The organism is Actinomadura gamaensis (assembly GCF_042652125.1).
In the GTDB taxonomy this organism is placed as follows: domain Bacteria; phylum Actinomycetota; class Actinomycetes; order Streptosporangiales; family Streptosporangiaceae; genus Spirillospora; species Spirillospora gamaensis.
In genome coordinates this window covers 1-55,535 of sequence record NZ_JBHSIT010000015.1, presented here as the reverse complement: position 1 = coordinate 55,535, position 55,535 = coordinate 1, and the positions used below count along the sequence as shown (strand labels likewise).

At 72.7% G+C, this 55,535-nt stretch carries 55 protein-coding genes and 2 riboswitches (1 of these 57 running past the window's edge); of the genes, 34 read left to right on the top strand and 21 right to left on the bottom strand.

Translation table 11 applies throughout. The annotated features are described in order from the left end of the window. Positions 1-861, top strand: partial view of an MFS transporter gene (locus ACFPCY_RS37870; protein ID WP_378263723.1) — the 3' portion only. It extends 324 nt beyond the left edge of the window; 861 of the gene's 1,185 nt are visible here — the last part of the coding sequence; the start codon falls outside the window, past its left edge; it ends in the stop codon at positions 859-861. Here ACFPCY_RS37870 and ACFPCY_RS37865 read toward each other — a convergent pair. Then, complete coding sequence (locus ACFPCY_RS37865) at positions 789-1,805, bottom strand: LLM class flavin-dependent oxidoreductase (protein ID WP_378263721.1); 1,017 nt, start codon at positions 1,803-1,805, stop codon at positions 789-791. The two genes, ACFPCY_RS37870 and ACFPCY_RS37865, sit on opposite strands and share 73 nt — an antisense overlap. 75 nt (positions 1,806-1,880) lie before the next feature. Here ACFPCY_RS37865 and ACFPCY_RS37860 point away from each other — a divergent pair, with 75 nt between their 5' ends. Next, positions 1,881-2,453 carry a TetR/AcrR family transcriptional regulator gene (locus ACFPCY_RS37860; RefSeq protein ID WP_378263719.1) on the top strand — a complete coding sequence of 191 codons (573 nt, stop codon included), beginning with the start codon at positions 1,881-1,883 and terminating at the stop codon, positions 2,451-2,453. Between the two features lie 85 nt (positions 2,454-2,538). After that, positions 2,539-3,324, top strand: a complete 786-nt coding sequence (locus ACFPCY_RS37855; protein ID WP_378263717.1) for an oxidoreductase — start codon at positions 2,539-2,541, stop codon at positions 3,322-3,324. A gap of 82 nt (positions 3,325-3,406) precedes the next feature. Here the strand turns inward: ACFPCY_RS37855 and ACFPCY_RS37850 are convergent, their stop codons facing one another. Then, on the bottom strand, positions 3,407-3,727 hold the full coding sequence (locus ACFPCY_RS37850; protein WP_378263715.1) for a DMT family transporter: 321 nt from the start codon (positions 3,725-3,727) through the stop codon (positions 3,407-3,409). A gap of 1 nt (position 3,728) precedes the next feature. Continuing rightward, a complete protein-coding gene (locus ACFPCY_RS37845) occupies positions 3,729-4,376 on the bottom strand; it encodes an FMN-dependent NADH-azoreductase (protein WP_378263713.1) in 648 nt (215 codons plus the stop codon). 99 nt (positions 4,377-4,475) lie between these two features. On the opposite strand from ACFPCY_RS37845, the gene ACFPCY_RS37840 reads away from it, so the two are divergent. Then, positions 4,476-5,228, top strand: coding sequence for a TetR/AcrR family transcriptional regulator (locus ACFPCY_RS37840; RefSeq protein WP_378263711.1), 753 nt, complete (start codon positions 4,476-4,478; stop codon positions 5,226-5,228). Positions 5,229-5,261: 33 nt separating this feature from the next. Here the strand turns inward: ACFPCY_RS37840 and ACFPCY_RS37835 are convergent, their stop codons facing one another. Continuing rightward, entirely contained in the window at positions 5,262-5,729 is a 468-nt protein-coding gene (locus ACFPCY_RS37835; RefSeq protein WP_378263709.1) for an NUDIX hydrolase, read from the bottom strand. Positions 5,730-5,950: 221 nt separating this feature from the next. Here ACFPCY_RS37835 and ACFPCY_RS37830 point away from each other — a divergent pair, with 221 nt between their 5' ends. Genes ACFPCY_RS37830 through purU form a run of 4 tightly spaced genes read left to right on the top strand, consistent with a single transcriptional unit; the run spans position 5,951 to position 11,320 of the window. Then, positions 5,951-7,063 (top strand): pyridoxal-phosphate-dependent aminotransferase family protein, encoded by a 1,113-nt coding sequence (locus tag ACFPCY_RS37830; protein ID WP_378263707.1) that lies wholly within the window; start codon positions 5,951-5,953, stop codon positions 7,061-7,063. Positions 7,064-7,094: 31 nt separating this feature from the next. Beyond that, complete coding sequence (locus ACFPCY_RS37825; RefSeq protein ID WP_378263705.1) at positions 7,095-8,024, top strand: LysR substrate-binding domain-containing protein; 930 nt, start codon at positions 7,095-7,097, stop codon at positions 8,022-8,024. A 42-nt stretch (positions 8,025-8,066) separates the two neighbouring features. Then, positions 8,067-10,460 carry a GcvT family protein gene (locus ACFPCY_RS37820; protein WP_378263703.1) on the top strand — a complete coding sequence of 798 codons (2,394 nt, stop codon included), beginning with the start codon at positions 8,067-8,069 and terminating at the stop codon, positions 10,458-10,460. Continuing rightward, entirely contained in the window at positions 10,457-11,320 is an 864-nt protein-coding gene (gene purU, locus ACFPCY_RS37815) for a formyltetrahydrofolate deformylase (protein WP_378263701.1), read from the top strand. The genes ACFPCY_RS37820 and purU overlap by 4 nt, the downstream gene beginning before the upstream one ends. A 58-nt stretch (positions 11,321-11,378) precedes the next feature. Here the strand turns inward: purU and ACFPCY_RS37810 are convergent, their stop codons facing one another. After that, on the bottom strand, positions 11,379-12,770 hold the full coding sequence (locus ACFPCY_RS37810; protein ID WP_378263699.1) for a cation:dicarboxylate symporter family transporter: 1,392 nt from the start codon (positions 12,768-12,770) through the stop codon (positions 11,379-11,381). 206 nt (positions 12,771-12,976) lie between these two features. Here ACFPCY_RS37810 and ACFPCY_RS37805 point away from each other — a divergent pair, with 206 nt between their 5' ends. The 16 genes from ACFPCY_RS37805 (at position 12,977) to ACFPCY_RS37730 (ending at position 24,775) form a co-directional block, all read left to right on the top strand. Beyond that, positions 12,977-14,608: a sensor histidine kinase gene (locus ACFPCY_RS37805; RefSeq protein WP_378263697.1), complete on the top strand. Its 1,632-nt coding sequence runs from the start codon at positions 12,977-12,979 to the stop codon at positions 14,606-14,608. Beyond that, positions 14,605-15,282 carry a response regulator gene (locus ACFPCY_RS37800; RefSeq protein ID WP_378263695.1) on the top strand — a complete coding sequence of 226 codons (678 nt, stop codon included), beginning with the start codon at positions 14,605-14,607 and terminating at the stop codon, positions 15,280-15,282. Before ACFPCY_RS37805 ends, ACFPCY_RS37800 begins: the two co-directional genes overlap by 4 nt. 92 nt (positions 15,283-15,374) lie before the next feature. Continuing rightward, on the top strand, positions 15,375-15,989 hold the full coding sequence (locus ACFPCY_RS37795; protein ID WP_378263693.1) for a DUF6286 domain-containing protein: 615 nt from the start codon (positions 15,375-15,377) through the stop codon (positions 15,987-15,989). Positions 15,990-16,110: 121 nt separating this feature from the next. Continuing rightward, positions 16,111-16,791: a hypothetical protein gene (locus ACFPCY_RS37790; protein WP_378263691.1), complete on the top strand. Its 681-nt coding sequence runs from the start codon at positions 16,111-16,113 to the stop codon at positions 16,789-16,791. Between the two features lie 42 nt (positions 16,792-16,833). Continuing rightward, a complete protein-coding gene (locus tag ACFPCY_RS37785) occupies positions 16,834-17,031 on the top strand; it encodes a CsbD family protein (protein WP_378263689.1) in 198 nt (65 codons plus the stop codon). 154 nt (positions 17,032-17,185) lie between these two features. After that, positions 17,186-17,758, top strand: coding sequence for an Asp23/Gls24 family envelope stress response protein (locus ACFPCY_RS37780; RefSeq protein WP_378263687.1), 573 nt, complete (start codon positions 17,186-17,188; stop codon positions 17,756-17,758). Positions 17,759-17,766: 8 nt separating this feature from the next. Then, on the top strand, positions 17,767-18,288 hold the full coding sequence (locus ACFPCY_RS37775) for a hypothetical protein (RefSeq protein WP_378263686.1): 522 nt from the start codon (positions 17,767-17,769) through the stop codon (positions 18,286-18,288). After that, positions 18,285-18,551, top strand: coding sequence for a hypothetical protein (locus ACFPCY_RS37770; protein ID WP_378263684.1), 267 nt, complete (start codon positions 18,285-18,287; stop codon positions 18,549-18,551). The genes ACFPCY_RS37775 and ACFPCY_RS37770 overlap by 4 nt, the downstream gene beginning before the upstream one ends. 33 nt (positions 18,552-18,584) lie before the next feature. Continuing rightward, positions 18,585-18,776, top strand: coding sequence for a hypothetical protein (locus ACFPCY_RS37765; RefSeq protein WP_378263957.1), 192 nt, complete (start codon positions 18,585-18,587; stop codon positions 18,774-18,776). After that, positions 18,773-19,201, top strand: a complete 429-nt coding sequence (locus tag ACFPCY_RS37760) for an Asp23/Gls24 family envelope stress response protein (protein WP_378263682.1) — start codon at positions 18,773-18,775, stop codon at positions 19,199-19,201. The genes ACFPCY_RS37765 and ACFPCY_RS37760 overlap by 4 nt, the downstream gene beginning before the upstream one ends. Then, complete coding sequence (locus tag ACFPCY_RS37755) at positions 19,198-19,821, top strand: DUF6286 domain-containing protein (RefSeq protein WP_378263680.1); 624 nt, start codon at positions 19,198-19,200, stop codon at positions 19,819-19,821. Before ACFPCY_RS37760 ends, ACFPCY_RS37755 begins: the two co-directional genes overlap by 4 nt. 48 nt (positions 19,822-19,869) lie before the next feature. Then, on the top strand, positions 19,870-20,448 hold the full coding sequence (amaP, locus tag ACFPCY_RS37750) for an alkaline shock response membrane anchor protein AmaP (RefSeq protein ID WP_378263678.1): 579 nt from the start codon (positions 19,870-19,872) through the stop codon (positions 20,446-20,448). 73 nt (positions 20,449-20,521) lie between these two features. Continuing rightward, positions 20,522-21,370 carry a maleylpyruvate isomerase family mycothiol-dependent enzyme gene (locus ACFPCY_RS37745; RefSeq protein WP_378263677.1) on the top strand — a complete coding sequence of 283 codons (849 nt, stop codon included), beginning with the start codon at positions 20,522-20,524 and terminating at the stop codon, positions 21,368-21,370. Positions 21,371-21,760: 390 nt separating this feature from the next. Then, on the top strand, positions 21,761-22,921 hold the full coding sequence (locus ACFPCY_RS37740) for a thiolase family protein (RefSeq protein WP_378263675.1): 1,161 nt from the start codon (positions 21,761-21,763) through the stop codon (positions 22,919-22,921). A gap of 26 nt (positions 22,922-22,947) precedes the next feature. Further along, entirely contained in the window at positions 22,948-23,397 is a 450-nt protein-coding gene (locus ACFPCY_RS37735; protein ID WP_378263673.1) for a winged helix-turn-helix transcriptional regulator, read from the top strand. Between the two features lie 79 nt (positions 23,398-23,476). Continuing rightward, positions 23,477-24,775 (top strand): cytochrome P450, encoded by a 1,299-nt coding sequence (locus ACFPCY_RS37730; protein ID WP_378263671.1) that lies wholly within the window; start codon positions 23,477-23,479, stop codon positions 24,773-24,775. Here ACFPCY_RS37730 and ACFPCY_RS37725 read toward each other — a convergent pair. The 4 genes from ACFPCY_RS37725 to gcvT form a co-directional block, all read right to left on the bottom strand. Continuing rightward, positions 24,756-26,129 (bottom strand): L-serine ammonia-lyase, encoded by a 1,374-nt coding sequence (locus tag ACFPCY_RS37725; RefSeq protein WP_378263669.1) that lies wholly within the window; start codon positions 26,127-26,129, stop codon positions 24,756-24,758. The two genes, ACFPCY_RS37730 and ACFPCY_RS37725, sit on opposite strands and share 20 nt — an antisense overlap. A 73-nt stretch (positions 26,130-26,202) precedes the next feature. Continuing rightward, a complete protein-coding gene (locus ACFPCY_RS37720) occupies positions 26,203-27,471 on the bottom strand; it encodes a serine hydroxymethyltransferase (protein ID WP_378263667.1) in 1,269 nt (422 codons plus the stop codon). Between the two features lie 2 nt (positions 27,472-27,473). Then, on the bottom strand, positions 27,474-27,863 hold the full coding sequence (gene gcvH, locus ACFPCY_RS37715; protein ID WP_378263665.1) for a glycine cleavage system protein GcvH: 390 nt from the start codon (positions 27,861-27,863) through the stop codon (positions 27,474-27,476). 19 nt (positions 27,864-27,882) lie between these two features. Continuing rightward, on the bottom strand, positions 27,883-28,983 hold the full coding sequence (gcvT, locus tag ACFPCY_RS37710) for a glycine cleavage system aminomethyltransferase GcvT (protein ID WP_378263663.1): 1,101 nt from the start codon (positions 28,981-28,983) through the stop codon (positions 27,883-27,885). A gap of 74 nt (positions 28,984-29,057) precedes the next feature. Next, a riboswitch (glycine riboswitch) is annotated at positions 29,058-29,159 on the bottom strand. 1 nt (position 29,160) lies between these two features. Continuing rightward, positions 29,161-29,258: riboswitch (glycine riboswitch) on the bottom strand. A gap of 155 nt (positions 29,259-29,413) precedes the next feature. On the opposite strand from gcvT, the gene ACFPCY_RS37705 reads away from it, so the two are divergent. Beyond that, positions 29,414-30,658 carry an alginate lyase family protein gene (locus ACFPCY_RS37705; protein ID WP_378263661.1) on the top strand — a complete coding sequence of 415 codons (1,245 nt, stop codon included), beginning with the start codon at positions 29,414-29,416 and terminating at the stop codon, positions 30,656-30,658. A 54-nt stretch (positions 30,659-30,712) separates the two neighbouring features. Here ACFPCY_RS37705 and ACFPCY_RS37700 read toward each other — a convergent pair whose 3' ends face one another. The 4 genes from ACFPCY_RS37700 to ACFPCY_RS37685 are packed head-to-tail and all read right to left on the bottom strand — an operon-like array spanning position 30,713 to position 35,795. Continuing rightward, positions 30,713-31,477 (bottom strand): 3-oxoacyl-ACP reductase, encoded by a 765-nt coding sequence (locus ACFPCY_RS37700; RefSeq protein WP_378263659.1) that lies wholly within the window; start codon positions 31,475-31,477, stop codon positions 30,713-30,715. A 1-nt stretch (position 31,478) separates the two neighbouring features. After that, positions 31,479-32,837 (bottom strand): aldehyde dehydrogenase family protein, encoded by a 1,359-nt coding sequence (locus ACFPCY_RS37695; RefSeq protein ID WP_378263955.1) that lies wholly within the window; start codon positions 32,835-32,837, stop codon positions 31,479-31,481. A gap of 44 nt (positions 32,838-32,881) precedes the next feature. Next, on the bottom strand, positions 32,882-34,240 hold the full coding sequence (locus ACFPCY_RS37690) for a glutamine synthetase family protein (protein WP_378263657.1): 1,359 nt from the start codon (positions 34,238-34,240) through the stop codon (positions 32,882-32,884). 34 nt (positions 34,241-34,274) lie between these two features. Beyond that, positions 34,275-35,795: an amino acid permease gene (locus ACFPCY_RS37685; RefSeq protein ID WP_378263655.1), complete on the bottom strand. Its 1,521-nt coding sequence runs from the start codon at positions 35,793-35,795 to the stop codon at positions 34,275-34,277. Positions 35,796-35,919: 124 nt separating this feature from the next. On the opposite strand from ACFPCY_RS37685, the gene ACFPCY_RS37680 reads away from it, so the two are divergent. After that, positions 35,920-36,660 (top strand): FadR/GntR family transcriptional regulator, encoded by a 741-nt coding sequence (locus ACFPCY_RS37680; protein ID WP_378263653.1) that lies wholly within the window; start codon positions 35,920-35,922, stop codon positions 36,658-36,660. A 188-nt stretch (positions 36,661-36,848) separates the two neighbouring features. Then, positions 36,849-38,144, top strand: coding sequence for a M50 family metallopeptidase (locus tag ACFPCY_RS37675; RefSeq protein ID WP_378263651.1), 1,296 nt, complete (start codon positions 36,849-36,851; stop codon positions 38,142-38,144). A gap of 130 nt (positions 38,145-38,274) precedes the next feature. Here ACFPCY_RS37675 and cds1 read toward each other — a convergent pair whose 3' ends face one another. Next, positions 38,275-39,375 carry an L-cysteine desulfhydrase Cds1 gene (gene cds1 / locus ACFPCY_RS37670; RefSeq protein WP_378263649.1) on the bottom strand — a complete coding sequence of 367 codons (1,101 nt, stop codon included), beginning with the start codon at positions 39,373-39,375 and terminating at the stop codon, positions 38,275-38,277. 90 nt (positions 39,376-39,465) lie between these two features. On the opposite strand from cds1, the gene ACFPCY_RS37665 reads away from it, so the two are divergent. Continuing rightward, positions 39,466-40,323 (top strand): hypothetical protein, encoded by an 858-nt coding sequence (locus ACFPCY_RS37665; protein WP_378263648.1) that lies wholly within the window; start codon positions 39,466-39,468, stop codon positions 40,321-40,323. Positions 40,324-40,365: 42 nt separating this feature from the next. Here the strand turns inward: ACFPCY_RS37665 and ACFPCY_RS37660 are convergent, their stop codons facing one another. Beyond that, a complete protein-coding gene (locus tag ACFPCY_RS37660) occupies positions 40,366-41,910 on the bottom strand; it encodes an ATP-dependent DNA ligase (protein ID WP_378263646.1) in 1,545 nt (514 codons plus the stop codon). A gap of 115 nt (positions 41,911-42,025) precedes the next feature. Here ACFPCY_RS37660 and ACFPCY_RS37655 point away from each other — a divergent pair, with 115 nt between their 5' ends. The 3 genes from ACFPCY_RS37655 to ACFPCY_RS37645 all read left to right on the top strand — a co-directional run bounded on the left by ACFPCY_RS37655 (position 42,026) and on the right by ACFPCY_RS37645 (position 44,654). Then, complete coding sequence (locus ACFPCY_RS37655; protein WP_378263644.1) at positions 42,026-42,949, top strand: hypothetical protein; 924 nt, start codon at positions 42,026-42,028, stop codon at positions 42,947-42,949. A gap of 349 nt (positions 42,950-43,298) precedes the next feature. Continuing rightward, complete coding sequence (locus ACFPCY_RS37650) at positions 43,299-43,979, top strand: 4'-phosphopantetheinyl transferase family protein (protein ID WP_378263643.1); 681 nt, start codon at positions 43,299-43,301, stop codon at positions 43,977-43,979. A 45-nt stretch (positions 43,980-44,024) separates the two neighbouring features. Further along, positions 44,025-44,654 (top strand): GNAT family N-acetyltransferase, encoded by a 630-nt coding sequence (locus tag ACFPCY_RS37645; protein WP_378263641.1) that lies wholly within the window; start codon positions 44,025-44,027, stop codon positions 44,652-44,654. Positions 44,655-44,707: 53 nt separating this feature from the next. Here ACFPCY_RS37645 and ACFPCY_RS37640 read toward each other — a convergent pair whose 3' ends face one another. Beyond that, entirely contained in the window at positions 44,708-45,571 is an 864-nt protein-coding gene (locus ACFPCY_RS37640; protein WP_378263639.1) for an SDR family NAD(P)-dependent oxidoreductase, read from the bottom strand. A gap of 63 nt (positions 45,572-45,634) precedes the next feature. Next, positions 45,635-46,741 carry a ferritin-like domain-containing protein gene (locus ACFPCY_RS37635; protein WP_378263637.1) on the bottom strand — a complete coding sequence of 369 codons (1,107 nt, stop codon included), beginning with the start codon at positions 46,739-46,741 and terminating at the stop codon, positions 45,635-45,637. A gap of 131 nt (positions 46,742-46,872) precedes the next feature. Here ACFPCY_RS37635 and ACFPCY_RS37630 point away from each other — a divergent pair, with 131 nt between their 5' ends. After that, on the top strand, positions 46,873-47,580 hold the full coding sequence (locus ACFPCY_RS37630) for a TetR/AcrR family transcriptional regulator (RefSeq protein WP_378263636.1): 708 nt from the start codon (positions 46,873-46,875) through the stop codon (positions 47,578-47,580). 13 nt (positions 47,581-47,593) lie between these two features. Here ACFPCY_RS37630 and ACFPCY_RS37625 read toward each other — a convergent pair whose 3' ends face one another. After that, positions 47,594-48,235 carry a TetR/AcrR family transcriptional regulator gene (locus tag ACFPCY_RS37625; protein ID WP_378263634.1) on the bottom strand — a complete coding sequence of 214 codons (642 nt, stop codon included), beginning with the start codon at positions 48,233-48,235 and terminating at the stop codon, positions 47,594-47,596. 86 nt (positions 48,236-48,321) lie between these two features. Between ACFPCY_RS37625 and ACFPCY_RS37620 the strand changes: the two genes are divergently transcribed. Continuing rightward, positions 48,322-49,788, top strand: coding sequence for a flavin-containing monooxygenase (locus tag ACFPCY_RS37620; protein WP_378263632.1), 1,467 nt, complete (start codon positions 48,322-48,324; stop codon positions 49,786-49,788). Between the two features lie 106 nt (positions 49,789-49,894). On the opposite strand, the gene ACFPCY_RS37615 is transcribed toward ACFPCY_RS37620, so the two are convergent. The 3 genes from ACFPCY_RS37615 to ACFPCY_RS37605 form a co-directional block, all read right to left on the bottom strand. Beyond that, positions 49,895-51,139 (bottom strand): hypothetical protein, encoded by a 1,245-nt coding sequence (locus ACFPCY_RS37615; protein ID WP_378263630.1) that lies wholly within the window; start codon positions 51,137-51,139, stop codon positions 49,895-49,897. 147 nt (positions 51,140-51,286) lie between these two features. Further along, complete coding sequence (locus tag ACFPCY_RS37610) at positions 51,287-52,594, bottom strand: RsbRD N-terminal domain-containing protein (RefSeq protein ID WP_378263629.1); 1,308 nt, start codon at positions 52,592-52,594, stop codon at positions 51,287-51,289. Positions 52,595-52,869: 275 nt separating this feature from the next. After that, the gene (locus ACFPCY_RS37605) at positions 52,870-54,126 is read right to left on the bottom strand and encodes an RsbRD N-terminal domain-containing protein (protein WP_378263627.1); all 1,257 of its coding nucleotides are present in this window, start codon (positions 54,124-54,126) and stop codon (positions 52,870-52,872) included. A 371-nt stretch (positions 54,127-54,497) separates the two neighbouring features. Here ACFPCY_RS37605 and ACFPCY_RS37600 point away from each other — a divergent pair. Continuing rightward, positions 54,498-55,535: ABC transporter ATP-binding protein (locus tag ACFPCY_RS37600; protein ID WP_378263625.1), on the top strand; the 1,038-nt coding region annotated here is incomplete at its 3' end.

Here is a 55,535-nt window from a genome sequence, read left to right as displayed (position 1 = left end):
GCTCAGCTGTCCCGCTATGCGGCGGCCGAGCTCTATCCACAGGGACGACGCGGGTTCGCGATCGGGCTCGTGGTGTGGTCGGCGGCGGCCGGCGCGGTCGGCGGGCCGCTGCTGCTCGGGCCGTCCGGACGGGTCGCCGGGACGTTCGGGCTGACGATGCTCGCCGGACCGTTCGTCTTCGCGGCGGTCACGGCCGGGGTCGCCGCGCTCGCCATGGTGGGCCGGCGGCTCGGCGTGGAGGACGCGGAGCCGAGCGTCCCGCTGCGGACGCTGTTCGCCCTGCCGTCCGCGCGCACGGCCCTTCCGGTCATGGTCACGGCGCAGGTCGTCATGTTCGCGGTGATGACGGCCGCGCCGCTCGACATGCACATGCACGGGGACGGACTGGGCGCCGTGGGGGAGACCCTCGCCGCCCACACGCTGGGAATGTTCGCGCTGTCACCGCTGACCGGACGCGCCGTGGACCGCTTCGGCGCCTGGCCCGTCACCCGCGCCGGGCTGGCCGTCCTGGTGATCTCCACCGGCCTCGCGGCCGCCCTCCCGGACGCGCGCATGCTCGCGCTGTTCCTGCTCGGCTACGGCTGGAACCTGTGCTTCGTCGGCGGGAGCGCGCTGCTCGCCACGGGGCTGTCGCCGGCTGAGAACGCGCGGCTGGAGGGCGCGGTGGACGCGGCCGTCTGGTCGCTGGCGGCTGTCTCGTCGCTGCTTTCGACGGTCGTCCTCGCGCACGCGGGCGCGCGCGTGCTCGCCGTCGGAGCCGGGACGCTGGCGCTGGTCGTCCTGGCCGCTCAGCAGGTGGTGCGCAGGCCCGCGAGCGAGGCGAGCCGCCGGTGGGAGTCCAAGCGCGCAGCGCGGTCGTAGGTGCTGGTGTGGACGAGGAACTCGTCCGCGCGCGTGCGCGTGAGGAGACGGTTCAGTTCGTCCGCGACCTGCTCTTCGGTGCCGTGCACGTGACCGCGCATGGAGTCGTCGAAGATGCGGCGCTGCCGGTCGGTCATCTCTAGCGACTCGACGCGGGAGGCGGGGATGAGCGGAGGGAACTCGCCGTGCGTCCGGGAGTAGGCGTTCGCCCACGCTTCCGGGATCAGCATGCGGCGGGCCTCTTCCGCGGTGTCGGCGATGGCGACCGTCCCGGAGACGATGACGTACGGCTCGTCCGCCTGAGCGGACGGACGGAACGCGTCGCGGTACCGGTCGATCGCGGCGACCATCGCGTCCTCGCCTCGCGCGGGCGCGATGACGAGCGGCAGCCCGAGCTGCGCGGCGAGATCCGCGCCCTGCCCGGTGGCGAGGACGAACGCGGGCACGCGCAGCCCTTCGGCGGGCCACGCGTGCACGCCCGGATGGACGTCCTGCTCACCGCTGAAGTAGCCGAGCAGCTCGTGCACCTGGGCGGCGAAGTCGGCGGCGTCCTCGCGGTCGTGGCCGAGCGCGCGGCGGACGCCGCCGGTGAAACCCACGGACCGTCCCAAGCCCATGTCGATGCGGTCCGGGTGGAGCGAGGCGAGCACGCCGAACTGCTCGGCGACGACGAGCGGACGGTGGTTCGGCAGCATCACGCCGCCCGTCCCCACGCGCACGCGCGAGGTCGCCGCGGCCACCGCCGCCGCCAGGACGGTCGGCGCGGACCCGGCCACGCCGGGCACGCTGTGGTGCTCGGCCACCCAGAACCGGTGGAAGCCCAGCTCATCGGCCTGCCGGGCGAACGCGACGGTGTCCCGCAGGGCCCGCGACGGCTCCTCGCCCTCGCGGGTGCGGGACCGGTCCAGGATCGACCAGCGGATGCTTCGCAGTGGATCGCTCACCTTCAGCACAACGCCGGCGCGCGCGGGGCATTCCTGTATTTGACTTCGGGGTCAAGAACTGCTTGGGTTGAGGTCGTGGGCAGACCGAAGCAGTTCGATCCGGACGTCGCCGTCGGGCAGGCGATGGACGTCTTCTGGAGTAAGGGGTACGGCGCGACGACGCCGAACGACCTCGTCGTGGCGCTGGGCATCGGCAAGGGCAGCCTCTACCACGCGTTCGGCAGCAAGCACGCGCTGTTCGAGAAGGCGCTGGAGCGGTACCGCGACGACCAGGCGGCCGGGCTGATCGAGCTGCTCGACCGTCCGGGGCCGGTGAAGGAGCGGCTGCGGACGGCGCTGGAGTTCCTCGTCGAGGTCAACGTGGCCGACCCGCGCGGCTGCCTGGTCGTGAACACCGCGACCGAGCTGGGCGGCGGCGAACCGGGCGTGGCCGAGCAGGTGCGGAGCCAGTTCGAGCGCACCCGGTCGGCGTTCCGCGCGGCCGTCGAGGAGGGACGGCGCTCCGGGGAGATCGCCGCGGACCGCGATCCCGAGGCGCTCAGCAGCATGATCCTGTCCACCCTGCTCGGGCTGCAGGTGCTCGCCCGCGCGGGCAAGGGCCCGGAACGGATGAACCAGGTGGTCGAGGGCCTGATCGACTCCCTGTAGCAGCAGCCGAAGAGGCCGGCGCCGAGCGCGTCGGCCCCTCTTTCACCGTCATTCTGTACCTCTGAGTCAAGAAAGGGCGTCCGTCATGGACCTCGCACTGTCCGGCAAGACCGCCGTCGTCACCGGAGCCAGCCGCGGCATCGGCCTCGCCACCGTCCGCGCCCTCGTCGCCGAGGGCGTCACCGTCGCCGGGGCCGCCCGGACGGCCTCCGCCGAACTGAAGGAGAGCGGCGCGATCCCGATCACCGTCGACCTCTCCACCGACGCGGGCGCGCGCGAGCTCGCCGACCGCGCCACCGCCGAGCTCGGCGGGGTCGACCTGCTCGTCAACAACGTCGGCGGCGGCGACGGCGTCGAGGTGCACGGCTTCCTCGACGTGTCGGAGGAGGAGTGGCGCGTCAACCTCGACGTCAACCTGCTCAGCGCCGTCCGCGTGACCCGCGCGGTCCTGCCGTCCGTGCTCGACCGCCGCGGCGCGATCGTCAACGTCTCGTCCATCGGCGCCCGGCTGCCCGCCAGCGGCCCGATCGCCTACACCGTCGCCAAGGCCGGGCTGACCGCCTTCGGCAAGGCCCTGGCCGAGGAGTACGGCCCGCGCGGCGTCCGCGTGAACACCGTGTCGCCCGGCCCCGTCCGCACCGCGATCTGGGAGGCCGAGGACGGCTTCGGCGCGCGCCTGGCCGAGAGCTTCGGCGTCCCCCACGCCGACTTCCTCGCCCAGGTCCCCGCCACCCTCGGCATGACCACCGGCCGCCTGACCGAGCCCGAAGAGGTGGCGGCCCTCATCACCTTCCTCCTCTCGGACGCCGCCGCCCCCAGCGTCACCGGCTCCGACCACCTCATCGACGGAGGCGCCGTGAAGACCGCCTGACGAACCCGGCCGCGGTCGTCGTGGAGGGCGTCGCGGGGGCCTCGTGCCCTTCGGGTCGGGCGGCCGAAGGGCACGGGGCCGGCTAGTCGGGGTTGGTGACGCGGGCCAGGACGACGCCGGCGATGATCAGGCTCAGGGCGGCGAGGCGGCCGGCGGTGACCGGGTCGCGCTGGACGGTGACGCCCAGCGCGATCGCGCCGACGGCGCCGATGCCGGTGAAGACGGCGTAGGCGGTGCCGACCGGGAGGTCGCGCATGGCCAGCGACAGCAGGAAGATCGATGCCGCGCCCAGCAGGAAGCAGAGCAGGGTGGGCAGCGGCCGGGTGAAGTTCTCGGTGGGCCGGATGCTCTGCGAGAACGCGATCTCCACCAGCCCCGCCAGGCCCAGGAAGAGCCAGTTCACCTCAGTACTCCTTCGCGAGGGTCCGGGCGGTGTCCAGGGCCGCGGCGAGCGACTCGTCGTGCTCGGCGCGCAGCGCGGCGAGGGCCGGGTCGACGCGGGCGTTGACGAGTTCGGCGTGGACGAACGTCGTGTCGGAGACGCCGAAGTGGCCCCGGAAGAAGTCGCGCAGGTAGCTCTCCTGGTGGTCGAAGGGCTCCCTGGGCGTCCCCGGGCCGTAGGCGCCTCCGCGCGCGGACGCCACGACGAACCGGCGCGGCGCGAGCGAGACGCGCGGGAAGGTCACCTGGTCGAGCCACGCCTTGAGCGAGGAGGGAACCGAGTAGTTGTACATCGGCGTCGCGATGAGGACGACGTCGGCGGCGAGCAGCTCGTCCAGCAGCGGTTCGACGATCGCCCACGCCTCGCGCTGCGCCGGGGTGCGCGCGGCCTCGTGCAGGCGCGCCGGGTCGGAGATCTGGTGCTCGAGGACGTGGTCGCACAGCTCCGTCCACGCCTCGGTGATGTGCGGGACGGGCTCGGCCGCGAGATCGCGCAGGACGTACGGCGCGTCCGGGTGGGCGTCGCGCCAGGCGGTGGCGAACTCGTCCCCGACACGGCGGCTGAACGAGTCGCGGCGGGCGCTGGCGGTGAGGTGCAGCAACGACGGCATGAGGGGACCCTTCGATAAGTGGACGCTGTGTCCGCTTCGAACCGTAGGCGATAAGCGGACGGCTTGTCCAGTTACCGCCGACCGGTTAGGGTCACGGCCATGAACCTGCTCGTCGACCAGCCGGAACGCCCCCGCGAGCGGGCCGACGCCGCCCGCAACCGGGCCCGCGTCCTGGAGGCCGCCGCCGGCCTGTTCGCCGACCGCGACCCGCGCACGGTGACCATGGACGACATCGCCAAGGCCGCCGGGGTCGGCCGGGGCACCCTCTACCGCCGCTTCCCGGACGTCGCGTCCATCGCGCGCGCACTCCTCGACGAGCACGAACGCGCCCTCCAGGAGCAGCTTCTGCGGGGGGAGCCGCCGCTCGGTCCGGGCGCGCCTCCGGCCGAACGCCTCGCCGCGTTCTACGCCGCCATGATCGAGCTCCTGGACGCCCACATCTCGCTGGTCCTGGGCGCCGAGACCGGCCCCCGCCGGTTCGAGTCCGGCGCCTACGGCTTCTGGCGCGCCCACGTCCGCGCCCTCATCACCCAAGCCACGACCTCAGGAAACGTCGCCACGCAGGCTGCCGGGGCCGCGCCCTCGGGCGGACGAGTCGCCGCGGCGGCCACTGAGGCCGCGACTCCTCACGGTGTCGCTGCTGGTCACGGTGTCGCTGCTGGTCACGGTGTCGTTGGTGGGGGCGCGAGTTCGGGTGGTGTTGTTGCCGGGGTGGCTTCGCCGGACGTGCTGGCGGACGTGCTTCTCGCCCCGCTCGCCTCCGAGCTCTACGTGCGACTCCGAGCCGACGGACACACGACGACCGAGATCGTCGAAAGCCTCACCGCTCTCGCGCACCGCGTCCTCGGCTGAGGGCAGGCGGGCCGGGGCGAGGCCGGCCGGCTGTCAGGGGGTGTCGAGCAGCGGGGTGATGGCTTGCAGGAGGTGCGGCGGGTCCACGGCTTCCAGGGCTGCCAGCTCGGCGGGGGAGAACCACGCCATGCCCAGGAAGGTCTCGTCCTCCTCCGGGGTGAAGGCGGTCGGGCGGACGGCCGGGGTGGTGTCGAAGCGGGCCAGGAAGAAGGGTTCGGTCTTCACGTAGCGGGTGCCCAGCCAGGTGAAGTCGCGCTCGACGCGGACGCGGGTCTCCCGGACGGACGAGCCGGGCAGTCCCGTCTCCTCGTACAGTTCGCGGCGGGCGGCCTCGATCTCGGATTCGCCCGGGTCCACGCCGCCGCCCGGCGGTTCCCAGAACACGCGCCGGTCGTGCGGGTCCCGCCAGTTCATCAGCAGGACGCGGCCCGCGCCGTCCACGCAGATGATCCGTACGGCCGGACGCGCCGACCACTCCCGCGGCTCGTATCGCTCGGCCACTTCCGCCTCCGTGTCGTCGTCTGTGCCGGCCCGCCGTCGTGGACGTGCCTGTTCCATCGAGCGAATTCCTTCGAGCGAGCGTCCATGAACTCGGGGTGGACGGGAGGTGACGGGGTCAGTGCACAGACCGTAGGGGGTTCAGGGCAATACGCAAACGGCTATGAGGGGTATGGGGAAATGGCTCTGGTCGTCCGGTTCGGGCGTCGTTAGCGTCCGGTCATGTGGACGATGAACTCATCCTGCTGAACCCCGGCCCCGCCTGCACCTCACAGCGGGTGAAGGACGCGCTGCTCCGGGGCGACCTCTGCCACCGCGAACCGGAGTTCGGTGAGCTGCTCGCCAAGATCCGCGCGGATCTGCCGCGCGCGCTCGGCCTGACCGGCCATGAGGCGCTGCTGGTGACCGGGTCCGGCACCTCGGCGATGGAGATGGCCGTCATCAGCTCGGTCCGGGAGGGCCGGGAGATCCTGGTCGTGGACAACGGCGTGTACGGCGACCGGCTGCTGCGCATCGCGCGGGCGAACGGGATCACCGCGCACGCGGTGCGGCCGGACGGCGACGACCTCACCCGCTGGACGACCCCGGTCGACCCCGAGGCGGTGCGCGCGGCGCTCGCCGCGCATCCGGCCGTGGACGCGGTGGCGGTCGTCCACCACGAGACGACGACCGGCCTGATCAACCCGGTGAGGGCCATCGGCGAGATCGTGCGGGAGACCGGCGCGCTGCTGGTCGTGGACGCGATCAGCGCGACCGGCAACGAGGACCAGGACCTCGGCGAGATCCACGCGGACATCGTCTGCGGCACCGCCAACAAGGGCCTGCACGGGCTGCCGGGGATCTCGTTCATCCTGTGCTCGGAGCGCGGCGTCGAGCGCGTCCAGGAGGTGCCCGCGCGCAGCCTCTACCTGAACGCCGCGTCCTACCTGAAGGGCCAGCGGGACGGCAACGTGCCGTTCACCCCGGCCGTGCAGGTCTGCTACGCGCTGGACGAGGCGATCCAGGAGTACTTCGAGCAGGGCGGCTTCGAGGGGCGGACGAAGCTGTACCGCGAGCGGGCCGCGCTGGTGCGGTCCGGGTTCGCCCGGCTCGGGCTGGACGTGCTGGTCAGGCCGGAGTTGCGGGCGAACTCGGTGACCATGCTTCATCTCCCGGACGCCGTGGCGTACGACCGGCTTCATGACGAGCTCAAGCGCCGCGGATACGTCATATACGCCGGTCAGGGCAGTCTTTCGTCCCGGTTCTTCCGAATCTGCACGATGGGGGAGATCCCCTGGCACCGGCTGGAGGAGCTCGAGGGCGCCCTTGACGAATCGATCAAGGCGGCCCGAGCCTGACGACCACCCCGCCGAGCAAGGAGCCGTCCCCGTGCAGCTGAACCTGTACCGCCTCTGGATCTTCATGACGGTCGTGGAGGAGGGCGGGTTCTCCGCCGCCGCCACCAAGCTCTACCTCAGCCAGCCGAGCGTCTCCAACCAGGTGAGGCAGCTGGAGCAGTCGTTGCGGACGACGCTGATCGACCGTTCCGGCGCGCGCGTCCGGCTCACGCCGGAGGGCGAGGTGCTGCTGGAGTACGCGCGCCGGGTGTTCCTGCTCGCCGACGAGGCCGTCACCGCGATCCGGCAGGTCAGCGGGTTGCAGAGCGGCACGCTGGTGGCCGGCGGCTCGACCACGGTCGGCACGTACCTGCTGCCGCCGCTGCTCGCCGCGTTCCGCGAGCGGCACCCCGGCATCGAGGTCGGCATCTTCACCGGGAACGCCGAGCAGGTGGAGAAGCGCCTGCTGGACGGCGAGATCGGGGTGGCCGTCCTCGCCGGGACGCCGCGCGCGCCGCAGCTCGACGGCGAGCCGATCCTCCAGGACCGGGTCGTGCTGATCACGCCGCCGGACCATCCGCTGGCGGGGGAGCGGGCGGTCGAGCCGGACCGCCTCGCGGACGAGCGGTTCCTGCTCCGCGAGCCCGGCTCGTCCACCCGGGCCGTCCAGGAGGAGGCGCTCGCCGCCTGGGGGCTCACCGGCGTCTCGCAGAACGAGGTGTGGGGGCCGGAGACGATCAAGCAGGCCGTCGCGTCGGGCCTCGGCATCTCGCTGGTGTCCGAGCACTGCATCGAGGCCGAGCTGGCCGGGCGGCGCCTCGCCGTGCTGCCCGTCGTCCCGGAGCCCAACCCCCGTCCGATCGTGGTCGCGCACCGGCGCGACCGGCTGCTCGGCCCGGCCGAGCAGGAGTTCATCAAGCTTCTGAAGGCCACCGACGCCTGGCCCGCCCCGGCGCACGCGCCCCTCCGCGCGGTCAGGTGATCCTGCGCCTTCAGTCCGGTTTCCTTCTTCTTGGAGTAGTTCATGGTGCCTTCGCGGGCGCGGATCGTCGTCGTCGGCGGCGGCATCGTCGGGACGAGCGTCGCCTACCACCTGGCGGAGCTGGGGGAGACCGACGTGGTCGTCCTGGAGCAGGGGCGGCTGTCCTGCGGGACGACCTGGCACGCGGCCGGGCTGGTCGGGCAGCTGCGCAGCACGGAGAACATGACCCGGCTGATCCGGTACTCGACCGAGCTGTACGGGCGGCTGGAGGCCGAGACCGGGTTCGGGACGGGCTGGAAGCGGACCGGTTCGGTCAGCGTGGCCCGGACGCCGGAGCGGATGACGCAGCTCCGCCGGACGGTCGCGGCGGCGCGCTCGTACGGCGTGGAGGCGGAGGAGATCTCGGCGGCGGAGGCGGGCGCGATGTGGCCCGTCATGCGGACCGACGACCTGGTCGGCGCGGTGTGGCTGCCCGGCGACGGCAAGGCGAACCCGTCCGACCTGACGCAGGCGCTCGCGCGCGGCGCGTCGGGCCGGGGCGTGAAGGTGGTCGAGCGCGTGCGGGTGACCGGCGTGGACGTGGCGGACGGCGCGGTGCGCGGCGTCCGCACCGATCACGGCGACATCGAATGCGAGATCGTCGTGAACTGCGCCGGGCAGTGGGCGCGGGAGATCGGCCGCATGGCCGGGGTGACCGTGCCGCTGCACAGCGCTGAGCACTACTACATCGTCACCGAACAGATCGAGGGCGTGCATCCTGACCTGCCCGTCCTCCGGGACCCGGACGGCTATACCTATTACAAGGAGGAAGTGGGCGGCCTGGTCGTCGGCGGCTTCGAGCCGGACGCCAAGCCGTGGGGAATGGACGGCATTCCCCACCCCTTCGAGTTCCAGCTCCTCGACGAGGACTGGGACCAGTTCGCCATTCTGATGGAGAACGCGATCCAACGGGTCCCGGCGCTCGACCACACCGGCGTCAAGAAGTTCTACAACGGCCCGGAGAGCTTCACTCCGGACAACAACTTCCTTCTCGGTGAGGCTCCGGAACTGCGCGGTTTCTTCGTCGGGGCGGGCTTCAACTCGGCCGGGATCGCGTCGGCGGGCGGCGCGGGCAAGGCGCTCGCGGAATGGATCGTCGCGGGTGAGCCGGAATTCGACGTGTGGCCCGTGGACCTGCGCCGCTTCGCGCGCTGGGCCGACAATCCGGCGTGGCTGCACGACCGGGTGAAGGAGACGCTCGGCCTGCACTACGCGATGGCCTGGCCGAACCGGGAGCTCGACACGGCGCGTCCGCTGCGGCGCTCGCCCGTCCACCACCTGCTGAAGGGCGCGTGGTTCGGATCGAAGATGGGCTGGGAGCGGGTCAACTACTTCGGCGATCCGCCGGAGTACTCGTTCGGGCGGCAGAACTGGCATGACGCCGTCGAGCGCGAGGTGAAATCGACCCGCGAGGACGTGGCGCTCTTCGACCAGACCTCGTTTTCCAAGTTCATCGTGAAAGGCCCGAACGCCGAAAAGGCGCTGCAATGGCTCTGCACCAACGATGTCGCAGTAGAGCCCGGACGCGTCGTCTACACCGGACTGCTGAACGACCGCGGCGGATACGAATCCGACCTCACCCTCACCCGCATCGCCGAGGACGAATACCTCGTCGTCACCGGCTCCGCGCAGACGACGCGCGACCTCGACTATCTCGGCCGGAACCTCGGCGACGGAGCCGAAGTGGTGGACGTCACCGGCGCGTACGCCGTGTTCGGTCTCATGGGGCCGCGCTCCCGCGAGCTGCTCACCCGCGTTTCGACCGCCGATCTCTCGAACGAGGGTTTCCCTTTCGGCACGAGCCGGCTGATCGACCTCGGGTACGCGACCGTCCGCGCCACCCGCGTCACCTATGTCGGAGAGCTGGGCTGGGAGCTGTACGTCCCGGCCGAGTTCGCCGTGACCGTCTACGAGACGCTGCTCACACAGGACCCGGCGCAGGCGGGCTATTACGCGATCGAGTCCATGCGCCTCGAAAGGGCTTACCGCGCATGGGGCCGCGAGCTCACCCCCGACCGGACCCCTATCGAGGCCGGGCTGTCCTTCGCGTGCAAGAAGGGAACCCCTTATCGCGGCCGTGACGTGGTCGAACGGCAGCGGGAGGAGGGTGTCGCACGTAAGCTCGTAACCCTCACCCTGGACGATCCGTCCGCGCGGTTGTGGGGCGGCGAGCTGCTGCTCCGCGACGGCGAGCCGGCCGGATCGGTCACCTCCGCCGCGTTCGGGCACACGCTCGGCACGTCCGTCGGGATGGCCTACGTCCAGGGCGGCGGGCCCCTCACCGGCGACGGGCTCCTCGGCTCCGAGTACGAGGTGGAGGCGGCGGGCGAGCGCCATCGCGCGACCGTCGGCCTGCGGGCCCCGTACGACCCGACCGCGGCGAAAGTGAAGTCATGACCCAGCACGACCAGCGCGAGTTCGTCCTCACGCTCTCCTGCCCGGACCGCCCCGGCATCGTCGCCGCCGTCTCGGGGGCGCTGGCCGAGCGCGGCTGCAACATCCTGGAGAGCCAGCAGTTCGGCGACCGCGACACCGCGACGTTCTTCATGCGCGTCCAGTTCGGCGCCCTGCCGGACACCGACGCCGACGAGCTGCGCGCCTCGTTCGCCGCGCTCGGCACCGAGCTCGGCCTCGACTGGCGGCTGTACGACACCGCCGAGCGGCCGCGCGTGCTGATCATGGTGTCCCGGTTCGGGCACTGCCTGAACGACCTGCTCTACCGGCAGCGCTCCGGCCTGCTGGACGTGGACGTCGTCGCCGTCGCGTCCAACCACCCGGACATGCGCCCGCTCACCCAGTCCTACGGGATCGACTACCACCACCTGCCGGTCGAGCGCGGCGGCAAGGCCGCGCAGGAGGCGGAGATCCTCACGCTGGTCGAGCACTACCGCGCCGACCTGGTCGTCCTCGCCCGCTACATGCAGATCCTGTCCGACGACCTGTGCGCCAAGCTGCCCGGCCGGATCATCAACATCCACCACTCGTTCCTGCCGAGCTTCAAGGGCGCCAAGCCCTACCACCAGGCGCACGCGCGCGGCGTGAAGCTGATCGGCGCGACCGCGCACTACGTGACGCCCGCGCTGGACGAGGGGCCGATCATCGAGCAGGAGGTCGCGCGCGTCGACCACGCGCACAGCGCGGACGAGCTGGTCGCCGTCGGCCGCGACGTCGAGTGCCTGGCGCTGTCCCGCGCCGTCCGCTGGCACGCCGAGCACCGCGTCCTGCTCAACGGCGACCGCACCGTCGTCTTCCGCTGACCGGCCGGGGCTGACGCGAAAGGGCCCGCCGGACGCGGGCCCTTTCTGCATCGTCCGATCAGGCGTGGGCGGGAACGGCGTCCTCCGGGGCGGGGTCGGGTGCGGGCGCGGTGTCGACGAGCGTGGCCTCGTTGAACGGATCGGTTCCGGCGAGGACGGCCCGGGCGCGCTCGATGTCGAGCTCCTTCGTCCAGGAGCCGATGACGACGGTCGCGACGGCGTTGCCCGCGAAGTTGGTCAGGGCGCGCGCCTCGGACATGAAGCGGTCGATGCCGACGATGAAGCCGACGCCGTCCACCAGCTCGGGGCGGTGCGACTGGAGGCCGCCCGCGAGGGTGGCGAGGCCCGCGCCGCTGACCCCGGCCGCGCCCTTCGACGCGATGATCATGAAGAGCAGCAGGGACAGCTGGGCGGCGAAGGAGAGCGGCCTGTCCTGCGCGTCCGCGATGAACAGGGTGGCCATCGTCAGGTAGATCGCGGTGCCGTCCAGGTTGAAGGAGTACCCGGTCGGGACGGTGATGCCGACGACCGGCCGGGACACCCCGAGGTGCTCCATCTTCGCGATCAGCCGCGGCAGCGCCGACTCCGACGACGAGGTGGACAGGATCAGCAGGAACTCGCGGCCGAGGTACCGCAGCAGCGTCCAGATGTTGATCCGCGCCGTGACCCACAGCACCGTGCCGAGCACGACGGACACGAACAGCACGCAGGTGAGGTAGAAGCCGAGCATGATCACCAGCAGCCCGCGCAGCGCGTTCCAGCCGGTCTCGCCGACCACCGCGGCCATCGCGCCGAACGCGCCGACCGGCGCCGCCCACATGATCATCGCGAGGATCCGGAACACCCAGCGCTGCGCCAGCTCCAGCGCGGCGCGGATCGGCTCGCCCGCGGCGCCCATGCTCTGCAGCGCGAACCCGGCGAGCAGCGCGACCAGCAGCGTCTGGAGCACCTGGCCCTCGGTCAGCGCGGACGGGAGAGTCGTCGGGATGATGCCGAGCAGGAAGTCGGTGGTGTTCTCGCCGCCCGACGCGGCCTTGTGCGCCGCCCCGGCCTGCGCCGAGGTGAGGTGCAGCCCGTCGCCGGGTTGCAGGACGTTGCCCACCGCGAGGCCGATGGCCAGCGCGAACGTGGACATCACCAGGAAGTAGCCGATCGCGAGCAGGCCGACCTTGCCGACCTTGGCCGCCTTCGCCACCGACCCGATGCCGAGCGTGACGGTCAGGAAGATGACCGGCGAGATCATCATCTTGATCAGGTTGACGAAGCCCGTGCCGAGCGGCTTGAGCTCCTTGGCGAAGTCGGGCGCGGTGAGCCCGACCACGACGCCGAGCACGACGGCGGCGAGCACCGCGAGGTACAGGTAGCGCACCCGGTCGCGGCGCGCGGGGGCGGCGCCGGGAGCCGGGCCGGAAGCGGGCTGGGCGGGGGTGGGATGCGTGCCGGACGGCACCGTGGCCTCCCAGGGTCTCGAAGCGGATCCGGCCGGAGCAGGGGACTCCGGGGCGGATGTCGGTCTGGCGTAACCTTGGCCGACCACGTGACCCGCGTCACGTTTGCGTACATTGCGTTCACCGGCCGGGCGGTACCGTGCGAGAAGGCATCCGGGCAGGTCAGGGCGGATGGAACAGGTCCGAGCGGAGGGGGGCGGGGGCGGCGATGCGTCCGGGGCGGCGGTGGAGCCTGGCGCGGCAGTTGCTGGCGCTCCACCTGACGCTGGTCGTGGTCCTGGTGGTCGCGTCGGCGGCGGTCGCGTACGCGGCGTCCGTCCGCGCGGGGCGGGACCGGGCGAAGCAGACGGTCACCTCGGTGGCGGCGGCGGTCGCGGACGCGCCGACCGTCCGGGACGCGCTCGCCTCCGCCGGGCCGTCCGGGCGGCTGCGTCCCGGCGGGCGGGCCGATCTCGGGTTGCAGCCGTTCGCCGAGCGGGTCCGGGTGGACGGCGGCGTCGACTTCGTGACGATCATGACTCCGGACGGCGTCCGCGTCACCCATCCCGACCCGCGCCGGATCGGCGAGCGGTACCTCGGCACGATCGCGCCCGCCCGCGAGGGCAGGCGGTTCACCGAGACCTACACGGGCACGCTCGGGCCGTCCGTCCGGACGATCGTGCCGGTGTTCTCCGCCGACCGGAAGGTGGTCGGGCTGGTCTCGGTCGGGATCACCGTCCGCGTGATCTCGGCGGAGCTGCGCGAGCGGCTGGTTCCGCTCGCCCTCGTCGCGATCGCCGTGCTGAGCGTCGGCGTCGCGGGCAGTGTCCTGGTCGGCGCGCGGTTGCGGCGGCAGACCCGAGGCGTCGCGCCGGACGAGCTGCGCCGCATGTTCGACTACTACGAGGCGATCCTGCACGCCGTCCGCGAGGGGCTGGTGCTCGTCGACCGCGGCGGACGCGTCGTCCTGTGCAACGACGCGGCGCGCGAGCTGCTGAACCTGCCCGCCGACCCCACCGGACGGCCCGTCACCGACCTCGGCCTCGAAGGCGAGCTGGTCGCGGCGTTCACCTCGTCCGGCGGGCGCGCCGACGAGATCCACGTCGCCGACACCCGCGTGCTGGTCGTCAACACCGTCCCGGTGCGGTCGCGCGGGAAGGCGATGGGCACGGTCGTGACCCTGCGCGACCACACCGATCTCCAGGCGCTCATGGGCGAGCTGGACAGCGTGCGGGGGTTCGCCGACGCCCTGCGCGCGCAGGCGCACGAGGCCGCGAACCGGCTGCACACCGTCGTGTCGCTGGTCGAGCTGGGCCGTCCGGGCGACGCGGTCGAGTTCGCGACCGCCGAGCTGGCCACCGCGCAGGAGCTGACGGACCGGGTGGTCGGCGCGGTCCGCGAGCCGGTGCTGGCGGCGCTGCTGCTCGGCAAGTCCGCCGAGGCCGCCGAGCGCGGCGTCGAGCTGGCCGTGTCGCCGGACTCGCAGATCGGCGAGATCGGCGGCGTCGGCGCGCGCGACCTGGTCACCATCCTCGGCAACCTGCTGGACAACGCGCTGGACGCGGCGGTCGAGGGCGCCGCCGAGCGCGCGCCGCGCGTCGAGGTGACCGTCCGCAGCGACGCGGGCGCCCTGCTGCTGCGGGTCGCCGACAGCGGCCCCGGCGTCGCTCCCGAGGAGGTCCCGGCGATGTTCCGCCGGGGCTGGAGCACCAAGCCGCGCGGCGGCCACGCGGGCCTCGGCCTGGCGCTGGTCGGGCGGGCCGTCCGCCGCCACGACGGCGACATCGACGTGGTCACGCCCGAGGGCGGGGGAGCGGTCGTGACCGTCCGGCTGCCGCTGCGGGAAGGGGCGGCGCGATGATCCGGGTGCTGGTCGTCGAGGACGATCCGGTCGCCGCCGAGGCGCACCGGCGGTACGTCGAGCGGGTGCCGGGGTTCGAGGTCGCCGGGGTCGTCCACGCGGGGGCGGACGCGCTGCGGTTCTGCGAGCGGACGCCGGTCGACCTCGTCCTGCTGGACTTCTACCTCCCCGACGGCCACGGCCTCGCGGTGTGCCGGGCGCTGCACGCGGCGCGGCGGCAGGTGGACGTGATCGCCGTGACGTCCGCTCGGGACCTGGCCGAGGTGCGGGCGGCGGTGTCGGCCGGCGTCGTCCAGTACCTGCTCAAGCCGTTCACGTTCGCGTCGCTGCGGGACCGGCTGGAGGCGTACGCGCGGTTCCGCGACCGGGCCGGGCGGGACGGCGAGGCGGCGGGCCAGTCGGACGTGGACGGCCTGATCGCGACGCTCCGCACGCCCGGACTCGGCGGCTCGCTGCCGAAGGGCATGAGCCAGGAGACCCTCCAGGCGGTGAGCGACGCGCTGGCCGGCGCGGACGGCGGCCTCTCGGCGGGCGAGGCCGCCGCGCGGACCGGCGTCTCGCGCGTGACGGCCCGCCGCTACCTGGAGTACCTGGCCGAGAGCGGCCTCGCGGTGCGGCGCCCGCACTACGGCCAGGTCGGGCGCCCCGAGGTGCGGTTCCACCCGGTCTCCTGACTCCCCGGCATGGCGGGTTTCACCGAGCGTCCCTTTGACTCACCATGGGTAGCGGCGTTCCGGGCGCACCGGGTTTCCGCGTGGGGGTGGCGATGGGCGAGGCGACGGCGCAGGACCGCGCCGAGGACGCGCGCGCCCGGCGGCAGGCCCGGCGTACCGCGATGGCCGAGTTCCGGCCGCGCCGCACGGCCCTGCTCGCCGGGACGGGCCTGCTGCTCGCCGTCGCGGGCGGCGGCGTGACGGCGCAGATCCTGTCCGCGCTGGTCGGCGCGCCGGTGCGGATCGTCCCGATCGGGCCGGTTCGGGACGCGCTGCGCCGCGTCGCGTGGCACGACCCGGCGGTGCTGGCCGTCGCGGGCGCGGTGGCCGTGACGGGCGCGGCGCTGCTGCTGGCGCTGCTTCCGGGGCGTCCGCGCCGGGAGCCGCTGCGCGGCGCGGACGCGCTGCTCGCGGGCGGCGTCACCCGCCGCGACCTGCGCCGCGCGCTCGCCGAGGCGGCGCGGGACGTGGCCGGGATCGACCGGGCGCGGGTGCGGCTGCGCGGCCGGTGGCACCGGCGGCGCGTCGTCGTCCGCGCGGCGACCCGGTACCGCAACCCGGGCAACACCGCCGACCTGGTCCGGGAGGCCGTCCGCGTCCGGCTGGACGGTTTCGACCTGATGCGCCCGCGCCGCGTCGAGGTGCGGCTGACCTGGCGCGACGACTGACCCGCCGGACGACGCGGCGCGACGGCGTGCGCAATCGGACGGCTCGGCGGAACCGGACGGCTCGGCGGAACCGGGCGGCTCGGCGCAATCGGACGGCTCGGCGGAAGAAGGGCGGGGAACGATGCGGGTGGTGGCGGAGCTGACCGGGGTGCTGCTCCTGGCGGGCGGGCTGCTGGCGCTCTGCGCGGGGCTCGGCGCGCTCGGCTCGGACGCGGCGGACGCGGCGGTGCTGTCGGCGGCGACCGAGCGGTACGTGCGCGGTCACGACTGGTTCTGGCCCCTGGCGGGCGCGGTCGCCGAGCTCGTGGCGCTCTCCGGGCTGGCCGGGCTCGCCGGGACGGTCCGGGACGCGGTGCGCCGCCGCAGGCCGAGCATGGACGGCGCGACGCGGATGCACGCGCGCGCCGCGTCCGGCGACCTGATCGAGGACGCGGCGCGGCTGCCGGGCGTCCGGGACGTCCGGGTGCGGCTGGCGGGGACGGCCGCCCGCCCCCGCCTGGTGATCGACGTCGAGTGCGCGTCGGACGCGCGTCCCGGCGACGTGCACGCGGCGCTCGGCGGCGAGCCGGTGGACCGGTTCCGCGACGCGCTGGGCATGCGGACGCTCGTGGTGGCCGTCCGGTACCGGCTGGCCAGTGGGTCCGAGGCGCCCGACGCGTCCGACGGCCCTGACGGGGCCGATGCGCACGATTCGTCCCCGGACGCCGAGGTGGACGCCCTGGCCGTGCCGCGGGCGAGGCGGCGCAGGCGCGCCGCGGCGGACGTGACGCGGGCCACGGTTACCGGCCGTGACGCCGGGTAGGGGCTGATCTGGAGCACTGTCCCGGCGATGAAGGGGGTAGCCGTGAGTGATCTGGAGAACAAGACCGGCGAGTACGCCGGCAAGGCGAAGGAGACCGCGGGCAAGGCGACCGGCGACTCCCAGCTCGAGGGCGAGGGCAAGGGCGACCAGATGAAGTCGCAGGCCAAGGGCATGGCGGACAACGCCAAGGAGAAGGCGGACAGCGCCAAGGAGAAGATCAAGGGCATGTTCAAGTCCTGATCCCCGTCCGCGGCGGACCGGTGGCGCAGCGCGCCACCGGTCCTTTTTGCTTTGTGGATTGACTTTGGTGGTCTCTTGCCCTGCATGTCGGTTTTTTTGTCACGGAACGTGAGCATGTAACCGGCACGTCACGAGGCGACAGGGGGAATTCGCCGTGAGTCAGCAGAGCGGACAGCAGGCCACCAAGGAACGGCCGGTCGACTCGCTGCCGAGCCAGCACGCGCGGCCGGGAGCGGACCGCAAGAACGGCTCGGCGGGCGCTCCGGGCGGTGGCCGGGAAGTCGCCCACACCGGAAACGGCGCGCTCGTCAGCGACACCGGACGGACCAGGATCGCGGACGGCGTGGTGGCGAAGATCGCCGGCATGGCCGCCCGCGAGGTCGGCGGCGTCTACGCCATGGGCGCGGGCATGGCCCGCACCTTCGGCTCGGTCAAGGAGCGCATACCGGGCGTCGGGGTCAGCGTGACCCAGGGCGTCGCGGTACAGGTCGGGGAGAAGCAGGCCGCCGTGGACATCGACCTGGTGGTCGAGTACGGGGAGGCCATCCCCGATCTCGCCCGGGGCGTCCGGGAGAGCGTGATCGGCCAGGTCGAGCAGATGACCGGCCTGGAGGTCGTCGAGGTCAACATCACCGTCGACGACGTGCACCTGCCGGGCGAGGAGAACCAGAAGAAGGACGACGCGTCGAAGCAGGACGCCGAGAAGCCGGCGGCGCGAGTGCAGTGACCGGCCCGATGACCGGCGCGGGGAAGGTCGACGCCAGCGGCTCGACCGGTGGCATGGCCGGCTCGGCGCCGCAGGACGCGGCAGGCGGGGCGGGCGGCCCGGCGGACGGTGCGCAGGCGCCGTCGCCCGCCGACGTGGCCGAGCGGATCGCCGACGCGGTGGCCGCGCTGCCCGACGTGGCGGGCCTGTCGGCCGGGCACTCGGTCCGGCTCGCCACCTACCGCGCGGGGCCGCCGGTGACCGGGGTGGCCGTCCGGGACGACGCCGTGGAGGTCGGCGTGGTCGCGCGGTACGGCCGTCCGCTGGACGGGATCGCCGACGACGTGCGCGCTGCGGCGCGCCCGCTGTCGGAGGGCCGCCGGGTGGACGTCCTGATCGCCGACATCGACGGCGCCGACGAGCCCGCCGAGGGCGGTAACGCCGACGAGCCCGCCGAGGGCGGGAGCGCGGAAGGGCCCGCCCGGAGCGAGGACGCGGAAGAGGACGCCGGGGCGGCCGGGCACGCGGACGCGGAGCACCCGGCTGGATGAGGCCGGGCGACGACGCCAGGGCGGAACGCGCGGCGTTCCGCGCCTGGGTCCGCGCCCACCACCCGGATCTCGGCGGCGACCCGGAGGCGTTCGCCGCCGGGCTCCGGCGGAGGTACCGGAAGGGAAGCGGGAAGGGGGCGACGGGAGCACGGCCGGACCCGCGGATGGACGCGCCGATCGTGGGCGTCCGGAGGCGGCGCGGCCCGATCGCGATGATCCTGCGCTGGCGATACCGCCGCCGCCGCGCGCGACGGCTGCAATAGCGGCTCAAGGGGGAAGACATGAACGGAACGTCGATGTGGTCGGTCGTGGGCCTCGCCTACGGCACCGCGCTGGGCTTCGCCGGGGTGGCCGGCGGGTTCGGCGGGTTCCTGCTGGTCCTGGTGCTCGGCATCCTGGGCCTGCTGGCCGGGCGGGCGGTCTCGGGCGAGATCGACCTGGCCGGGGTGTGGGACTCGCTCGGCAACCGGAAGCGGCCGACGGCATGACCACCGTGGTGCGCGGCGGAACGGGACCGGACGCCGCGTCCGGCCCCGAGGACCGCGGGACGACCAGGATCACCGACCGGGTGATCCAGCGGCTCGCGGGCCGGGCGGCGGGCGAGGCGTCCGGGGCGACCGGGCTGGACAAGTCGGTCCTCGGCATGAAGGTCGGCGGGCGCGGCGAAGCCCGCGCGCGCGTGACCGTGGACGGGGACCGGGTGACCGCGCGGGTGTCCACGTCGGTGGAGTACCCCGCGCCGGTACGGCAGGTGGCCCGGCGCGTGCGCGAGCTCGTGAGCGCGCGCATCACCGAGATGACCGGGATGGCGGTCGAGCGGGTGGACGTCGAGGTCGCCGCGTTCGACCACTCGGACGGCGGCGCGTCCGCGAAGCCGGGCGGGCGCGGGGACGGACGGAGGGATCTGGAATGACCACGCACGCCGGACGGCTGCCGCAGTCGAGGACGGCGTCGAAGTCCGCGGTGAAGGGCAGGAAGGCGGCCCGCGCCGCGCGCTCGGCGTTCCGTCCGCGCCGCATCGTGACCTCGCTGATCGCGGCGCTCGCGCTGACGGCGGTGGGGGCGATCACGGCGATCGAGGTGTTCTCGGCGCGCGCCGGCCACCCGGCGAAGGTCGTCCCGTACGGGCGGGTGACGAACTGGGCGGAGGGGCATCCCTGGAAGAACTGGGTGGTCCTGCTGGTCAGCGCCGTGGTGGCGCTGCTGGGGCTCTGGTTCCTGCTGGCCGGGCTGCTGCCCGGGCGGCCCCGCGTCGTCCCGCTGCGCGGTGACGATCCGCAGCTAGCGATGGCGGTCACGAACGGCGGGCTGCGCAACACGCTCGCCGCGGCGGTCGACGACGTCCAGGACGCGTCGGATCCGCGCATCGGCATCGGCCGCCACAAGATCAAGGTGAAGGTCCGCTGTGCCGCGCACGAGGCGGACATGGTGAAGGAGCAGGTCAAGCGGTCCGTCGAGAACAAGCTGGACGACGTGCGTCCGCTGACGAAGTACAAGGTCGCCGTGAAGGCGCGCACGAAGAAACCCTCGTGATCCACGACCGGAACCGGGCGTGAACCGAACCAGGAAGAGGTGAGCGAGATGGACCGCCATGCCGCGCGTTTCAACCGCGTGCTGCTCGTCCTGACGGGGCTGCTGCTGGCGGCGGCCGGGGGAGCGGGCCTCGCGCTGGGGCTGCGCGCCTTCGGCAGTTCGCGCGCGCACGAGCCCGTGCTGAGCGAGGCCACGCGCCGGTTCGCGTCGGGCCACCCCTGGTACTGGTACGCGATCGGCGCGGGAGCCGTGATCGCGACGCTGATCGGCGTGTCCTGGCTGCTCGCGCAGGGACGCTCCGACCGGATCAACGGGGTCGTCCTGGACGACGGGGACGGCCAGGGCAAGACCATCGTTCCGGCCGGGACGCTCGCGAGCGCCCTCCAGGACGACATCGAAGAGTGCCCCGGCGTCGAGTCCGCGCGGGCGCGGCTGTCGGGCAAGCCGTCCGCGCCGAAGCTGCGCGTGAACGTCGCCTACGACCGCCGCGCCGACCTGCGGCAGTTGCGCCGCGACATCCAGGACCGCGCGCTCGCGCGGCTGCGCGGCGCGCTGGAGGTGGACCGGATGCCCACCGTCGTCCGGCTGCGCCTGGTCACCGGCGACGAGCGCCGCACGGTCGAATGACCGCGCCCGCCGCGGTCCGAACTGCGTTCTAGACCCTGGCCGCCGCGCCCGGCGTGCGCCATGATGACCGGCCATGAGCGAAGACATGGCGGGGCGCGTGGAGGACACGGCCGGGCGCGCGGAAGGCATGGCGGGGCACGTGGCCGCGTTCGAGCAGACCGTCCGGTCGACGATCGCGCTGGCGGAGACGTTCGGCGACGCGGAGTGGGAGAAGCCGACCGAGCTTCCCGGCTGGACGGTCAAGGACGTCGTCTCGCACCTGGTGGGTGTGGAGACGCTGCTGCTGGACGAGGATCCCGCGCCCGGCCACACGCTGCCGGACGACCTCCCGCACGTCCGCAACGAGCTCGGCCGGCTGGTCGAGGTCGCGGTGGACTACCGCCGCGGCACGCCCGGTAGCGAGGTGCTCGCGGAGCTGCGGGCCGTTCTGGACCGCCGCCTGGTCCGGCTCGCGTCGACGCCCCCCGACGAGCCCGCGATGCTGCCGATCGGCCGGGAGGGCACCTACGCCGAGCTGATGGTGTTCCGCGCGTTCGACTGCTGGGTGCACGAGCAGGACATCCGGCGCGCGGTCGGCCGTCCCGGCAATCTGGACGCCCCCGCGGGCCTGCGCACGCTCTCGGTCGTCGAGCGCGGCCTGCCGATGATCGTCGGACGCCGCGCCGCCGCGTCCCCCGGCACGGCCGTGGCCTTCGAGGTCACCGGGCCGGTCGCGTTCACCCGGCACGTCCTGGTCGGCCCGGACGGCCGCGCCGATTTCACCGATCAGGGCGGCGAGGGCGCGACGGTGCTGCGGATGGACTGGGAGACGTTCACGCGGCTGGTGACCGGCCGCTGCCGGGGCGACGCGGCGGCGGTGCGGGTCGAGGGGGACGCCGAGCTCGCCGGACGCGTCCTCGGGGCGATGGCCCTGGCACCTTGACGACACCTTTGTCCGCACGATCCCCAAAATCACCTTTATGCCGCCTACCGTCGAGGGTGACCCGCTGACGTCGAAGGGGAACTGGAGGTGCGAGCTTGCTTGAGCTTCAGGTGACGGGTGGCTCCCCAAGGGAGCCCTTCGACAGATGGAGGCGCAACCTGACCGACTTCCCGACGGGCCCCTTCCACTAGCGGCCCGGCGCGACCGGAGGCCGTGCCCAACCGCCACGGTCTCCGGGAGCGCAACCCGTATTTCGCACTGTCCAAGGCGTCCGGGGCGATCACCGTCCCGGGCGTCTTTCGCTGTGACCGGGCCCACGCCGCGAGTGGGTTGGAAAATCCAACTCACTGCCCCACACTCAAGTTGGATATTCCAACCGAGGAGGCAGTGATGCGAGACGCGGTGATCGTCGAGGCCGTCCGGACGCCGATCGGGAAGGGCAGGCCGAACGGCGCGCTGCACCCCGAGCACCCCGTGGACCTGCTCGCCCGCACCCTGAAGGCGCTGGTCGAGCGCGCGGGGATCGACCCGTCCGCCGTGGACGACGTGATCGGCGGCGTGGTCACCCAGGCGGGGGAGCAGGCGCTCAACCTCACCCGCAACGCCGTCCTCGCCGCCGGGTTCCCCGAGTCGGTCCCGGCGACGACCGTGGACCGCCAGTGCGGCTCGTCCCAGCAGGCGCTGCACTTCGCCGCGCAGGGCGTGATCTCCGGCGCGTACGACGTCGCGATCGCCTGCGGCGTCGAGTCGATGTCCCGCGTCCCGATGGGGTCGGCCGTGCTGCCCGGCAGCGACCCGTTCGGGCCGCTGCTGCACGCCCGCTACCCCGAGGGCCTGGTCGGCCAGGGCATCAGCGCGGAGCTGATCGCCTCCCGCTGGAAGCTCACCCGCGCCGAGCTGGACGAGTTCGCCGCCGCCTCCCACCGCAAGGCCGCCGAGGCCACCGCGAGCCACGCCTTCGACCGCGAGCTGGCCTGGCCCGGCACCGACGAGTCGATCCGCCCGGCCACGACCCCCGAGATCCTCGCGAACCTCAAGCCCGCCTACCACGACGAGGCCACCGCCCGGCGCTTCCCGGAGATCGGCTGGAACATCACGGCGGGCAACGCGTCCCCGATCAACGACGGCGCCGCCGCCGTCCTCGTCATGAGCCGCGAGGCCGCCGAGCGCCTCGGCCTGCGTCCCCGCGCCCGCTTCCACGCCTTCGCCGTCGCGGGCGACGACCCGCTGCTCATGCTCACCGCGATCATCCCCGCCACCGCCAAGGCCCTCGCCCGCTCCGGCCTCGCCCTCGACGACATCGACCTGTTCGAGGTCAACGAGGCGTTCTCGCCGGTCGTCCTGGCCTGGCTGCGCGAGACCGGCGCCGACCCCGCGAGGACGAACGTCCGGGGTGGCGCGATCGCCCTCGGCCACCCCCTCGGCGCGAGCGGCGCCCGGATCATGACCACCCTGCTGCACGCCCTGGAGGACACCGGCGGACGCTACGGCCTCCAGACCATGTGCGAGGCGGGCGGCCTCGCGAACGCCACGGTCATCGAACGCCTCTGAGGCCCGGGCCCCCTACCATGACGGTCATGCCGCCGAAGGACGCCGACCCGAGGCCCTGCTCGATCGCCGACACCCTGGACCTGGTCGGCGAGCGCTGGTCGATCCTGGTCGTCCGCGAGCTCTTCCACGGCGTCCGGCGCTTCGACGGCATCGCCCGCAACACCGGCGCGTCCCGCGACATCCTCACCGCCCGCCTGCGCAAGCTGGAGGGCGCGGGGATCATCCGCCGCGAGCGCTACAGCGACCGTCCGGCCCGGTACGAGTACCACCTCACCGAGGCCGGACGGGAGCTGGGCGACGTCCTGCTCATGCTTCTCAAATGGGGCGATCGTCACATCAACCCGGACGATCCGCCCGTCACCTGGACGCACTCCTGCGGCGCCGACCTGGTCCCCGACGTGGTCTGCTCCGCCTGCGGCGAGCCCGCCCGCGAGGGCGCCCACAGCCCCCGCGGCCGGGGCGTCCGGCCCGCCTGACCGGCCCGTCCATGTTTCCACTTCGTCACCGGGGAACGGCGTTCGTGAACAGACGCCAGCAGTTTCCCGGGAGTGTTCCATGACCCAGTTGGTACCGCGCGCCTCCGTCGTCGACACGCTCCGCGTGACCGGATCGGTGATCGCGCCGACCGTCGCCAAGGGCGTGATCGCCCGGCGGCCCGCCGTGGTCGCGGTGGAGGAGCGGATGGACGCCGACCACCGCGCCGGACGGCTCCTCACCGAACTGCGCGGTCGCTACGGGCACGGCCCGCTGCTGCTCTCGATCCCCGGACGCGACTTCGCGCTCATCCTGCATCCCGACCACGTGCGGCGCGTCCTGACCGGATCGCCCGACCCGTTCCAGGTCGCCAGCCTGGAGAAGCGCGCGGCCCTGCGGCACTTCCAGCCGCACGGCGTGCTCATCACCCGCGGCCCCGAACGGACCGAACTGCGCCGCCGCAACGAGGCCGCGCTCGACACCGGCCACACCCACGACCACGCCGACGTCTTCATCGGCAAGATCCGGGACGAGGCCGGCGACCTGCTCCGGCGCGTCGCCCGCACCGGCGTGCTGTCCTGGGACGACTTCCGCCGCACCTGGTGGCGCGTGGTCCGCCGGATCGTCCTCGGGGACGCCGCCCGCGACGACTCGATCACCACCGACCTGCTCACCCGGCTGCGCATGGACGCCAACTGGGCCTTCGCGCACCCGAACCGCCCGCGCGTCGAGCGGGCCTTCGCGTCCCGCCTGCACCGCTACGCCGTCCGCGCCGACCCCGAGGCGCTGGCCTCACCCGAGGTCCAGTCGCAGATGCCGCAGTGGCTGTTCGCCTACGAACCCGCCGGGATGGCCGCCTTCCGCGCCCTCGCGCTGCTGGCGTCCCACCCCGAGCAGGCGTCCCGCGCCCGCGAGGACGCCGGCGACCTGCCGTTCCTGCGCGCCTGCGTCCAGGAGTCGCTGCGCCTGTGGCCGACCACCCCGGCCATCCTCCGCGACACGACCGAGGAGACCGAGTGGGACGGCCGCGTCCTCCCGAAGGGCTCCGGCGTCCTGATCTTCACGCCGTTCCTCGGCCGCGACCGCGAGAACCTGCCCTACGCCGACACCTTCACCCCGGACCTCTGGCTGGACGGCCGTCCGCAGCACGACTGGGCCGCCGTCCCGTTCAGCGCGGGCCCGGCCCAGTGCCCGGGCCGCGACCTGGTCCTGCTCACCACGGCCCAGTTCCTGGCCGCGCTGCTGGAGCGGCACGACTACCGGCAGCGCGACGGGAAGCGCCTCGACCCGCCCGAGCCGCTGCCGGGCACGCTGAGCCCGTTCCGGCTCTCGTTCGACGCCGTCCCGGCGGCCCGGCCGGTCAGCACTCGATCACGTTGACGGCGAGGCCGCCGCGCGAGGTCTCCTTGTACTTGTCGAGCATGTCGCGGCCGGTGTCCTTCATGGTCTTGATGGCCCGGTCGAGGGACACGAAGTGCTTGCCGTCCCCGCGCAGGGAGATCCGCGCGGCGCTGATCGCCTTGATCGCGCCGACCGCGTTGCGCTCGATGCAGGGCACCTGGACGAGGCCGCCGACCGGGTCGCAGGTGAGGCCGAGGTTGTGCTCGATGCCGATCTCGGCGGCGTTCTCCACCTGCTCGGGCGTCCCGCCCAGGACCTCGGTGAGGCCCGCGGCGGCCATCGAGCAGGCCGACCCGACCTCGCCCTGGCAGCCGACCTCCGCGCCGGAGATGGACGCGTTCTGCTTGAACAGCACGCCGATCGCCCCGGCGGTCAGCAGGAACCGGACGACGCCCTCGTCGTCCGCGCCGGGGACGAACCGGTCGAAGTAGTGCAGGACGGCCGGGATGATGCCCGCCGCGCCGTTCGTCGGGGCCGTCACGATCCGGCCCCCGGCGGCGTTCTCCTCGTTCACGGCCAGGGCGAACAGCGTCACCCAGTCCATCGCGTGCAGCGGGTCGGTGGCCTTCTCCGAGGTCAGCTTGCGGTGCAGGCGCGGCGCGCGGCGGCCCACCTTCAGCCCGCCCGGCAGCAGGCCCTCGCGGGTGCAGCCGCGGTCCACGCAGGCCCGCATGACCCGCCACAGCTCGACCAGCCCGGACCGGATCTCCTCCTCGGTGCGGCCGAACGCCTTCTCGTTCTCCAGCATCAGCGCGGAGATCGACAGGCCCGTCTCGCGGCACCGGTCGAGCAGCTCGGCGGCCGTGTCGAACCGGTAGGGCAGGACGGTGTCGTCCGCCTTGATCCGGTCCGCGCCGGTGGCGTTCTCGTCCACGACGAACCCGCCGCCGACCGAGTAGTAGACCCGCGACCGCAGCTCGTTGCCGTCAGCGTCGAAAGCGGTGAACCGCATCCCGTTCGGGTGCCCGGGCAGCGAGATCTTCCGCTCGAAGACGAGGTGCTCGCCCACCACGAACGGCACGCGCTTAACCCCGTAGAGCGTTAGTTCCCCGGTCTCGCGGACGCGCGCGAGGCGCTCGTCCACCGAGTCCACGTCCACCAGCTCGGGCTTGTCGCCCTCCAGGCCGAGGATCACGGCCTTGTCGCTGCCGTGCCCCTTGCCGGTCAGCCCGAGCGAGCCGTAGAGGATCGCCTCGACGGACGCGGTCTTCTCCAGCACCCCGTCCTGGTCGAGCCCGCGCGCGAACCGGTGCGCCGCGGCCATCGGCCCGCCGGTATGCGACGAGGACGGCCCAATGCCGATCTTGAAGAGGTCGAACACGCTGATAGCCATGGCTGCTGCTACTCCGTTGTAGCGAGAGGGACGGACGTGCCCCCGGCCGCCGGGCGGACGGGGGCACGGCCGGTCACAGGTTCGGGTAGAGGGGGTGCTTGTCGGCCAGGGCCTTCACCCGGGCGCTGAGCGCCGCCTCGTCGAAGGACGGCTGGAGCGCCAGCGCGATGACGTCGGCGACCTCGCGGAAGTCGTCGGCGCCGAAGCCGCGCGTAGCGAGCGCCGGAGTGCCGATCCGCAGCCCGGACGTCACCATCGGCGGACGCGGGTCGTTCGGGACCGCGTTCCGGTTGACGGTGATGCCGATGGCGTGCAGGCGGTCCTCGGCGTCCCGGCCGGTCAGCTCGGAGTCGACCAGGTCGACCAGGACGAGGTGCACGTCCGTGCCGCCGGTCAGCACCTTCACGCCGGCCTTCGCCGCGTCGTCGGCGAGCAGCCGCTCGGCGAGGATGCGGGCGCCCTCCAGCGTGCGCCGCTGGCGGTCCTTGAACTCGTCGGACGCCGCGACCTTCAGCGCGACCGCCTTGGCGGCGATCACGTGCTCCAGCGGGCCGCCCTGCATGCCGGGGAAGACGGCCGAGTTGATCTTCTTGCCGTACTCCTCCCGCGCCAGGATCAGGCCGCCGCGCGGACCGCCGAGGGTCTTGTGCGTCGTCGTGGTGACGATGTCGGCGTGCGGCACGGGCGAGGGGTGCAGCCCGGCGGCGACGAGGCCCGCGAAGTGGGCCATGTCGACCATGAGCAGCGCGTCCACCGAGTCGGCGATCTCGCGGAACCGGGCGAAGTCCAGTTGCCGCGGGTAGGCCGACCAGCCCGCCACGATCATCTTCGGGCGGTGCTCGGCGGCGAGGCGCGCGACTTCGTCCATGTCCACCCGGCCGTCGTCCTCGCGCACGTGGTAGGGCACCACGTTGAGGACCTTGCCCGAGTAGTTCAGGCGCATGCCGTGCGTCAGGTGGCCGCCATGGGCCAGGTCGAGCCCGAGGATCGTGTCGCCGTGGTTCAGCAGGGCGAAGTACACCGCGGTGTTCGCCTGCGCGCCCGAGTGCGGCTGGACGTTGGCGAACTCGGCGCCGAACAGCTCCTTGGCCCGGTCGATGGCGAGCTGCTCGGTGACGTCGACGTACTCGCAGCCGCCGTAGTAGCGGCGGCCGGGGTAGCCCTCGGCGTACTTGTTGGTCAGGACCGTCCCCTGGGCCTCCAGCACCGCGACCGGCGTGAAGTTCTCCGAGGCGATCATCTCCAGGGTGGACTGCTGGCGGTGCAGCTCGTCCGCGACGGCGGCGGCGACCTCCGGGTCCACCTCCGCCAGCGGGGCGTCGTGCGAGGAGAGGGCGGCCACGGTCAGGACTCCTCGATGAGCTTGGCGTAGGCCTCGGCGTCGAGCAGGTCGCCCGGCTCCTCGCTGATCTTCACCTTGAAGATCCAGCCCTCGCCGTACGGGTCGTCGTTGATCACCTTGGGCTCGTCGACCACGGCCGCGTTCACCGCGGTGATCTCGCCGCTGACGGGGGAGTACAGGTCGCTGACCGACTTGGTGGACTCCACCTCGCCGCAGGTCTCGCCGGACTCGACGGTGTCGCCCTCGCCCGGCTGGAGCTCGAGGAAGACGATCTCGCCGAGCGCGTCGGCGGCGTGCTGGGTGATGCCGACGGTGACGATGCCGTCCTCGTTGTCGAGGCCGGCGACCCACTCGTGGTCTTCGCTGTAGCGGAGCTGCTCCGGAACGCTCACGTGTTCTCTCTCCAGGGATTCAGGAACGCTTGTAGAAAGGCAGGGCGACGACGTCGACCGGCTCGTGCCGGCCGCGCACGTCCACGGCCAGCTCGGTGGTGTCCTCGGGGACCGAGGCGTCCAGGTAGGCCATGGCGATCGGCGTGCCCAGTGTGGGCGACGGGGCGCCGCTGGTCACCACCCCGCACGGCGTGCCGTCCGGGCCGACGACCGCGTACCCCTTGCGGGGCGCCCTCCGCCCGCGGGCCACCAGTCCCACGAGCCTACGGCCTGCGGGGGCCTCCGCACGCGCGGCCAGCGCGGTCCGCCCGACGAAGTCCGCGTCCTTCTCGAACTTGACCACCCGGCCGAGGCCCGCGTCGAACGGCGTCGTCTCGGTGGTGAGCTCGTTGCCGTACAGCGGCATCCCGGCTTCGAGCCGCAGCGTGTCGCGCGCCGACAGCCCCGCCGGGACGACCCCCTCGACCCCGGCCAGCGTGTTCCACAGGCTCACCGCGTCGGCGGCGGCGACGAAAAGCTCGAAGCCGTCCTCACCGGTGTAGCCGGTGCGGGCGATCAGGGCGTCCACCCCGGCGACGGTGCCGGACAGGATGGCGTAGTACTTCAGCTCGGGCAGCGGCGCGTCGGTGAAGCGGAGCAGGATGTCCTGCGCGTCCGGGCCCTGGAGGGCGATGAGGGCGTAGGCGTCGGACCGGTCGTCCACCTCGGCCTCGAAGCCCTTGGCCCGCTCGACCAGGGCGTCCCGGACGACCGCGACGTTGGAGGCGTTGGCGACGACCAGGTAGGTCTCGGCGGCCAGCCGGTAGACGATCAGGTCGTCCAGCACCCCGCCGTCCTCCTGGACGATCATGGTGTAGCGGGCCTTCCCCACGGCCATCGGCGAGATGTTGCCGACCAGCGCGTAATCCAGCGCGGCGGCGGCCTGCGGGCCGGTGAGGAAGATCTCGCCCATGTGGGAGAGGTCGAACAGCCCGGCGCCGGTGCGGACGGCCTTGTGCTCGGCGGTCTCGCTCGCGTAGCGCAGCGGCATCAGGTAGCCCGCGAAGTCCACGAGGTTCGCGCCCAGAGCGGCATGGACGTCGTAGAGCGGCGTCTTCTTGGCAGTCGGATCGGCGGACATGGGTCTGGCTCCTTGGTCGCGGGGCGCGCGTGGACTCCCGTCAATGGTCCCACTCGCGCACCGGGCGGCTCGGTGCCTCCCCCTCTGTCATCGGCGCCTGAGAGCTTCACCCCCTGACCTTGCGGGGGCTTTCACCTTCGGCGGAGGGCGGTGAGGCCCTCGCTTTCCAGAGGTCGCCTGGTCCGCGCGGTCCGTGGGGCCTGAGAGGTTCCGGGGAGGAGTTGCTCCTTCGGCGGCCCCCGCTGGCGGCGGGGGCGCTCTCCCGCGCGGGATCAACGGCTGTCCGCAATCTACCAGCGGCCTGGGGGCGCTACCAGCCGACTTGTCGCGCTTTGCCGTTGATTTCGGCGTTCCGATTGACGGGGCCGGACGCCGACGGTTGCATGATCTCGCAACTCAGCGATCTTTCAGCCGATCGAGAGGAGACGCCATGGCGTTCACCCGGAGCGCGGGCACCCGGAGCCGCGTGTGGCTCGCGTCCGGAGCGGGGGCCGCCGTGGTCGCCGCGTCCGTGGCGGCGGTCGCCTGGAACGGCGGGTCGGCGGGCGCGTCCGGGGGCGAGCACGCGGCGGGCGCGGTCGCGGCGACCTCCGCCGCGGGCTTCAGGCACCCCGGCGTCCTGGTCGGCAAGGCGCAGCTCGACGCGATGCGCAGCCGCGTCAAGGCGGGCAAGCAGCCGCAGAAGAAGGCGTACGACGCGATGATCGCAAGTAAGTACGCCGACCTGAAGCGGACACCGAAGCCCCGCGCGAACGTCGAGTGCGGCTCGTCGTCGCACCCGAACAACGGCTGCACGGACGAGCGCGACGACGCGATGGCCGCCTATACCGACGCGCTCGCCTACACGGTCAACCACGACCAGCGGTACGCGGCCAAGGCCGTCCAGCTCATGGACGCGTGGGCGAAGGTGCTGAAGGAGCACACCAACTCCAACGCGCCGCTCCAGGCGGCCTGGGCCGCCAACGACTGGGCCCGCGCCGCCGAGATCATCCAGTATTCGCCGTACGGCGCGAAGTGGAAGGGCGCGAAGAGGTTCTCGTCCTTCCTGCGGACGGTGTACCTGCCCGTCGTCAACAAGGACCGCCCCACGACGAACGGCAACTGGGAACTGATCATGACGGACGCGACGATCTCCATCGCCGTCCACACCGACGACCGCGCCGCCTACGACCAGGCCGTGGCCCGCTGGCGCAAGCGCCTGCCCGAGTACGTCTACCTGAAGCAGGACGGCCCGCTCCCGAAGACCCCGCCCGGCGTCTCGGGCAAGGCGGCGACGATCAAGTACTGGCAGGGGCAGAGCACCTTCGTGGACGGCCTCGCCCAGGAGACCTGCCGCGACTTCGGCCACACCGGCTGGGCCCTCGACGCCGCCGTCCACGTCGCCGAGACCGCCCGCCTCCAGGGCCTCGACCTCTACAAGGAGGCCCGGCCCCGCCTGACGAAGGCGATGGAGTTCCACGCCCAGTACGACCTGGGCGCCAAGGCGCCGTCCTGGCTCTGCAAGGGCAGCCCGAAGACCGGCCTCGGCCCGGTCCTGGAGATCGGCTACAACGAGTACCACCACCGCCTCGGGGTCGCGCTGCCGAAGACCGGACAGCTCGTCACGTCGAAGCGCCCGGCCGGAGCGTCCTACTTCCTCGGCTGGGAGACCCTCACCCATGCCGACGCCCCGTAGGCGTCAGCGCACGTCAAGGGGGGCGCCCGGCCGGGCACCCCCTTTTTCTTCGCGCTAGAGCGGGGTGACGTAGGCGCCGGAGATGCCGCCGTCCACGAGGAACTCGGACGCGGTGATGAAGGACGCGTCGTCCGATCCGAGGAAGGCGACGGCCGCCGCGATCTCCTCGGGCTCGGCGAAGCGTCCGGTCGGGATGTGGACGAGCCGCCGGGCCGCCTTCTCCGGATCCTTCGCGAACAGCTCCTGCAACAGCGGCGTCGAGACCGGCCCGGGGCAGAGCGCGTTGACCCGGATGCCCTCGCGCGCGAACTGGACGCCCAGCTCCCGCGACATCGCCAGCACGCCGCCCTTGGACGCCGTGTAGGAGATCTGCGAGGTCGCCGCGCCCATCTTGGCCACGAACGACGCCGTGTTGATGATCGATCCGCGGCCCTGCTGCCGCATGTACGGGATCACGTGCTTGCAGCACAGGTAGACGCTGGTGAGGTTCACCTCCTGGACGCGCTTCCAGGCGTCCAGGCCGGTCTCCAGGATGGAGTCGTCGTCCGGCGGGGAGATGCCCGCGTTGTTGAACGCGACGTCGATCCGTCCGTAGGCGGCGTGGGCGGCCTCGAACAGCGCCTTCACGTCGTCCTCGGACGTGACGTCGGCCTTGACGAACAGGCCGCCGACCTCCTCGGCCGCCTTGGTGCCGCCGGTCTCGTCCAGGTCGGCGACGACGACCTTCGCGCCCTCGGCCGCGAGCCGCCGGACGGTCGCCAGCCCGATCCCGCTCGCCCCGCCCGTGACGACGGCGACGCGCCCCTCGAAACGCTGCACGCTATTCCTCCGTGGATATGAAGACGTTCTTGGTGTCGGTGAAGGCGGCGAGGGCGTCCGGGCCGAGCTCGCGGCCGAGGCCGGACTGCTTGAAGCCGCCGAACGGGGTCCAGTAGCGGACCGACGAGTGGGAGTTGACCGAGAGGTTGCCCGCCTCGACCGCGCGGGACATGCGGAAGGCGCGGCCGACGTCGCGGGTCCAGATCGATCCGGACAGGCCGTAGGGGGTGTCGTTGGCGATCCGGACCGCGTCGGCCTCGTCCTCGAAGGGGACGACGACCGCGACGGGGCCGAAGACCTCCTCGCGCCAGGCGGGCAGGCCGGTCACGCCGTCCCCGGCGAGGACGGTCGGGGCGTACCAGAACCCCTTGCCGGACGGGGCCGTGCCCCGGACGGCAACGGGGGCGCCGTCCGGGACGAACGAGGCGACGCGCTCCCGGTGCGCGCCGGTGATCAGCGGCCCGACCTGCGTCTTCTCGTCGCGCGGGTCCCCGACGACGACGGCCCGGACGGCCGGTTCCAGCAGTTCCATGAAGCGGTCGTAGACGGGCCGCTGGACGAGGATGCGCGAGCGGGCGCAGCAGTCCTGCCCGGCGTTGTCGAAGACCGCGCCGGGGGCGGTGGCGGCGGCCTTCTCGATGTCGGCGTCCGCGAAGACGATGTTGGCGCTCTTGCCGCCGAGCTCCAGGGTGAGCCGCTTGACGCCGGGCGCGCACGCGGCCATCAGCTCGCGGCCGACGCGGGTCGAGCCGGTGAACGCGATCTTCGCGACGTCCGGGTGGTCGGCGAGGCGGCGTCCGGCGACCGGGCCCTCGCCGGGCAGGACGGTCACGACGTCCTCGGGGAGCCCGGCCTCCAGCGCCAGCTCGCCGACGCGCAGCGCGGTGAGCGGGGTGGCCTCGGCGGGCTTGACGATCACCGTGTTCCCGGCCGCGAGCGCCGGGGCGAGGCCCCAGCCGAGGATCGGCATCGGGAAGTTCCACGGGACGATCAGCCCGACCACGCCGAGCGGCTCGTGGAAGGTGACGTCCAGGCCGCCCGCCACGGGGATCTGGCTGCCGGTCAGCCGCTCGGGCGCGGCGGAGTAGTAGAGCAGCACGTCGCGCAGGTTGCCGGCCTCCCAGCGGGCCTGCGCGATCGGGTGCCCGGCCTCGGCGACCTCCAGCTCGGCCAGCTCCTCCAGGTGCTCGTCGACCGCGGCGGCGAACGCGCGCAGCAGCCGCGCCCGGTCGCCGGGGGAGACGTCCCGCCAGCGGGCGTAGGCGCGCCTCGCCCGCTCGACGGCCCGGTCGGTGTCGGCGACCGTCGCCATGGCCACGGACGTGACGACCTCCTCGGTCGCCGGGTTGATCACGTCCAACACATGCCCTTCCCTCGTGTCGGAGTCGGAGTCGGAGTCGGTTCTCAGAGCCGTTCGAAGCCGCGGAACAGCTCCCAGTCGGTGACGGCGCGGTCGTAGGCGTCCAACTCGACGCGGGCGTTGTTGGCGTAGTGCTCGACGACCTCCTTGCCGAACACCTCGGCCGCCAGGGCGCTGGACGACCAGTCGGCCGCGGCCTCGCGCAGCGAGCGCGCGACGGTCGGCGCGCCGGAGGCGTACGCGTTGCCCGTGTACGGCTCCTCCAGCGGCAGGTCGTTCTCGATGCCGTGCAGCCCGGCCGCGATCATCCCGGCGACCGCGAGGTAGGGGTTCACGTCGCCGCCGGGCGTCCGGTTCTCGATCCGCAGGGACGGCCCGTGCCCGACCAGCCGCAGCGCGCAGGTCCGGTTGTCGAGCCCCCACTTGATCGCGGTGGGCGCGAACGAGCCGGGCTGGTACCGCTTGTAGGAGTTGATCGTCGGCGCGTAGAGCAGGGTGAAGTCGCGCATCAGCGCCTGCTGTCCGGCGACGAACGCCCGCCCGATGTGCGAGAGGCCGTGTTCGCCGTCCGGGGAGGCGAGGACGGGACGTCCGCCGGCGTCCCGCAGCGACAGGTGGATGTGGCAGGAGTTGCCCTCGCGCTCGTTCGGCTTCGCCATGAAGGTGATCGCCATGCCGTCCTGCGCGGCGATCTCCTTGGCGCCCGTCTTGTACAGCGCGTGGTTGTCGCAGGTGGTCAGCACCTCGTCGTACCGGAACGCGATCTCGTGCTGGCCGAGGTTGCACTCGCCCTTCGCGGACTCGACGTACATGCCCGCGCCCTCCATGCCGAGCCGGATCCGCCGCAGCAGCGGCTCGACCCGGGCCCCGCCGAGCAGCGAGTAGTCCACGTTGTACTGGTTCGCCGGGGTGAGGTCGCGGTAGGCGCGGCGCCAGGCGTCCTCGTAGGAGTCGGCGTAGACGATGAACTCCAGCTCGGTGCCCGCGAACGCGGTCCAGCCGCGCTCGGCGAGCCGGCCGATCTGGCGGCGCAGGATCTGGCGCGGGGACGGCGCGACGTCCGAGCCGTCCTCCCACAGGACGTCGGCGTGGACGAGGGCCGCGCCGTCCTGCCAGGGGACGCGCCGCAGCGTGGCGAGGTCGGGCCGCATCACGAAGTCGCCGTAGCCGCGGTCCCAGGACGACATGGCGTAGCCGTCCACGGTGTTCATCTCGACGTCCACGGCGAGCAGGTAGTTGCAGCCCTCCGAGCCGTGCGCGGCGACCTCGTCCAGGAAGAACCGGGCGGACAGCCGCTTGCCCTGGAGCCGTCCCTGCATGTCCGCGATCGCGATGATCACGGTGTCGATGCGTCCGGCGGCGGCCTCGTCGCGCAGCTCGTCCAGCGTCATGCGGGCGCTCATCCGGCTCCTTCCAGGTCGTCGGTCGGCCGGGCGCTCATGCGATGCCCTTCAGCTCGTCCTCGATGGCGGCCAGCTCCTCGGCGCTGCCCTGCACCTTCGGGCCGGTGAACCAGCGCCGCGCCGACAGCACCCACCAGAGCGCCGCCCCGCCGAGGACGGCCCCGAGCGCGACCGGCGCGTAGTTGAAGCTGTCGGTGGTGATCGGGTTCGCGGGCGGCAGCATGAACAGGACCGAGATGAACAGCACCCAGACCACCGCGACGATCCCGATCGGACGGCTGAACCGGCCGAGGTGCCACGGCCCGCGCTCGAACGCCGCGCCCTGCCGCAGCCGCAGGAAGGTCGGGACCACGTAGGCGATGTAGAGGCCGATCACCGCGACGGACGTCACCGCGAGGTAGGCCGTGTAGTTCCACAGCGCGGGCAGGGCCAGCACGAACGCGCAGCCCGCCGCGAGCCAGATCGCGTTGGTGGGGGTGCGGGTGCGGGCGTTGATGCGGTGCCAGGCCGCCGAGAACGGCAGCGCGCCGTCCCGCGAGAACGCGTAGATCATCCGGGAGTTCGCGGTGACCGAGGCCATCCCGCAGAAGAACTGCGCGCCGAACGAGATGAGGATCAGCACGTCCCCGAGGGTCCGCCCGGTCGCGGACGTGAAGATCTGCGCCGGGCCGTCGCTCGCGGCCTTCGCGTAGTCCTGGATCGCGAAGGTCATGCCGAGCAGCAGCAGCCAGCCCGCGACGATCGAGATCAGCACCGAGTTGACGATCCCGCGCGGGCCGGACCGGGCCGCGTCGTGCGTCTCCTCGGTCATGTGCGCGGACGCGTCGTACCCCGTCAGCGTGTACTGCGACAGCAGCAGCCCGATCAGCGCCGCGTAGAACCCGTACTGCCAGCCCGTCTCGTTCACGAACTTCGTGAACACGAACCCGGCGCCCTGGTGGTGGGACGGCTTGAACGCCAGCACCCCGATGACGACCGCGACCCCGGCCACGTGCCACCACACGCTCACGCCGTTCAGCAGCGCCACCAGCCGGACGCCGAACTGGTTCACCAGCGCGTGGATCACCAGCAGCACCGCGAACAGCAGGAACGTGTGGCCGGGCGAGGTCGGGTAGCCGAACCGGTCGTCGAGCAGCGGGTTGAGGAAGGCGGCCGAGCCGTAGACGATCCCGGCGGTCACCGCGACCTGCCCGGTGAAGTTGAACCAGCCGGTGAACCAGGCCCAGGCCGCGCCGTTGCGCGGGGCGAGCTTGGCGGCCCAGTAGTACAGGCCGCCCGCGGTCGGGTAGCTGGAGCAGACCTCGGCCATGGCCAGGGCGACCAGCAGGGTCATCGCGCCGACGCCGAGCCAGCCCCAGGTGATCACGGCCGGGCCGCCGCCCTTGAGGCCGATCGTGTAGGAGGTCAGGCAGCCGGTGAGCACCGAGATGATCGTGAACGAGACGGCGAAGTTGGCGAATCCGGACATCGACCGCCGGAGCTCCTGGGCGTAGCCCAGCTCGTGCAGGCGTCGTTCGTCGTCGGAGAGGGACGGGGCGTGTTCGTCGAGGCTCACGGCGCCTCCTCGCAAGGGGGTTCTGGCGCCCGACTAATCGGGCTAACGTCAGACCATTAAGGTTTGCGGGCGGCGTCCCGTCAAGGGGGTGGAGGCCGCGAAATCCACCTGTAACGTGGGGTGTGTGGAGGAGACCGTGGCGGGACGCACGCCGCTCAGCGAGGCGGTGTTCCGGCCCGTCCGGGCGGGCAACGCGTTCGAGGAGACGGTCGAGCGGCTGCTCCAGGCGATCAAGCTCGGCGTCGTCGACCGCGGCGAGCGGCTGCCGCCCGAGCGCGAGCTGGCCCCGCTCCTCGGCGTCAGCCGCGTCACCCTGCGCGAGGCCATCCGCGTCCTCGCCCAGGAGGGGTACGTCGAGTCCCGGCGCGGGCGCGCGGGCGGGACGTTCGTCACCTACCGGCGCCCGCGGCCGAAGACCACCGACCTCCGCCGCGCCCTGGCCGCCATGGGCGGCGACGACCTCCACGACACCCTGACCTTCCGGCTGGCCGTGGAGACCGGCGCGGCCCAGCTCGCCGCGTCCGCGCCCCTCACCGAGGCCCAGCGCGCCCTGCTCCGGTCCCGCCTGGACGAGCTGAACGGCGCCGGCCCGGACGAGTACCGCCGCCTCGACACCCTGTTCCACCTGACCATCGCCGAGCTCACCGGCTCACCGTCCCTGGTCGCCGCCTGCGCCGACGCCCGGATGCGCGTCACCGACCTGCTGAACGCCATCCCCGTCCTGGCCGCCAACATCGCGCACGCCGCCAGCCAGCACGACGCGATCGCCACGGCCGTCCTGGACGCCGATCCCGACGCCGCCCGGCAGGCCGTCGCCGAGCACCTGGACGGCACCGCCGCCCTCCTGCGCGGCTTCCTCTCCTGAACCTCCGCGCACCCCTGAGCCGACCCCCGAGCCGACCCCCGAGCCCGGCCCCGGCCCCGGCCCGAGCCGGCCTCGGGCCTCGGCCTGAACCGAACCTTCCGCCCGGCTATGGACTTGTACGCGGTCCGGCATGGCCTTCTGACGTAGTCTGGGTGGGTCGCTGGAGATCACCGGGAGGACGGGGAAGCATGTTCTGGCTGGCGGGGGTGCTCATCCTGTTCTTCGGCCTGCTCGCGTCGATCGCGCTGCACGAGCTGGGGCACATGAGCTTCGCCAAGTGGTTCGGCGTGCGCGTGCCGCAGTTCATGGTCGGGTTCGGCCCGACGATGTGGTCGCTGCGGCGCGGCGAGACCGAGTACGGCGTCAAGTGGATCCCGCTCGGCGGGTACATCCGCATGATCGGGATGCTGCCGCCGCGCAAGGGCGACGCGCCCGGGCAGGTGCGCCAGGTGTCCACCGGGCCGTGGCAGGGGCTGATCGAGAACGCCCGCGGCGCGGCGCTGGAGGAGATCCGCCCCGGCGACGAGGACCGGGTCTTCTACTCCAAGAAGTGGTGGCAGAAGCTGCTGATCATGTTCGGCGGCCCGGCCATGAACCTCGTGCTGGCGGTGCTGTTCTTCTCGATCCTGCTGATGGGGATCGGGCGGCAGACGCCGCAGCCGGTGATCGAGTCGGTGTCCAAGTGCGTGGTGAGCGCGGGCCAGAGCGTCACCGAGTGCCCGGCGAACGCGCCGCTCACCCCGGCCGCGGCGGCCGGGCTGAAGGCGGGCGACCGCATCCTCACCTTCGACGGCCACAAGATCGACTCCTACCCCCAGCTCCAGCGGCTGATCCGCGACTCGGCCGGCCGGACGGTCAGCATGGACATCCGCCGCGACGGCCGGGTCGTCAAGGCCAGCACGCCGATCATCCGCAACAAGATGGCCGACCTGAAGGACACGAACAAGACCGTCGAGGTCGGGTTCCTCGGTATCACGCCGACCGAGCCGTTCGTCCGGCAGGGGCCGGGCGCGGTCGCGAGCACGATGGGCGACATGACCGGGCGCACCGCCGAGGCGCTGGTCAACATGCCGAAGAAGATGGTCGGCATCTGGAAGGCCGCGTTCGGCAACGAGAAGCGCGACCCGAACGGTCCGGTCGGCGTCGTCGGCGTCAGCCGGATGGGCGGCGAGGTCGCGGCGTCGCACAGCCTGACCACCCTGCAGAAGGTCAGCGTCTTCGTCGGCCTGCTCGGCTCGCTGAACCTCGCGGTCGGCCTGTTCAACCTGATCCCGCTGCTGCCGCTGGACGGCGGGCACATGGCGGGCGCGCTGCTGGAGGCCTTGAAGAAGGGCTTCGCGCGGCTCACCCGGCGGCCCGACCCCGGCTACGTGGACGTCGCGAAGGCGCTGCCCGTCACCTACGTCATGGCGGCCGTCCTGGTCGTCATGGGCGGCCTGCTGATCTACGCCGACCTGGTCAACCCGATCAAGCTCAACGGCTGATCCCGGACGGAGGCTCCGAACGGCCGATCCAGGGCCGAAGCTCCGAACGGCCGACCCGGGGCGGGCGGAGGGCCTGAACGGCCGCGGGCCGGTCCTCCCTCCGCCGCGGGCCCGCGGCCGTCCGCCCCGGTCAGGCTTCGACGGGCATCACGCCGGTCTTCAGGAAGTCGCGCAGCGCGCCGAGGTAGGGCGCGATGTCGAGGCCCTGCGCCGCGAGCCACTCGTCCGAGCAGTAGGTGTGCCGGTAGCGCTCCGCGCCGTCGCAGATCAGCGTGACGACGCTGCCGCGCTGCCCGGTCCGCCGCATCTCCGCGATCAGCTCGCACACGCCCCACATGGCCGTCCCGGTGGAGCCGCCCGCGTTCCGGCCGGTGACCTCGTTCGTCCAGCGCATCGCCGCGACCGACGCCGCGTCCGGCACCTGGATCATGCGGTCGATCACGGTCGGCAGGAAGGACGGCTCGACCCGCGGCCGTCCGATGCCCTCGATCCGCGAGCCGGGCGCGGTCCGGGACGCGTCGCCGTCGCGGAACGCCCCGAAGAACGCCGAGCCCTCCGGGTCCACCACGGCCACCCGCGTCTGGAACTGCCGGTACCGGACGTACCGCCCGATCGTCGCGGACGTGCCGCCCGTCCCGGCCCCGACGACGATCCAGGTCGGCTCGGGGAACCGCTCCAGCTCCAGCTGCTCGAAGATGGACGCGGCGATGTTGTTGTTCGCCCGCCAGTCGGTGGCCCGCTCGGCGTAGGTGAACTGGTCCATGAAGTGCCCGCCGCACTCGGCGGCGAGCCGGTGCGACTCGGCGTAGATCGTCGTCGGGTCGTCCACCAGATGCGGCCGGCCGCCGTAGAACTCGATCAGCTCGATCTTCTCCGGGCTGGTCGAGGCGGGCATCACCGCCACGAACGGCAGCCCGATCAGCCGCGCGAAGTACGCCTCCGACACCGCCGTGGACCCCGACGACGCCTCGATGATCGTCGTCCCCTCCCGGATCCACCCGTTCGCCAGCCCGTAGAGGAACAGCGACCGGGCGAGCCGGTGCTTCAGCGAACCGGTCGGGTGCACCGACTCGTCCTTCAGGTAGAGGTCGATGCCCCACTCGGAGGGGAGCGGGAACACGTGCAGATGGGTGTCCGCACTGCGGTTGGCGTCGGCCTCGACCTTGCGGATCGCCTCGGCGATCCAGGCCCGGCAACCCGGGTCGCAGTGGTCCACGGTGCGGCTCAACATGGCTCCCCTCGGGGTGTGATCTTCATTGATCATCCTGTCCCACACGATATCGCCGCAGATCACAGGGCATGATGGGGAGACGGGGGGTGCATGGACGAGTTCTTCGAGCGGCGGATCGTCGACACCGGGCGGCTGCCGCTGTTCTGCTTCTTCGTCGCGTTCATCGTCACCTTCGTCCTGACGAGGGTGAACGTGCGGCTGATCCGCGCGAACGTGCGGTGGTGGTTCCGCAACGTCACGGCCGGGGACGTCCACATCCACCACGTCGTGTTCGGCGTGGTGCTGATGCTGCTCGGCGGGGTCGCCGGGTTCGCGGTGCCCTCGGCGCACTCGTGGCCGAACGTCCTGGCGGCGAGCGTGTTCGGCATGGGCGCGGCGCTCGTGCTCGACGAGTTCGCGCTGATCCTCCACCTCCAGGACGTCTACTGGACCGAGAAGGGCCGTGCCTCGGTCGACGCGGTGTTCGTCGCGATCGCGGTCACCGGGCTGCTGCTGCTCGGCGTCCATCCGCTCGGCCTGACCGGCATCGCGCAGCCTGATCCGGGCGAGGAGGTCACCCGGCCGGTGCTGCTGGTCGTGTACGTGGCGTCCCTGTCGGTCAACCTGGCGCTCGCGGTGATCGCGCTGCTGAAGGGCAAGATCTGGACCGGGCTGCTCGGGCTGTTCGTCCCGGTGGTGCTGTTCGTCGGGGCGGCCCGGGTGGCGCGTCCGGGGTCGCCGTGGTCGCGCTGGCTGTACGCGCCGGGCTCGCGCAAGTACCGGCGGGCCGTCCGGCGCGAGGAGCGGTACCGGCGGCCGATCATCCGGGCGAAGATCTGGATCCAGGAGTTCATCGCCGGACGCCACGACCTGCTCCCGCCCGAGTCGCGGCGGCGCAGGTCCGGTCCCGGCCGGACGGGCGATCCGGGCGTGCCCGACCGCCGCGACCGGCGCTCCCCGGTCGACTAGGCGCCGCCGAGTGCGCCGGCCGCGGCCCGGACGTCGCGGAGGTCAGTCGGAGACGACCGGGGCCAGCGCGCGCACCATGTCGATCGTGTCGGCCTCGCCGGCGTTCTTGTCGGGCCGGTAGCGCAGCACGCGGGCGAACCGCAGCGCGAGCCCGGCCGGGTAGCGCGGGCTGGTCTGGAGGCCGTCGAAGGCGATCTCGACGACGAGCTCGGGCCGGACGTGGACGACGTGGCCGTCCTCGCGGACGGCGAGGGCCCGCAGCCGCTCGGTCTGCCAGGCGAGCAGCTCGTCGGTCAGGCCCTTGAAGGTCTTGCCGAGCATGACGAACCCGCCGGTCTCCGGGTCGCGCGCGCCGAGGTGCAGGTTGGACAGGTAGCCGCGGCGGCGGCCGTTGCCCCACTCGGCGGCGAGGACGACCAGGTCGAGGGTGTGCCGCGGCTTGACCTTGATCCAGCCGGCGCCGCGCCGGCCGGCCGCGTAGGGCGTGGCGGGGGACTTGACGACCACGCCCTCGTGCCCGCGCGCGACGGCGTCCGCGAAGACCTTCTCGGCCTCGGCGACGTCGGCGGTGACGGTGCGCGGCATGAGCAGGCTCGCCGGGACGGCCTCGGCGAGCGCCGCGTGCCGTTCGGCGTCCGGACGGTCGAGGAGGTCGGCGCCGTCCAGGCGCAGCACGTCGAACAGGAACAGCGACAGCGGGACCTGCGGGCCGTCCTTGGCCGTGCGGGTGGCGGTGCGCGCGGCGGTGACCTGGAACGGGTGCGGACGGCCGTCCTCGCGCAGCGCGATCAGCTCGCCGTCGAACACCGCGTCGCGCAGGCCGAGCGCGCCGACCGCGCCGGTGATCTCCGGCAGCCGGGAGGTGATCTCGTCGAGCGTGCGGGTGAACACGCGGACCTCGCCGCCCCGGACGTGGATCTGCGCGCGGACGCCGTCCAGCTTCCACTCGACCGCCGCCGGGCCCTCGATCTTGGCCATCGCGTCCGCGACGGTCGGCGCGGACGCGGCGAGCATCGGCCGCACCGGACGCCCGACCTCCAGCATGAAGGCGCGCAGCGCGGGCACGCCGCCGCCGTCCGCCTCGCCGGCGAGGGCGGCGACCGCGACCGGCCCGAGCGCGCCGCGCAGCATGGCGGCCCGCCGCACCTCGGCGAGCGGCACCCCGGCGGCCGTCGCGACCGCGTCGGTCATCACCCCGTCGAGCGCGCCCTGCCGCAGGTCGCCGGACAGCAGCCGGACGAGGAACTCCTGCTCGGCGCGCGTGGCCCGCGCGAAGACGGCGTGCAGCAGCTCGCGCCGCCGCGCGACCGACCCGGCCCCGGAGACCGCGCCGATCTCGCCGAACGCCGCATCGACCTCGGCCACGGTCAGCGCCGGCTCCGCCGCGGGCGGCGGCAGCTCGCGCAGCGCGGCGTAACCGACGCCGATCTGCCGTTGCGGCAGCTCACCGGACAGGTAGGCCACCACGACGGCGGCGTCGCCGGCCCCGGCGGCGCGCAGCGCGCCCGCCAGGGCGTTCACCTTGGCCTTGCGGCCCGGCTCGGCGGCGACCTCCGCCGACGTCCGGGCGATCTCCGACAGCAGCACCGTCCCATTCTGACCTGCGCCTGCGACAGTCCGGCGGCCCGGCCCCTGGCGTGCTCGCGCCCGGCCCGTCTACCGTCGGGGGGAACCGGCCATCGGGGGAGTGAGGAGCGGCAGCGTGGGCCGTCCGACGCAGTCCGGCGGAGCCGGATCCGGGCGTTCACCGGACCTGTCCGAAAACCGGCCTCCCGACGCCGACGGTCACGATCCCGGCGACGTGCCGCCGGGGCACCGTCCCGGTGGTGGGCTCGCGCGCGCGGGCGATCCCTTCCAGCGCGTCTACTCGTCGCCGGAGCCGCCGTCCGCGCAGCGCCGTCCGAGACTCCTGATCGTGCTGGTGGCGGTGGTGTCGTTCGCGGTGGCGGCGGCCGCGGTGTTCCTGCTCGTCCCGTCCGGCGGGAGGACGACGGCGGGACCGTCCGGAATCCGGACGACCGTCCAGTCCGGAACCGGTGAGCCGACCGCTTCGGAGACCCCGAAGCCGTCCGCGTCCGCGCCTTCCAAACCGCAGTCCTCGGCGCCCGCGCCGCCGCCGTCCACGGCGAAGCCGTTCACCGCGCTGTCCCTTCCGGACGCGTGCACGACCGTTTCCGCGTCCGTCCTCAATCGGGTCGTGCCGGGCGCGACCAAGCAGCAGAACTCCAACAACACGCTCGCGACGTGCACCTACACCTCGAAAGCGCCGTTCCGCTGGCTGCTGGTCGAGCTCTACCTCTTCCCGTCCACCACCCTCCAGGACGCCGCGGGAGAGGCGAGCCACGACTTCGCCGCGCGCTGGACCCAGGCGCACAACACCCCGCTGGAGCGGACGATCTCGCTCGAACGGGTGCCGGGCCTGGGCGACGAGGCGTTCCGCAGCTACAAGCAGGACAAGGGCCAGCCGGTCGTGGTCGGAGAAGTCACCGCCCGCCGCGGCAACGTTGAGATCAGGGTCGGTTACAGCCGGCAGCTGTCCTCCGGCGCCACTCCGGAGTCGCTGCGGCAAAGCGCGCTGGCCAATGCCACCGACACCGCCCGGGAAGTGCTGTCCGCGCTGCGGTAAATCATTTCTGTCCTCAATCGGCCGGATCATGTCGTGGACTCAGTCAGAGACTTCTAGGGTGGGTCGGTAAAGGGGAGGGTCACGTCGGCTGGGAGTGCCGTCCGACGTGGTAGAGCCTGGGGAGGAGGAGGTTGAAGCCCGTGGCCGCGAAGCCGCAAGGCGTGTCCTGGGTGTAGCCCGGACACCGACGCCGAAACTCCGCGAGGGGCCGTGGAACGGAGACGCCGTTCCACGGCCCGCATGGTTTTCGGGGCGGAATTGGACGGACCGTCACCAATGGGTGACCGGCGGGCGAACCTGCCATCGACTAATGTCACGTTCATCCGAACACGCGACGAATGGAGTCCGGGTGGAACCGGTGACGGTCTGGTGGGCCGAGCGGGCCGCGGCCGACGAAGCGCTGACCGCCGTCCTCGATCCGGTCGAGCGGGCCCGCCGCGACCGCTACCTCCGCGACGCCGACCGCGACCGCTTCACGCTCGGCGTCGCCCTCACCCGCTTCGCGCTCGCGCGCCTGCTCGGCGTCCCGCCGGAGAAGGTCGCGATCGACCGCGCCTGCCCCGACTGCGGCAAGCCGCACGGCCGCCCCCGCGTCGTCGGCCGCCCCGACGCCCCCCACATTTCGGTCTCACATTCGGGCGACCGAATCGGCGTGGCCCTCTCCCCGCACGGCCCCCTCGGCCTGGACGTCGAGGAGTCCCGCGAGATCAGCACCGACATCGCCCGCCACGTCCTGGCCCCCGGCGAGTCCGCCGCCGGCCTCGCCGACCTGCTCGTCTACTGGACCCGCAAGGAAGCCCTCCTGAAGGCCACCGGCGACGGCCTCCGCTTCCCCATGCCCCGCCTCCGCACCACCCCCGCCCAGGAGCCCCCGCGCCTCCTGTCCTGGCAGGGCCGCGACGACCTCCCCGCCCGCTTCACCCTCCACCAGCTGAATCCCGGCCCCGGCTACGCCGCCCACCTGGCCCTCCTGGACCACCCACCCGCCGTCCCCGTGGAGGAGCACCCCTCCACCGCCCTCCTGCCCTGAGGGCCCGGGCGCTTATTGCAAACAAGTCGCAATAAGATCGGGCTCATGATCGAAGAACTCGTCCTGGCCTGGACGCGCGGCTGGTCCGTCAGCCGGGGCACCCCGGCCCCGGTCCCCTCGGACGGCGCGTACCGCATCGACGTCGGCCGCCCCGGCCACCACGTCCGGTACGTCCTCCCGCACCCGCACGCGAAGGTCATCCGGCGCCTGACGGACCAGGAGAACGCGCCCGGCACCTGGCTGAAGATCTGCGCCGAGCCCGCCCGCATCGCGCCGCTGCTCCCGTCCGGCTGGTCCCTGCAACAGGCCCCCGAGTACCTGATGTCAGCCCCTCTGAGCCAGGACGCCCCGCCCCCGTCGTCCGGCGGCTACACCCTGCGCCTCACCACCACGGGACGGATCGTGAAGGCCGCCGTCCAGGCCCCCGACGGCACGCTCGCGGCGACCGGCCAGGCCGGACTCGCGGACACCCACGCGGTCTTCGACCAGATCGCGACCGAACCCGCCCACCGCCGCCGCGGCCTCGGCGCCGCGGTGATGTCGGCGCTCTCGTCCGCAGCCGCCGCCCAAGGCGCCGGCACCGGCGTCCTCGTGGCCACCACCGAAGGCCGCGCCCTCTACCGCCACCTGGGCTGGCAAGAAGCCAGCCCCATGACCGCCGCGCACCTCCCGTAGGCCCCTTGTGATGCCGGACGGTCCGTCCGCCGGCTCGACGGAGAAGCCGGTGCTCAGCCCAGCGGGGCGGGGATTCGGGCCAGGGCTCGGAGGGTGGTGGGGGCCAGGCGGGAGAGGGTGTGGAGGACGTGGGCTTCGGCGTTCACCGGGACGACGGCCTTGTTCTTCACGATGGCTTGGACGATCCGCTCGGCGACCTTCTCCGGCGGGTATTTGCGGAGGCGCAGGCCGCGTTCGGCCCGGGCTCGTCGGCGTTCCTGTTCGGCGGGGGACGCGCCTACGAAGGTGCCGTGTCTGGCGATGCCGGTCTTGGCGAAGCCGGGGCAGACGGCGGTGACGCCGATGCGGTGGCCGGCGAGTTCGGCGCGCAGGCACTCGCTCAGCATCAGGACGGCCGACTTGGTCGTGCAGTAGGCGGGCAGGGCACGGGACGGCGCGTACGCGGCGGCGGACGCGATGTTCACGATGTGGCCGCCGTAGTTGGGCTTGTCGGGACGGTTCGGCAGCGCCTCGACGCGCTCGACCATCTGCGCGGCGAACAGGCGGGAGCCGTGGATGACGCCCCACAGGTTGACGCCGAGGATGCGGTCCCAGTCGTCCACGCCCGTGTCGAGGAACGGTCCCAGGACGGCGATGCCCGCGTTGTTCACCACGATGTCGGGCACGCGGTGGTCGGCGCGGACGGCGGCGGCGAACTCCTCCATGGCGCCGGCGTCCGAGACGTCCACCCGGTAGGCCCTGCCGACCGCGCCGAGCGCCTTGGCGAGCGTGACGGTGCGTTCGGCCGCGTCCAGGTCGATGTCGGCGGCGACGACGGTCGCGCCGCGCTCGGCGAGCGCGAGCGCGGTGGCCCGGCCGAAGCCGCCGCCGGCTCCCGTGACGACGGCGAGGGCTCCGTCGAAGAGCGCGAGGGACATTGCTGACCTCCGTGGGTGGGGTGCGCCCAAACCTACTCAGGTCGCCGCCACCACGCGATCAGGTCAGCGGGCGGCCTCGGACTCGATCACGGCGTCCACCTCGGCCTTGCGATCGGCCTCCTCGGCGGCGAACCGCTCCGCGTCGAGCTTGTCGGCCAGCTCCTCGTCGTTGCGCATCAGCGCGTCGAGGTCGGAGCGGGACGCCTCCAGCACGCCCATCTCCTCGAACGTCGCCTGGATGCGCGGGCTCCACAGCCCGATGTCCTTCACGCACGGGACGATCCGGCTGAACAGCAGGCTCTGGAACATCCGCATGTACGGCGAGTTCTTCACCATCTCGTCCACCTCGGCGACCGGGACGCCGAAGTTGGTCCAGATCTCCCGGCCGCGGATGCGGTCGCGCATCAGGTAGCAGCCCTGGATGACGAACTCCTCGCGCTCCTTCAGCTCGGGCGCGGACAGCTGCCGGTAGTAGTCGCGCAGCGCGAGCCGGCCGAACGCGACGTGCCGCGCCTCGTCCTGCATGACGTAGGTGAGGATCTGCTTGGGCAGCGGCTTGGTGGTCATGTCGCGCATGACGCCGAACGCGGCGAGCGCGAGCCCCTCGATGAGCACCTGCATGCCGAGGTAGGGCATGTCCCAGCGGGAGTCGCCGAGCGTCTCGTTGAGCAGGTCCTGGAGCTTGGTGTTGATCGGGTAGACCAGCCCGATCTTCTCCTGGAGGAACCTGGAGAAGATCTCGACGTGCCGGGCCTCGTCCATGGTCTGGGTGGCCGAGTAGAACTTGGAGTCCAGGTCGGGGACGGCCTCGACGATCCGCGCGGCGGTGAGCATCGCGCCCTGCTCGCCGTGGACGAACTGGCTGAACTGCCAGGACGAGGAGTGCCGCCGCAGCTCGCCGCGCTCCCGCTCGTCCATCTTCTCCCAGTAGGGCGAGCCGTAGATGGCGAGGGACTGGTCGGGGACGCCGAGCACGTCGTGCGGGTCGACCTCCAGGTCCCAGTCGATCCGGGTGGTGGAGTCCCACTGCCGGTCCTTGCCCTTCTGGTACAGCGCGAGGAGCTTCTCCCGGCCGTCGTCGTACTCCCAGGTGAAGCGCGTGTCGCCGGCCATCGGGACGGTCGCGGTGGACGGCTCGACGGGGGTGGTGTACAGGTCGTGGGTCGACATGGCGGACCTCCGGCACGTGGCGGCGGGCCGGGACGTACGTACGTTGTACGTCCGGCGTACGTTGTACGTACCGTGTCATGGTTCACTTACGTCAGTCAATCGCCACGAATGCGGGAAACGCGATGAGAGATGTGAGCCCGGTCACTGCCGGGACGGCCGGTCCGGAGCAGGCCGCGCTCCCCGGGCGCGCGCCGCTGAGCCGGGACCGGATCGTCCGGGCCGCGATCGAGCTGATCGAGGCGGACGGCCCCGAGGCGCTCTCGATGCGGCGCGTCGCGGCGGCGCTGGACGTGGCGGTGATGTCCCTCTACAACCACGTCCCGAACAAGAAGGCGCTGCTCGAAGGCGTCGCCGAGCACGTCGCGAACCAGATCGACCTCGCGGACGACCCGTCCGCGCCGTGGGCCGACCGCGCTCGCGCGCTGCTGCGCGCGCACCGGAAGATGGCGCACGACTTCCCGCGCAGCCTCACCGTCGTGCTGACGCACAAGGTCGACACCCCGGCCGGGCTGCGGCCCGCCGAGCGCGCGCTCGCCGTCGCCGAGGCCGCCGGGCTGGACGGCCCGACCTCCGTCCGCGCGATGCGGGCGATGCTCGCCTACGCGGTCGGCACGCAGATGCGCGAGCTGCGCGTCGCCGAGACGCTCGCGCACCTGGACGTCCCGCAGGCCGAGTCCTTCGCCAGGCTCGACCCGGACGAGTTCCCGCACGTCATCGCCCTCGCGTCCGAGCTGGGCGAGAACGACCCCGACGCCGACTTCGAGTTCGGCCTGGACCTGCTCATCTCCGCCCTGGAGCGCATCGCCGAGTCGCAGTCGCGGTCGCGGTCGCGCGAATGACCCCCGCAGGCGGTCAGGCGGTCGGGCCGGGGGTGGTCGGCCAGGCGGAGAGGTAGGGGCCGAGGCCCTGGCGGCAGAAGTCGGTCATGTGGCGCGCCGCGTCCTCGGCCGTGACCTCCGGGTGGGCGGTCCGCCAGAGCGCCAGCCGCTCGCAGGCGCCGACGATGATCTCGGTGTAGGCGAGGACGGTCGGCTCCGGCGCGTCGGGCGCGTAGACGCGCAGGACGTCCGCGATGAGCCCGCTCTGCTGCCGCCGGGTGTCCTCGACGGCCTCGGCGGCGGACGGCGGCATCTCCAGCGGCTGCTGCATCAGCAGGGCGAAGGAGCGCGAGTGCTCGCCGATGAACTCGAAGTAGGCGACCATGCCGCGCCACAGGACCTCATCGGCGGTCGTCGCGCCCGCCATCGCCTGCTGCGTTGCCTCGAACAGCTCGGCCTTCGAGCGCGCCATGCAGGCGAGCATGAGGCCGTCCTTGGAGCCGAAGTACTCGTAGAGCATCGGCTTGGAGACGCCGCAGCGCTCGGCGATCTCGTCCATGGAGGCGGCCCGGAAGCCGCGCTCGCCGAAGACCTCCTCGGCCACGTCGAGCATCTGCCGTTCCCGCTCGGCCCGGGACATCCGCCGCCGCCGCGGGCGTGCTGTGGCACTGCTCACAGGATTCCCCATCTATTGGACCTACCGTCAGTAACCTACTGGCGGTAACTTACTCATAGTAGGTCTCCGTTCGATGGGATGGGTTAATGAGCGAAGGCACCTCCCCGGCGATCGTGGTCATCGGATCCGGCTTCGCCGGGCTCGGCATGGCGATCCGGCTCAAGCAGCAGGGCTTCCACGACTTCGTCGTGCTGGAGAAGAGCGAGGCCCTCGGCGGGACCTGGCACGACAACACCTATCCGGGCTGCGCGTGCGACGTGCCGTCCCACATGTACTCGTTCTCGTTCGAGCTGAACCCGAACTGGTCGCGCATGTTCGCGCCGCAGCCGGAGATCCGCGCGTACATGGAGGCGACCGCCGACAAGTACCGGATCCGCGACCACATCCGGTTCGGCGCGGCCGTCGACTCGATGGAGTGGGACGACGCGTCCAACCGCTGGAACGTGACGCTCGCGGGCGGCGAGGTCCTGCGGCCCAAGGCGATCGTCACCGGCATCGGCGCGCTGCACATCCCGTCCTTCCCGGACCTGCCCGGCATCGAGCGCTTCCAGGGGACGGCGTTCCACTCCGCCGAGTGGGACCACGGCGTCGACCTGGCCGGCAAGCGCGTCGCCGTCATCGGGACGGGCGCGTCCGCGATCCAGTTCGTCCCGCAGGTGGCGAAGAAGGCGTCCAAGCTGGTGCTGTTCCAGCGGACGCCGCCGTGGATCCAGCCGAAGCCGGACCGCGCGTTCTCCCCGGCCGTCCGCAAGGTGTTCGAGAAGGTGCCGGGCGCGGCCCGCGCGTTCCGCAACGGCATCTACTGGGCGCTGGAGGCCCGCGCGGTCAGCTTCGCGGTGAGCCCGCGCCTGTCCGGGCCGATGAAGAAGCTCGCGCTGAACCACCTGGAGCGGCAGATCGCCGATCCCGAGCTGCGCGCGAAGGTGACGCCCGACTACACGATCGGCTGCAAGCGCGTCCTGCTGTCGAACGACTACTACCCGGCGCTGACTCGCGACAACGTCGAGCTCGACACGTCCGGCGTGGCGGAGGTGCGCGAGCACTCGATCGTCACCAAGGACGGGGTGGAGCACGAGGTCGACGTCATCATCTACGGCACCGGCTTCAAGGTGACCGACGCCCTCGCCGAGATGCGCGTGACCGGGCGCGGCGGCGTGAAGATCCAGGAGGTCTGGGCGGACGGCATCGAGGCGCACCACGGGACCACGGTCGAGCGGATGCCGAACTTCTTCATGCTGCTCGGCCCGAACACCGGCCTCGGCCACAACTCGGTCGTGTTCATGATCGAGGTCCAGATCCAGCACGTGCTGAGCTGCCTGCACCTGCTCCAGGAGCGCGGCATGGACACCATCGAGCCGCGGCCCGGCGCCGTCCGCGCCTTCAACGACCGCATGCACCGCCGCCTGCGCCGCGCGGTGTGGAACGAGGGCGGCTGCCAGTCCTGGTACCTGGACGAGCACGGCGTGAACCGCACCCTGTGGCCCGGCTTCACCTTCGAGTTCTGGGCGTCCTCGCGCAAGGCCAAGGAAGAGGACTACATCCTGAGCCGCTGACCTCTTCCCCTCGCCCCGCCCGCGACGGACGGGGCGAGGGAAAGGCCGCCGCGACCGGCCGCGGCGGACGGTGGCGCGTCGCGGACCGCTGGAGGGTGGCGCGGCGTCAGTTGCCGAAGCGGGGGCGGGGGCGTAGCAGTCGCCGCCGGGCGGGGGCCGGCTGCGGCGGCAGCGCCCGCATGCGCGCGACCGTGAGCCGCTTCTCGGCGAGGTTCAGCTGGACCAGGCCCTTCTCGGTGAGGTCGCGGGCGGTGATGCCCTTGCCGAGCAGGATCCAGTTGGTGCGCTCGTCGCGGGCCTGCGCGCGGCGGCGGCGCGTCACGTAGCGCGGGGTCAGCAGCAGCCCGGACGCGGCGAGCACGGCGGCTCCGGCCCAGGCGAGCGCGCCCGGCTCGGCGCCGCTGAGCAGCGGCTCGTGCGCGGCCTGGAGGCTCGTCACCGGCGACATCGGCAGGGAGATGCCCGCGACCTGCGGCCCGGCGACCGGCGGCAGCGCGACGGCGGGGGCCTGGAAGGGGTTGCGGTCGCCGAGCGGGTCGAGTCCGGGCGGCGGGGCGTTCACGCCGGGCGGCAGCGTCCCGTACGGTCCGGTCGGCCCGCCGTGGCCGTTCCCGGGGATGGTCACGGACGCGGCGACGACGGTGAGCGCGGTCGAGGTGCTGTGCGCGCCCGCGTTGCTGGACGTGACCGTCGCCGTGATCCTGATCGTGCCCGGCTTCGTCCCGGACGGCACGGTCACCGAGCCCAGCGCCGACGTCGAGCCGGAGACGTTGCCGAGCCACGTGCTCGACGGCGAGGCGGACGCGCCGCCGCTCGCGCCGAGCGAGACGCTCACGCCGGTGGCCGTCCCCGAGACCGAGACGGAGACCGAGACCGTGTCCCCGGCGTGCACCGCGGACGTCGAGAGCCTGATGCCGAGCCCGAGCCCCGGCTTGCCGTTGCCGCCGCCGGGCGTGGTCGGCCCGCCGGTGGGCACGTTGCCGCCGGGCGATCCGCCGCCCCCGGGCGTCCCGCCGCCGGGGGGAGTGCTGCCGCCCCCGCCGGGGGTCCCGCCTCCGGGGTCGGTCGGGGGAGTGGTCGGTGGCGTGGTGGGCGGGTCGGTCGGCGTCGTCGGCGGGTCCGTGGGGGTGCTGTCGGACGGCGTCGGCGTGGGGGTGTCCGTGGGCGTCGTCCCGGAGGACCCGGACGGCCCGGACGAACCCGACGAGCCCGACCCGGGCGTGTCCGAGGCCCCCGTGGTCGGCGTCGAGTCGTCGGCGAACGCGGCGGGCGCGACCAGGCCGCCGAAGGCCAGGACCGCGGCCGCGCCGAGGCCCGCGAACATGGGAAGTCCGACCGGTCGGGTACGCACCCTGCCCTCACCTCCGCCATTAGGCGACGCGTGGAAACAATTCCTCGGAGAGTAATATCAACACGCCGGAGGAATGGCTATCAACCCTCCCGGGGATAGTCGCCCCGGAAGACGAGAAAGGCGCTCCTCAACGCCCGCGAATTATCATCAGGTGAGTGGGCGCGGCACGCCGCGCGCATCCCCGCGCCCATCTCCGCGCGCGTCCCCCCGCCCTTCTCCGCGCGCGTCACCGCGTCCGTCACCGCGTCCGTCGCCGGGCACGATCTCTCCCACCTCCTTCCGCAGTCTCGTGGCACGGAGCACGACCTCGATCGCGAATCGCGAGTCGGGGTCGCCGAGCCGGTCGCCGAGGGCCTCCTCTAGGCGCCGCATCCGGTACCGGACGGTCTGCGGGTGGATGTTCAGCCGGTCGGCCAGCTCCACGGCCGTGCCGCGCGTGGTCAGCCAGCCGTAGAGGGTCTCCAGGTACTTCTCGGGCTGCCCGCCGCCGAGCTCGGTGACCCCGGCGAGGTGCCGCCGGGTGAGGTGGTCGACGACCGTCTCGTCCGACAGCAGCCACAGCGTGACCAGGTGCTCGCCGCTGTCCACGACGGGTTCGTCGCCGAGCGCGCCGGTGCGGGCGAGGGCGAGCGCCCGGCGGGCCCAGCGCAGCGACTCGGCGGCCCGGACGGTCGGGACGGTCAGCCCGAGCGCGAGCCGCCGGTCGGGCCAGCCGGAGGTGAGCATCCGCAGCCGCCCGGCGTCCACCTCGCCGGGGACGAGCAGGTGCGGCGTGTCCCCGGACAGGTCCACCAGCAGGTCGCGGTGCAGGGTGTGCGGGGACGGCTGGGGCCCGGTCGGCAGCGCGACGAGCGTGACCTCGTCGGGCACGGTCCAGCCGGCGAGCCGGGCGAGGTTCGCGACGACCTGCGCGGTGGGCGGCGGCTCGCGCAGCAGGCTGTGCAGCAGCCGCCGCCGGTGGTCCTGCTGCTCCTCGTCCGGACGGGCGGTGACGTAGCCCTCCAGCGAGAGCGAGGCCAGCTCGTTGATGTAGGAGAACAGCTCGTCGGCGAGGCGGATCATCACCGGCGCGGGCAGGTTCCGTTCGGCGGCGCCCTTCATCACGCGCCGCCAGGCGACCTGCGCGCCGATCCGGTAGGCGGTCTGGAGGCTGGACAGCGTCCGGCCCTCCATGGCCTCGAAGCGGCCGAGCCGGCGGTAGGTCTCGTCGTGCTTGTCGCGCGGGGTGGACGGGTCGGCGAGGGTGTCCACGAAGTGCGTCAGGGCGCGCTCGACGCCGATCCGCAGCGCCTGCACGTAGGGGCCGTCGGTGCTGCGGCCGTACTCGGGGACGGCCCGCTTGATCTCGGTGATGATCTCCGCGGCGAGCGTGGGCAGCTCCGGCCGGACGAGCGCGATCAGCCACCGCGGGGCGGGCTGTCCCGTCCCGGCCGGGTCGCCGTGCGTCTGCGCCATCGCGCACTCCTCCGCGGGCGCGCGCGACGACGGCCGAGCTGGATGGGGGGCTCCGGCTCGGAGGTGCGCCGCTGCGCTGCCCGGCGGTGGGGTCAGGCCCCGGACCGGCCGCGCGGGTGGGCGCGGACGGTCCGGGATCGGGGGGTGGGACCGCTCCCGTCGCGTCGAGCGGGGGTCCCCACGCGGCGGCTGCGGCTGGTGTGTGGTGGAGCACACTGAAGGTAGATCAACGGCAAGTTGTGACGGAGGCCACTGATGGTAAGGGAAGAGTAAAATTACCTTACGGCCTTTTTCGGTGACCCTCCGTCCTCGTCCGCCCTGTCTGGGGAAACGTCGTCGTCGTGCAGGAGCGCGGCGGCGCGCAACGTCACATCCAGCGCGAACCTGGTCTTGGGGTCGCCCAGGCTGTCGCCGAGGTAGTGGTCGAGCTGGCGCAGGCGGTAACGCACCGTCTGCGGATGGACGCTCAGGCTCTCGGCGATGTCCACCGCCGTTCCACGCGTCGTGACCCATTCGGTGAGGGTCGCGGTCAACTTCCGCCGGTGCCCGGCGGTGAGGTCGGACAGCGGCGCGAGGTGCCGCCGCGCCATCTCCTCGGCGAGGACGGTGTCGGCGAGCAGCCACAGCGTCGTCAGGTGCTCCTTGCAGGGGATGAGCGAGCCGCGCGGGATGATCCCCTCGCGGGCCAGCTCCAGCACGCGGACGGCCCAGCGCAGCCCGTGCGCGACACGTTCCAAGGGGAGCGTGAGGCCGAGGACGCTGTCCGCCTCGTCCAGGGCGGCGCGCAGCATCGCGGCGCGCGCGGGGGTGAAGGGGCCGGGCACCAGCAGGCGCGGTTCCGGGTCGTCCAGGTCGATGAGGACGTCGCCGTCCAGCGCCGAGCGGGTGCAGGGCGCGCCGGGCGCGACCGCCACGACCGTGGCGAGCTCGGGCAGCGGCCACCAGGCGGCGGCGCGCGCCAGCTCCTCCACCGCCTCGGCGGACGCCGGCGGCTGCCGCAGCAGCGCGCGCAGCAGCTCCCGCCGTATCTCGCGGTGGTGCAGGTCGGCGTGTTCGAGGGCCTGCCGGTGCCCGGTCCGGGACGCCGCGACCGCCTCGTCCATGTAGACGATCATGGCCTCGACCAGCGCGGCGACCTGCCCGGCGGGCACGCCCTCGCGCTCGGCGACGGCGGCGGTGCGCCGGTAGCAGACGTGGAAGGCGGTCCGGTAGGCGGCCTGGAGCAGGTCCAGGCTGCGCCCCTCGACGGCCTCGAAGTGACCGAGCGCGCGGCAGGTCTCGTCGCGGTCGGCGAGGGCCGGGGCCTCGCCCGCGACCTGGTCGACGAACGCGGTGAGCAGCCGCTCGACGCCCACGCGCAGGATCCGTCCGTAGGCGGACTCGGCGGGCCGGTCGTACTCGGGCACCGTCCGCCGGATCTCCGCGTCCACCTCGTCGATCGCGGCGGGCAGCTCCGCCCGCATCAGGCCGGCCAGGTGCCGGGGCACCCGCATGTCCAGCGGTCCGGACAGGTGATCCAACGTGTCGGTCAAGACCTCACCGCCTCCGATGAGAGTGATGGAGAGCACGCGTGTGACCCAGGGCACGCGGAGCTTAGGCACGCCGTCCGGGAGGGACAAGGGCGGGCCCTCCAGATGCCCCGCCAGTACTACGCGGGTGACAAGTCCGCGCGGTGCCGTTGCTCGCGTCCTGACAAACACCTGTGTGTGTCTGGTGCTCGAAAACTGCCTACCCGCCGGTACTAACTCCGAGGGAATTCGCCGGGCCCAAAAAACTCAGGTGCTGACAACCGGCCCGTAGAGTTGCCGATTCGATGCAATTGACTATTGAGTTCCCGACAGTTTCCGCCGTACGGTCGCCGCCACGGCAACAACATTCGACTCCGGTTCGCTGGCGGTGGTTCGTGGGAATTGAGGTCGCCGTCGAGGGGCTGACGAAATCCTTCGGCGCGCAGACGATCTGGCAGGACGTCACCCTGACGCTCCCGGCCGGGGAGGTCACCGTGCTGCTCGGCCCGTCCGGGACGGGCAAGACCGTCTTCCTCAAGTCGCTCATCGGACTCATCAAGCCCGAGAAGGGCACCGTCCTCGTCGACGGCGTGGACATGGTGAACGACCCGGACCGCCGGGTCTTCCGCGAGCGCAAGCGCTTCGGCCTGATGTTCCAGGACGGGGCGATGTTCGGCTCCCTCAACCTGTACGACAACATCGCGTTCCCGCTGCGCGAGCACACCCGCAAGACCGAGGCCGAGATCCGGCGCATCGTGCTGGAGAAGATGGACACCGTCGGCCTGGCCGGGGAGGAGAAGAAGGTCCCCGGGCAGATCTCCGGCGGCATGCGCAAGCGCGCCGGCCTCGCCCGCGCGCTGGTCATGGACCCCGAGGTCATCCTCTGCGACGAGCCGGACTCGGGCCTGGACCCGGTCCGCACCGCGCACCTGTCCCAGCTCCTCATCGACGTCAACGCGCGCATCGACGCGACGATGCTGATCGTCACCCACAACATCGAGATCGCCTCGACCGTCCCCGACAACATCGGCATGCTCTACCGCCGCGACCTGGTCGCGTTCGGCCCCCGCGAGACCGTGATCGCCTCCGACGACCCGGTGATCGCGCAGTTCCTGCGGGGCAGCCCCGAGGGGCCGATCGGGATGAGCGAGGAGAAGGACGCCGCGCTCCTCGCCGAGGAGGCCCAACGGGCCGCGAACCGGCCCCGGCCCCCGTCCCGTCCCATCGAGATCCCGGCGCAGCTCCGGCCGAGCCCCGGCGAGCCCGAGCGGGCCGGCGAGCTGCGGCACGCCGCCCGCGTGGACGCCATGCTGCCGAGCCTGCCGCCCGACGCCGTCTCCGCGATCCTGCGCGGCCGCGCCGCGACCGCCGAGGCCGCCGCCGCGCTCGCCGCGGCGCGGGCCGCCCCGGCGGGCGCCGCGCCCCCGCGGGCC

Coding starts and splice junctions, on each gene's coding strand:
- amaP (WP_378263678.1), top strand. CDS start 19,870: ATGGACCGCCATGCCGCGCGTTTCAACCGCGTGCTGCTCGTCCTGACG.
- ACFPCY_RS37775 (WP_378263686.1), top strand. CDS start 17,767: ATGACCGGCGCGGGGAAGGTCGACGCCAGCGGCTCGACCGGTGGCATG.
- gcvT (WP_378263663.1), bottom strand. CDS start 28,983: ATGTCCGCCGATCCGACTGCCAAGAAGACGCCGCTCTACGACGTCCAT.
- ACFPCY_RS37640 (WP_378263639.1), bottom strand. CDS start 45,571: ATGTCCCTCGCGCTCTTCGACGGAGCCCTCGCCGTCGTCACGGGAGCC.
- ACFPCY_RS37760 (WP_378263682.1), top strand. CDS start 18,773: ATGACCACCGTGGTGCGCGGCGGAACGGGACCGGACGCCGCGTCCGGC.
- ACFPCY_RS37675 (WP_378263651.1), top strand. CDS start 36,849: ATGTTCTGGCTGGCGGGGGTGCTCATCCTGTTCTTCGGCCTGCTCGCG.
- ACFPCY_RS37645 (WP_378263641.1), top strand. CDS start 44,025: ATGATCGAAGAACTCGTCCTGGCCTGGACGCGCGGCTGGTCCGTCAGC.
- ACFPCY_RS37735 (WP_378263673.1), top strand. CDS start 22,948: ATGCCGCCGAAGGACGCCGACCCGAGGCCCTGCTCGATCGCCGACACC.
- ACFPCY_RS37705 (WP_378263661.1), top strand. CDS start 29,414: ATGGCGTTCACCCGGAGCGCGGGCACCCGGAGCCGCGTGTGGCTCGCG.
- ACFPCY_RS37805 (WP_378263697.1), top strand. CDS start 12,977: ATGCGTCCGGGGCGGCGGTGGAGCCTGGCGCGGCAGTTGCTGGCGCTC.
- ACFPCY_RS37730 (WP_378263671.1), top strand. CDS start 23,477: ATGACCCAGTTGGTACCGCGCGCCTCCGTCGTCGACACGCTCCGCGTG.
- ACFPCY_RS37620 (WP_378263632.1), top strand. CDS start 48,322: ATGAGCGAAGGCACCTCCCCGGCGATCGTGGTCATCGGATCCGGCTTC.
- ACFPCY_RS37820 (WP_378263703.1), top strand. CDS start 8,067: ATGGTGCCTTCGCGGGCGCGGATCGTCGTCGTCGGCGGCGGCATCGTC.
- purU (WP_378263701.1), top strand. CDS start 10,457: ATGACCCAGCACGACCAGCGCGAGTTCGTCCTCACGCTCTCCTGCCCG.
- ACFPCY_RS37745 (WP_378263677.1), top strand. CDS start 20,522: ATGAGCGAAGACATGGCGGGGCGCGTGGAGGACACGGCCGGGCGCGCG.
- ACFPCY_RS37800 (WP_378263695.1), top strand. CDS start 14,605: ATGATCCGGGTGCTGGTCGTCGAGGACGATCCGGTCGCCGCCGAGGCG.
- ACFPCY_RS37765 (WP_378263957.1), top strand. CDS start 18,585: ATGTGGTCGGTCGTGGGCCTCGCCTACGGCACCGCGCTGGGCTTCGCC.
- ACFPCY_RS37610 (WP_378263629.1), bottom strand. CDS start 52,594: ATGGCGCAGACGCACGGCGACCCGGCCGGGACGGGACAGCCCGCCCCG.
- ACFPCY_RS37740 (WP_378263675.1), top strand. CDS start 21,761: ATGCGAGACGCGGTGATCGTCGAGGCCGTCCGGACGCCGATCGGGAAG.
- ACFPCY_RS37790 (WP_378263691.1), top strand. CDS start 16,111: ATGCGGGTGGTGGCGGAGCTGACCGGGGTGCTGCTCCTGGCGGGCGGG.
- ACFPCY_RS37840 (WP_378263711.1), top strand. CDS start 4,476: ATGAACCTGCTCGTCGACCAGCCGGAACGCCCCCGCGAGCGGGCCGAC.
- ACFPCY_RS37855 (WP_378263717.1), top strand. CDS start 2,539: ATGGACCTCGCACTGTCCGGCAAGACCGCCGTCGTCACCGGAGCCAGC.
- ACFPCY_RS37725 (WP_378263669.1), bottom strand. CDS start 26,129: ATGGCTATCAGCGTGTTCGACCTCTTCAAGATCGGCATTGGGCCGTCC.
- ACFPCY_RS37770 (WP_378263684.1), top strand. CDS start 18,285: ATGAGGCCGGGCGACGACGCCAGGGCGGAACGCGCGGCGTTCCGCGCC.
- ACFPCY_RS37635 (WP_378263637.1), bottom strand. CDS start 46,741: ATGTCGACCCACGACCTGTACACCACCCCCGTCGAGCCGTCCACCGCG.
- cds1 (WP_378263649.1), bottom strand. CDS start 39,375: ATGTTGAGCCGCACCGTGGACCACTGCGACCCGGGTTGCCGGGCCTGG.
- ACFPCY_RS37845 (WP_378263713.1), bottom strand. CDS start 4,376: ATGCCGTCGTTGCTGCACCTCACCGCCAGCGCCCGCCGCGACTCGTTC.
- ACFPCY_RS37755 (WP_378263680.1), top strand. CDS start 19,198: ATGACCACGCACGCCGGACGGCTGCCGCAGTCGAGGACGGCGTCGAAG.
- ACFPCY_RS37690 (WP_378263657.1), bottom strand. CDS start 34,240: ATGAGCGCCCGCATGACGCTGGACGAGCTGCGCGACGAGGCCGCCGCC.
- ACFPCY_RS37795 (WP_378263693.1), top strand. CDS start 15,375: ATGGGCGAGGCGACGGCGCAGGACCGCGCCGAGGACGCGCGCGCCCGG.
- ACFPCY_RS37665 (WP_378263648.1), top strand. CDS start 39,466: ATGGACGAGTTCTTCGAGCGGCGGATCGTCGACACCGGGCGGCTGCCG.